At 59.0% G+C, this 57,671-nt stretch carries 46 protein-coding genes and 1 tRNA gene (2 of these 47 only partly in view); 34 read left to right on the top strand and 13 right to left on the bottom strand.

Annotated features, from left to right (window positions below; all coding sequences use genetic code 11):
* From AC4CWF_RS15080 to AC4CWF_RS15055, 6 genes are all read left to right on the top strand, one after another.
* A protein-coding gene (locus AC4CWF_RS15080) for a fatty acid desaturase family protein (protein ID WP_491282452.1) crosses the window boundary here: on the top strand, positions 1–682 show its 3' portion. The gene continues 410 nt to the left of window position 1, outside the view; 682 of the gene's 1,092 nt are visible here — the last part of the coding sequence; the start codon falls outside the window, past its left edge; the stop codon is at positions 680–682.
* Between the two features lie 43 nt (positions 683–725).
* Positions 726–1,040 (top strand): MocE family 2Fe-2S type ferredoxin, encoded by a 315-nt coding sequence (locus AC4CWF_RS15075; RefSeq protein ID WP_491282451.1) that lies wholly within the window; start codon positions 726–728, stop codon positions 1,038–1,040.
* Between the two features lies 1 nt (position 1,041).
* On the top strand, positions 1,042–2,262 hold the full coding sequence (locus AC4CWF_RS15070) for an NAD(P)/FAD-dependent oxidoreductase (RefSeq protein ID WP_491282450.1): 1,221 nt from the start codon (positions 1,042–1,044) through the stop codon (positions 2,260–2,262).
* Between the two features lie 25 nt (positions 2,263–2,287).
* Positions 2,288–3,082 carry a 3-methyl-2-oxobutanoate hydroxymethyltransferase gene (locus AC4CWF_RS15065; RefSeq protein ID WP_491282449.1) on the top strand — a complete coding sequence of 265 codons (795 nt, stop codon included), beginning with the start codon at positions 2,288–2,290 and terminating at the stop codon, positions 3,080–3,082.
* A 23-nt stretch (positions 3,083–3,105) separates the two neighbouring features.
* The gene (iolG, locus tag AC4CWF_RS15060; protein WP_491282448.1) at positions 3,106–4,101 is read left to right on the top strand and encodes an inositol 2-dehydrogenase; all 996 of its coding nucleotides are present in this window, start codon (positions 3,106–3,108) and stop codon (positions 4,099–4,101) included.
* A gap of 696 nt (positions 4,102–4,797) precedes the next feature.
* On the top strand, positions 4,798–5,973 hold the full coding sequence (locus AC4CWF_RS15055; protein WP_491282447.1) for an ROK family protein: 1,176 nt from the start codon (positions 4,798–4,800) through the stop codon (positions 5,971–5,973).
* Positions 5,974–6,031: 58 nt separating this feature from the next.
* Here the strand turns inward: AC4CWF_RS15055 and AC4CWF_RS15050 are convergent, their stop codons facing one another.
* Genes AC4CWF_RS15050 through AC4CWF_RS15030 form a run of 5 tightly spaced genes read right to left on the bottom strand, consistent with a single transcriptional unit; the run spans position 6,032 to position 12,430 of the window.
* Complete coding sequence (locus tag AC4CWF_RS15050) at positions 6,032–8,170, bottom strand: beta-galactosidase (protein WP_491282446.1); 2,139 nt, start codon at positions 8,168–8,170, stop codon at positions 6,032–6,034.
* 17 nt (positions 8,171–8,187) lie between these two features.
* Positions 8,188–9,324 (bottom strand): ABC transporter ATP-binding protein, encoded by a 1,137-nt coding sequence (locus AC4CWF_RS15045; protein WP_491282445.1) that lies wholly within the window; start codon positions 9,322–9,324, stop codon positions 8,188–8,190.
* Between the two features lie 47 nt (positions 9,325–9,371).
* Positions 9,372–10,223 carry a carbohydrate ABC transporter permease gene (locus AC4CWF_RS15040; protein ID WP_491282444.1) on the bottom strand — a complete coding sequence of 284 codons (852 nt, stop codon included), beginning with the start codon at positions 10,221–10,223 and terminating at the stop codon, positions 9,372–9,374.
* Positions 10,224–10,227: 4 nt separating this feature from the next.
* Positions 10,228–11,109, bottom strand: a complete 882-nt coding sequence (locus tag AC4CWF_RS15035; protein ID WP_491282443.1) for a carbohydrate ABC transporter permease — start codon at positions 11,107–11,109, stop codon at positions 10,228–10,230.
* A gap of 58 nt (positions 11,110–11,167) precedes the next feature.
* Positions 11,168–12,430 (bottom strand): ABC transporter substrate-binding protein, encoded by a 1,263-nt coding sequence (locus tag AC4CWF_RS15030; RefSeq protein WP_491282442.1) that lies wholly within the window; start codon positions 12,428–12,430, stop codon positions 11,168–11,170.
* Between the two features lie 752 nt (positions 12,431–13,182).
* Here AC4CWF_RS15030 and AC4CWF_RS15025 point away from each other — a divergent pair.
* The 10 genes from AC4CWF_RS15025 (at position 13,183) to AC4CWF_RS14980 (ending at position 26,012) form a co-directional block, all read left to right on the top strand.
* On the top strand, positions 13,183–15,561 hold the full coding sequence (locus AC4CWF_RS15025) for an ABC-three component system protein (RefSeq protein WP_491282441.1): 2,379 nt from the start codon (positions 13,183–13,185) through the stop codon (positions 15,559–15,561).
* Complete coding sequence (locus tag AC4CWF_RS15020; protein WP_491282440.1) at positions 15,562–16,194, top strand: hypothetical protein; 633 nt, start codon at positions 15,562–15,564, stop codon at positions 16,192–16,194.
* Entirely contained in the window at positions 16,191–19,082 is a 2,892-nt protein-coding gene (locus AC4CWF_RS15015; RefSeq protein ID WP_491282439.1) for an AAA family ATPase, read from the top strand. Before AC4CWF_RS15020 ends, AC4CWF_RS15015 begins: the two co-directional genes overlap by 4 nt.
* A 946-nt stretch (positions 19,083–20,028) precedes the next feature.
* Positions 20,029–20,319, top strand: coding sequence for a hypothetical protein (locus AC4CWF_RS15010; RefSeq protein ID WP_491282438.1), 291 nt, complete (start codon positions 20,029–20,031; stop codon positions 20,317–20,319).
* 79 nt (positions 20,320–20,398) lie between these two features.
* On the top strand, positions 20,399–20,911 hold the full coding sequence (locus AC4CWF_RS15005; RefSeq protein ID WP_491282437.1) for a hypothetical protein: 513 nt from the start codon (positions 20,399–20,401) through the stop codon (positions 20,909–20,911).
* Positions 20,912–20,927: 16 nt separating this feature from the next.
* Positions 20,928–21,599 carry a hypothetical protein gene (locus tag AC4CWF_RS15000; RefSeq protein WP_491282436.1) on the top strand — a complete coding sequence of 224 codons (672 nt, stop codon included), beginning with the start codon at positions 20,928–20,930 and terminating at the stop codon, positions 21,597–21,599.
* A gap of 678 nt (positions 21,600–22,277) precedes the next feature.
* The gene (locus AC4CWF_RS14995; RefSeq protein WP_491282435.1) at positions 22,278–23,672 is read left to right on the top strand and encodes a GTP pyrophosphokinase; all 1,395 of its coding nucleotides are present in this window, start codon (positions 22,278–22,280) and stop codon (positions 23,670–23,672) included.
* Between the two features lie 93 nt (positions 23,673–23,765).
* A complete protein-coding gene (locus AC4CWF_RS14990; RefSeq protein ID WP_491282434.1) occupies positions 23,766–24,191 on the top strand; it encodes a very short patch repair endonuclease in 426 nt (141 codons plus the stop codon).
* Positions 24,175–25,329 carry a DNA cytosine methyltransferase gene (locus tag AC4CWF_RS14985; protein WP_491282433.1) on the top strand — a complete coding sequence of 385 codons (1,155 nt, stop codon included), beginning with the start codon at positions 24,175–24,177 and terminating at the stop codon, positions 25,327–25,329. Before AC4CWF_RS14990 ends, AC4CWF_RS14985 begins: the two co-directional genes overlap by 17 nt.
* Positions 25,326–26,012 carry an Eco29kI family restriction endonuclease gene (locus tag AC4CWF_RS14980; RefSeq protein WP_491282432.1) on the top strand — a complete coding sequence of 229 codons (687 nt, stop codon included), beginning with the start codon at positions 25,326–25,328 and terminating at the stop codon, positions 26,010–26,012. The genes AC4CWF_RS14985 and AC4CWF_RS14980 overlap by 4 nt, the downstream gene beginning before the upstream one ends.
* A 7-nt stretch (positions 26,013–26,019) precedes the next feature.
* Here the strand turns inward: AC4CWF_RS14980 and AC4CWF_RS14975 are convergent, their stop codons facing one another.
* Genes AC4CWF_RS14975 through AC4CWF_RS14965 form a run of 3 tightly spaced genes read right to left on the bottom strand, consistent with a single transcriptional unit; the run spans position 26,020 to position 30,589 of the window.
* On the bottom strand, positions 26,020–26,541 hold the full coding sequence (locus tag AC4CWF_RS14975; protein ID WP_491282431.1) for a hypothetical protein: 522 nt from the start codon (positions 26,539–26,541) through the stop codon (positions 26,020–26,022).
* A complete protein-coding gene (locus AC4CWF_RS14970) occupies positions 26,538–28,211 on the bottom strand; it encodes a DEAD/DEAH box helicase family protein (protein WP_491282430.1) in 1,674 nt (557 codons plus the stop codon). The genes AC4CWF_RS14975 and AC4CWF_RS14970 overlap by 4 nt, the downstream gene beginning before the upstream one ends.
* A complete protein-coding gene (locus tag AC4CWF_RS14965) occupies positions 28,208–30,589 on the bottom strand; it encodes an ATP-binding protein (RefSeq protein WP_491282429.1) in 2,382 nt (793 codons plus the stop codon). The genes AC4CWF_RS14970 and AC4CWF_RS14965 overlap by 4 nt, the downstream gene beginning before the upstream one ends.
* 120 nt (positions 30,590–30,709) lie before the next feature.
* Between AC4CWF_RS14965 and AC4CWF_RS14960 the strand changes: the two genes are divergently transcribed.
* From AC4CWF_RS14960 to AC4CWF_RS14950, 3 genes are read left to right on the top strand one after another with little or no spacing between them, the layout of a single operon-like run.
* Positions 30,710–31,414, top strand: coding sequence for a hypothetical protein (locus tag AC4CWF_RS14960; protein WP_491282428.1), 705 nt, complete (start codon positions 30,710–30,712; stop codon positions 31,412–31,414).
* Between the two features lie 20 nt (positions 31,415–31,434).
* Positions 31,435–32,271: a hypothetical protein gene (locus tag AC4CWF_RS14955; protein WP_491282427.1), complete on the top strand. Its 837-nt coding sequence runs from the start codon at positions 31,435–31,437 to the stop codon at positions 32,269–32,271.
* A gap of 23 nt (positions 32,272–32,294) precedes the next feature.
* On the top strand, positions 32,295–33,230 hold the full coding sequence (locus AC4CWF_RS14950) for a hypothetical protein (protein WP_491282426.1): 936 nt from the start codon (positions 32,295–32,297) through the stop codon (positions 33,228–33,230).
* A gap of 61 nt (positions 33,231–33,291) precedes the next feature.
* On the opposite strand, the gene AC4CWF_RS14945 is transcribed toward AC4CWF_RS14950, so the two are convergent.
* Complete coding sequence (locus AC4CWF_RS14945; protein ID WP_491282425.1) at positions 33,292–34,227, bottom strand: HNH endonuclease; 936 nt, start codon at positions 34,225–34,227, stop codon at positions 33,292–33,294.
* Between the two features lie 340 nt (positions 34,228–34,567).
* Here AC4CWF_RS14945 and AC4CWF_RS14940 point away from each other — a divergent pair, with 340 nt between their 5' ends.
* From AC4CWF_RS14940 to AC4CWF_RS14915, 6 genes are all read left to right on the top strand, one after another.
* Entirely contained in the window at positions 34,568–35,749 is a 1,182-nt protein-coding gene (locus AC4CWF_RS14940) for a hypothetical protein (RefSeq protein ID WP_491282424.1), read from the top strand.
* 321 nt (positions 35,750–36,070) lie between these two features.
* Positions 36,071–37,195: a hypothetical protein gene (locus AC4CWF_RS14935; RefSeq protein WP_491282423.1), complete on the top strand. Its 1,125-nt coding sequence runs from the start codon at positions 36,071–36,073 to the stop codon at positions 37,193–37,195.
* 150 nt (positions 37,196–37,345) lie between these two features.
* A complete protein-coding gene (locus AC4CWF_RS14930; RefSeq protein ID WP_491282422.1) occupies positions 37,346–37,849 on the top strand; it encodes a hypothetical protein in 504 nt (167 codons plus the stop codon).
* Complete coding sequence (locus AC4CWF_RS14925) at positions 37,842–39,806, top strand: AAA family ATPase (protein WP_491282421.1); 1,965 nt, start codon at positions 37,842–37,844, stop codon at positions 39,804–39,806. The genes AC4CWF_RS14930 and AC4CWF_RS14925 overlap by 8 nt, the downstream gene beginning before the upstream one ends.
* Positions 39,806–40,576 carry an ATP-dependent metallopeptidase FtsH/Yme1/Tma family protein gene (locus AC4CWF_RS14920; RefSeq protein WP_491282420.1) on the top strand — a complete coding sequence of 257 codons (771 nt, stop codon included), beginning with the start codon at positions 39,806–39,808 and terminating at the stop codon, positions 40,574–40,576. Before AC4CWF_RS14925 ends, AC4CWF_RS14920 begins: the two co-directional genes overlap by 1 nt.
* A 35-nt stretch (positions 40,577–40,611) precedes the next feature.
* Positions 40,612–41,550 carry a DUF429 domain-containing protein gene (locus AC4CWF_RS14915; RefSeq protein ID WP_491282419.1) on the top strand — a complete coding sequence of 313 codons (939 nt, stop codon included), beginning with the start codon at positions 40,612–40,614 and terminating at the stop codon, positions 41,548–41,550.
* 142 nt (positions 41,551–41,692) lie between these two features.
* On the opposite strand, the gene AC4CWF_RS14910 is transcribed toward AC4CWF_RS14915, so the two are convergent.
* Positions 41,693–42,196: a hypothetical protein gene (locus tag AC4CWF_RS14910; protein WP_171902407.1), complete on the bottom strand. Its 504-nt coding sequence runs from the start codon at positions 42,194–42,196 to the stop codon at positions 41,693–41,695.
* A 226-nt stretch (positions 42,197–42,422) separates the two neighbouring features.
* Between AC4CWF_RS14910 and AC4CWF_RS14905 the strand changes: the two genes are divergently transcribed.
* Complete coding sequence (locus AC4CWF_RS14905; protein ID WP_491282418.1) at positions 42,423–44,753, top strand: hypothetical protein; 2,331 nt, start codon at positions 42,423–42,425, stop codon at positions 44,751–44,753.
* 43 nt (positions 44,754–44,796) lie between these two features.
* On the opposite strand, the gene AC4CWF_RS14900 is transcribed toward AC4CWF_RS14905, so the two are convergent.
* Positions 44,797–46,920, bottom strand: coding sequence for a DUF6538 domain-containing protein (locus AC4CWF_RS14900; RefSeq protein ID WP_491285420.1), 2,124 nt, complete (start codon positions 46,918–46,920; stop codon positions 44,797–44,799).
* Between the two features lie 122 nt (positions 46,921–47,042).
* Positions 47,043–47,116 (bottom strand) — tRNA-Gln (locus tag AC4CWF_RS14895).
* Between the two features lie 907 nt (positions 47,117–48,023).
* Between AC4CWF_RS14895 and AC4CWF_RS14890 the strand changes: the two genes are divergently transcribed.
* Entirely contained in the window at positions 48,024–49,616 is a 1,593-nt protein-coding gene (locus tag AC4CWF_RS14890; RefSeq protein WP_491285419.1) for a Ppx/GppA phosphatase family protein, read from the top strand.
* Positions 49,613–50,401, top strand: a complete 789-nt coding sequence (locus AC4CWF_RS14885) for an RlmE family RNA methyltransferase (protein WP_491282417.1) — start codon at positions 49,613–49,615, stop codon at positions 50,399–50,401. The genes AC4CWF_RS14890 and AC4CWF_RS14885 overlap by 4 nt, the downstream gene beginning before the upstream one ends.
* Positions 50,402–50,417: 16 nt before the next feature.
* Here the strand turns inward: AC4CWF_RS14885 and AC4CWF_RS14880 are convergent, their stop codons facing one another.
* Complete coding sequence (locus tag AC4CWF_RS14880) at positions 50,418–51,827, bottom strand: DHA2 family efflux MFS transporter permease subunit (protein ID WP_491282416.1); 1,410 nt, start codon at positions 51,825–51,827, stop codon at positions 50,418–50,420.
* A 213-nt stretch (positions 51,828–52,040) separates the two neighbouring features.
* Here AC4CWF_RS14880 and AC4CWF_RS14875 point away from each other — a divergent pair, with 213 nt between their 5' ends.
* The 6 genes from AC4CWF_RS14875 to AC4CWF_RS14850 form a co-directional block, all read left to right on the top strand.
* Positions 52,041–53,030 (top strand): MBL fold metallo-hydrolase, encoded by a 990-nt coding sequence (locus AC4CWF_RS14875; RefSeq protein WP_491285418.1) that lies wholly within the window; start codon positions 52,041–52,043, stop codon positions 53,028–53,030.
* Between the two features lie 173 nt (positions 53,031–53,203).
* Positions 53,204–54,694, top strand: coding sequence for an IMP dehydrogenase (gene guaB / locus AC4CWF_RS14870; protein WP_491282415.1), 1,491 nt, complete (start codon positions 53,204–53,206; stop codon positions 54,692–54,694).
* A 109-nt stretch (positions 54,695–54,803) separates the two neighbouring features.
* Positions 54,804–55,166 (top strand): hypothetical protein, encoded by a 363-nt coding sequence (locus AC4CWF_RS14865; RefSeq protein ID WP_491282414.1) that lies wholly within the window; start codon positions 54,804–54,806, stop codon positions 55,164–55,166.
* Between the two features lie 99 nt (positions 55,167–55,265).
* Positions 55,266–55,685: an MAPEG family protein gene (locus AC4CWF_RS14860; RefSeq protein WP_491282413.1), complete on the top strand. Its 420-nt coding sequence runs from the start codon at positions 55,266–55,268 to the stop codon at positions 55,683–55,685.
* 134 nt (positions 55,686–55,819) lie between these two features.
* Positions 55,820–56,848 (top strand): alcohol dehydrogenase AdhP, encoded by a 1,029-nt coding sequence (adhP, locus tag AC4CWF_RS14855; RefSeq protein ID WP_491282412.1) that lies wholly within the window; start codon positions 55,820–55,822, stop codon positions 56,846–56,848.
* Positions 56,849–57,019: 171 nt separating this feature from the next.
* On the top strand, positions 57,020–57,671 hold the 5' portion of the coding sequence (locus tag AC4CWF_RS14850; protein ID WP_491282411.1) for a DUF3734 domain-containing protein. 461 nt of this gene lie beyond the right edge of the window; only the first 652 of its 1,113 coding nucleotides appear in the window; its start codon is at positions 57,020–57,022; the stop codon falls past the right edge of the window.

Raw genomic sequence — 57,671 nt, 5'->3', positions numbered from 1 at the left:
CCACACCGATACGGTCATTGTCGGTCGTGATCCGGAAATCGCTGTTATGCGTCCGCCAGATCTGCTGCGTCTCGTTCTGAACTTCTTTGGCCTGCTTGATGCGTGGCATGCCATTGTGGACATGGTCCGCAACGCCTTTGGCGTCATCAGCGCCGAGGAAAAGACCTTTGTTCCCGAGACGGAGCAGCCCAAGGCAATCTTCGCGGCGCGGGTATGGCTTGCGATCTATGTCGCGACGGTCTTGCTGGCGTTTTACCTCGGTTCAATCCTGCCGCTGATGCTGGTCGGCCTGCCTCGTCTTTATGGAGCCTGGCACCATGTGATGACCGGCCTGCTGCAGCATGGCGGTCTGGCGGACAACGTCATCGATCACCGCCTCAACAGCCGCACCGTTTACATGAACCCGATCAGCCGGTTCATCTACTGGAACATGAACTATCACGTCGAGCACCACATGTTCCCGATGGTGCCCTATCATGCGCTTCCGAAACTGCACGCCATGATCAAGGACGATCTGCCGGAGCCCAATCCGTCGATCCTTCACGGCTATCGCGAGATGATCCCGGCTTTTCTGCGCCAGCTCCGCAATGAGGACTACTTTCTCAAGCGCGAACTGCCTGCGACGGCAAAGCCCTACCGCGAAGACTTCCACAGCGAAGCAATGGCACCGGCGGCGGAGTAACGCCGGTTGCCGAGACAACGATGAATTTGGGGAGGAGAACCCGATGAGCACCTGGATCGACGTCTGCGAAAAGGACGAGATCGACGAAGAGGATGTTATCCGCTTCGATCATGACGGCAAGAGCTTCGCCATTTATCGGAGCCCGGAGAATAGCTACCACGCGACGGCTGGCCACTGCACCCATGAGAACGTGCATCTGGCAGACGGTCTTGTCATGGACGACATTATCGAATGTCCAAAGCACAACGGCCGCTTCAACTACAAGACGGGCGAGGCCAAGGGTGCTCCGGTTTGCATCAACCTGAAGACCTATCCGGTTAAGGTCGAAGGCGGCCGCGTTTTCATCCAGGTCGGCTGAGATGAGCACATCTGGCATGGTCATCGTCGGTGCTGGCGAGGCGGGAGTGCGCGCATCCTTCGCATTGCGAGAGAAGGGATATACAGGCACCGTCACCCTCATCGGTGACGAGCCTCATCTGCCATATGAACGGCCTCCTCTATCCAAGGCAGGTGCTGAGGCCGAGAGTGTCCGGGCGATTGCAGCCGAAGCTCGCTTCGCCGAGGCTGGCGTTGCCCATCTTCGAGGTCGGCGTGTCCAATCCATCGACACTGTCGGTCACATGATTGTGGTGGATGGCGAAGATCCGCTTTCTTATGAACGGCTGCTGCTGGCAACAGGTGCATCGCCTCGTCAGGTTCCCGGCCTTCAATACGGTGAACGCGTCCACGTGCTGAGAACCGTTGAGCAGGCCGCAGCCATCCGCCGCTTCATGCGAGAAGGTCGCCATCTAGCCATTCTTGGCGGTGGCTTCATCGGGCTGGAACTCGCAGCGATGGGGCGCAAACTTGGGACGGATGTTACGCTCATCGAGGTGCAGCCACGAGTGCTCATGCGCGGTGTTCCTGAACGGCTGGCGCTGGCGCTTCAGGCGCGACATCAACTCGAGGGCGTCAACATCATCTGTGGCGTTGGTATCGAAGCAATTGCCCAAGACGATGCGTCCGTTACCATCACACTCGCCGATACTCGCTGCATCAAAGCCGATGCACTCGTTGTCGGGATAGGCGCACAGCCCAATACGACGCTTGCAGGCGAGGCGGGGCTGCTGCTTGAAAACGGCATCGCTGTTGATGATTGCCTGCGCACAAGCGAGCCCGACATCTTCGCGGCGGGGGATTGCTGCTCCTTTCCCGTCTCTGTCTATGGAGGGAGGCGCGTCAGGCTTGAATCCTGGCGCAATGCTCAGGAGCAAGGGAATGTCGCCGCTGCGAACATGCTGGGCAAGGAAGAAGCCTTCGATAAAGTGCCATGGTTCTGGTCGGATCAATACGACCTGACGCTTCAGGTGGCCGGGCTTTCAGATGGCACCGCCTCGACGGTGATGCGTCCTTTGTCTGGCGAAGCAGAGATCGTCTTTCACCTCGACGTCGAAGGCAGGCTTCTCGCGGCAAGTGGTCTGGGACCAGATGGTGCCGTGGCACGCGATATCCGCCTCGCCGAGATGCTCATCGCCAAGCGGGCACACCCGGATCCAGCGGCACTTGCCGATCCTTCCATCAAATTGAAATTCCTTCTGTAGGCGCATGGCGCCAGAGGCCAACTCAATGAAATCCAAACGTCCCACCGTCGCCGATATCCTTGCCCTCAAAGGCAAACGGCAGTTAAGCATGCTGCGTGTCGTCACGCTGGAAGAGGCCGAAGCCGCCGAGAGGGCAGGCATCGAGATGGTCTCTGTCCCGCCAGCGCTACTTGGCCCCGCCTTTCGCGAAGCAGCGCCCACCGTGTTTGCGGTCCCCGGTCTCGAATATGGCGAGTACGTTACGGCAGAAGAATATCTCCGGGCCGCCTTCCAGGCCATGCGTGCCGGAGGCGATGCCGTCTATTGTGCTGCAAGCCTTGGCATTATCCGAAGGCTGCGCGACGAAGGCATTCCCGTGTGCAGCCATGTCGGCCTTATACCTTCCAAGGCCACATGGACCGGCGGCTTCAAGGCTGTTGGCAAGACGGCCGATAGTGCTCTGACAATCTGGAACGCTGTGAAAGCTCTCGAGGAGGCGGGTGCGTTTGCCGCCGAGATAGAGGTCGTGCCAGCCGAGGTCGCATCCCTGATCAGCGCCAAAACATCGCTCTTCATGATCTCTATGGGTGCTGGTGCCGGTTGCGACGCGCAATACCTCTTTGCCGATGATGTACTTGGCCAGACCCGTGGTCACGTACCTCGCCATGCCAAGACGTACCGAAATTTCGCGGCTGAATTCGATCGCCTGCAGGAAGAGCGCGTCGCTGCATTCCGCGAATTCCGCCAGGACGTGGACAGCGGTGCCTATCCGGTAGATCGGCACAATGTGGGTTTACCAGCCGACGAACTTGCCCGCTTCCGCACCATGATCAACGGCTGACCGAGCCCAGAGGAGACAATATAATGAGAGTGAATTTCGCCCTTCTTGGCGCGGGCCGGATTGGCCGCGTCCACGCTAAGGCCGTCAGTAATAACCCGGACGCACGGTTGGCCGCCGTGGCTGATGCCTTTCCGGCAGTCGCCCAGTCGATTGCCGCCCAATACGGCGCTGAGGTTCGGTCGATAGATGAGATCGAGGCTGCTCGCGACGTCCACGCCGTAATTATCTGCACGCCGACGGACACTCACGCCGACCTGATAGAGCGTTTCGCCCGAGCGGGCAAAGCGATATTCTGCGAAAAGCCCGTCGATCTTGATCTGGCTAGGGTCAAATCCTGCATCGATATCGTCAGGCAGACGAATGCTACGCTGATGGTCGGTTTCAACCGGCGCTTCGATCCACACTTCATGGCAGTCAAGAAGGCGATCGACGATGGCCATATTGGCAAGGTCGAAATGATTACGATCACGTCCCGCGATCCCGGCCCGCCGCCGCTCGATTACATCGCCCGCTCGGGTGGGATCTTTCGCGACATGACGATTCACGATTTCGACATGGCCCGTTACCTATTGGACGGCGAGGCGATCTCGTTCGTTTCTGCCCACGCCGCTGTCCTTGTTGATCCTGAGATCGGGGCCGCTGGCGACTTTGACAGCGTGACGGTCATCCTTGAAACGGTAACGGGTCGCCAGGTGGTGATCTCCAACTCCCGTCGTGCCACCTACGGTTATGACCAGCGCATCGAAGTCCATGGCTCGAAAGGCTCGGCCTCTGCGGAAAACCAGCGGCCGATCTCGATCGAAGTTGCGACGGCCGAAGGCTACACCCGCCCGCCGCTCCACGACTTCTTTATGACCAGATATACCGAAGCCTATGCCAACGAGATTGCTGCCTTCATTGCAGCGATTGAAAGTGGTGCGCCGATCTCGCCCAATGGCGAAGATGGTCTCCTTGCTCTCAAATTGTCAGATGCAGCACTTGAGAGCGTCCGGTCAGGACGGCGTATAATTGTGGCTTAGAATACGCTGCAAACGAGTTCGTCGGCCTCGCAGTCACTGGGGCCGCACGGTCCATCAAAGACGTTCGCTTCTGTCGTCAACGTGGCAGGAGCGGCCTGGCGCGGCTGTGCTTTTGTGAGTGTCGCTCGCGTGTCCCCAGCTAATGTTCCTAGCCGGCTTCGAACACTGCTCATGGCATAAGGAACTGCGGCCGAGATTGCCCAAGACATTGAGAAGACGCCACTTTTTCCTGCGGTAAATGGTCGCAAATTTTGATCGGAAATCGGCCCGAGATGGCCTGTCGAGAAAGCTTTGATTGTTGCACTATTTCAATAACTTAGAAGAAAAATCTTGAAACCTCTTTCTTTGCCTATCGCGAGCGACCGTGGATGCCACCTTTGTGCCCTCGCTTTGGACATCAGTCACTACGGGTCTGAAACGGAAATAATTTCCGCAACTAGCACCACGTTTGTGGACGGAGGGCGACTTGCTTGACGACTTTTTACCGTCCACATCGTGAAGCTGGCCACTCGTCCGCACAGATGTTTTGGGTGCATTCGTATGGCATGATGGCACGCGTGACGACACCATCCCTGCGCGGTCATCAGCTCGCTCTGCCGAGGCGCATCACCGCCGCATTCGGGCGACAACGCCAACTCGATCTGGTAGTTGGGTGTCTCTCGTCAAGACCGCAGCAGTGTTTGGAGTGTCAAATTCGTGAAGATTGATCAGCGTATGACCCGAGCCATGAACCGGCGGCTCATACTGAACCTTCTTCGGCGTGAAGGTCCGGCCAGTAGGGCTGATATCGCAACCGTCACTGGATTAAGTCCTGCGGCCGTTACCTTCGTCGTTGCAGACCTGATTGCTGAAGGCTATCTGCGCGAAGGCGAGACACAGCCTGGTGCAAGCGGAAGGCGGCCAATTCCCCTGGTGCTGAACTATGGCGGCCATTATGCGATCGGCATCAAGATGAATGTCGGTACACTGGGCTGCGTTCTAACCGACTTGTCGACGTCGGTACTGTCCAGCCTGACGGTCGAGTACAAGTCGTCCAAGCCGGAGGATGTGCTCGATGCTGCAGAGCAAGCCGTCGTCCGACTGCGCCGCACGGCTCCGGATTTGCAGGGCAAGCTGATTGGCATTGGTTTCTCCATGCCGGCAACCGTCGACATCGAGCAGGCGATCTGTGTTCAGAGCCGACGCTTCCATTGGGAAAACGTGCCTTTCGGAAGAATGTTGCAGCAGCGGATCAATGCACCGGTCTGGATGGAAGACGATACGCTTGCCTTTGCCTTGGCGCAGCACCTCTTTGGGCTTGGACGGCATCACAAGGTCTTCACGGCACTCGCTCTTGGCGTTGGCATTGCCTGTGCGACAGTCAATGACGGCCTCATTCACCGAGGCGCCCATGGTCGGGCCGGAAAACTGGGGCATGTGACGCATGATCCGAACGGCCCTCTTTGCGAATGCGGCCGCCGAGGCTGTCTGCAGGCCTTCTACTCGGAACCTGCGATTGTCGAGGCCTGGCGATCTGAGCGTGGGCTGGCACCTGGTGTCGATCGATATGCGATGAAGGAGGCGGCCATTCAGGGAGATCCAGTTGCCCGGCGTATCTTACAGGAGGCTGGTACGGCGATTGGTTACCACTTGGCGGATGCGGTCAACATCATGGATCCGGAGGTCGTCATTGTTGGCGCTGAAGCCGTCAGCTTTGGCGATATGCTCTTTGGGCCGATGCGCGAGAGTTTGGCGGCGCGATGCTACGATGAGCCGCCCGCCATCGTACCGGATGAGAGGGATGATTTCTGGAGCTCTGGGGCGGCAGCTCTCGCAACGCAGGCGCTGTTCAACTTCCAGGCTAGTGGTAGTGGGCCGACCGAGTCAGAATGAAAAAAGGCGGTGGATCCCGTTTCCACCGCCAGTTTGCTTGGGAGATTATGTGTCGATTTCAGTCGAGATGGACCACCAGGCAACCATAGCCTTCCAGTTCCTCTTCCTGCGATACGGCCCGTCCCGATAGCAGGTCGCCACCTGCCGGCAGGCCGCGAACCGTGGTCGGCGTCTCCAACGTGTTGAGTACGAAGAGGAGTTGTCTGTCACCGGAACTGCGCAAGGTGACCTCTACACCCGTCGGAAGCTTGTCAACGAGAGGGCTGACGGCGCGCGGAGCCAGCACATGTTCCTCCAGCGCTTCGACCAGGTCTGGAGTGAGATAGGTCGCGAGGTAGATGACCTCTCCCTTGCCCACCTTGCGCCGCGTGATAGCCGCCTGGCCCTGAAGGAAACGGTTTGACCAGCGGGCGAGGATCTCAACGTCCTGTTCGGTCTCGATCTGCTCGTAGAGATGCTCGACCTCAAGTCGTCGTCCATCAAGGTCCATGGTGTAGACGCGTTCCGCCGAGGACGGGGCTGGACGGTTCGGATTGTCATATAGTCCCGCTTGGGGCGTCACCCGCTGGAACAGGCCGTCTCCGTTTTTCGCGGTCAAACGACCGAATTCGACAACCTTGACGCCGCACAATTTCGCTAGTGCTTCACCAGGCGCCTGCTCACGGATGATATGGTTGTTGATGTCGCGCGTTCCCGTCATTGCCCCGACGATCAGCGTGCCGCCAGCCTCCACGAACGCTTCGAGTTTCGTGGTCCACTCCGGCTTCCACATCACCCAATGGGGAATGTAGAAGACCTTAAGCCGCGACAGGTCATCTTCTGGATGGACAAAGCCGCAGGCAATGCCGCGCCGATAGCAGTGAACATGCAGGAGTGTTGCGTCATCCTGAGGGGAGGGCAGGCCGATCGGATAGGTCTTGTGTGCCTCCTGATTGTCGAAATCGGCCCCGGCGATGCCGACGTCCATGTGCACGGAAGTCCCGAGCAGGCGATCCTTGATCTTGTGAATGTCCGAGGCAAACTGTCTGGCCTCTTCGTAGCGTCGACGCGGGACGTCATCGTGATCGATGATGCCCATCCAGTAGATCTCGGCGCCAAAATGAGCCGGACGCCAGCGGAAGAACATCAGGCCATCGGCCCCGCGTGCCACCGAGGACAAGGCCATACGCCGCATCTCGCCCGGCTCGGGGTTCATTGTGGTAAAGGAGGGCTGGCTGCCGAGGCCTGACGCCTGCTCGGGCACCAGGAAGTTGCCGCTGTAGCTGCGGCAGAGATCGAGCTGCAGGGCTTGTGTCGCGGCATGGCCATTGGTCCGCCGGAACTCGTCATAGAGCATCGGATAGATGTCGAAGCCGATGAAATCGAGATCCTGCCCGAACTCTGCCCGGAAATCGATGTCCTGCAGGTTGCCAAGATTGTGGAAGATGAACCAGTCAGGATTGGTCGCGCGCAGGATCTCGACCTGGTCGCGCTGAAACGCGGCTGTCGCCCAGGCGAGGAAGCGGTGGTAATCTTGCACATGGCCGGGGCTGAGATACGACGGTGCCATCGGGAACGGCAGAACGACCTGGTCGAAATTATCGTAGGCCGTGGCCCAGAAGTGGCCACCCCAGGCGAAGTTCAGGTCGGCGATTGTCTCGTAGCGGTGCCGTAGATAGTTGCGAAAGGCGAGTGCCGCAGAATCGGAGAAGGATTCCGAAACCGTCGTGTTCAGCTCATTGTCCGTCTGCCAGCCGATGACATGCGGGCTATCTTTGTAGTGCTCCGCCATCGCCGAGGTTATCCGGCGACTATGCTGACGCAGGACCGGGCTTGTGGTGTCGCAGTGCTGTCTAGAGCCATGGCTTGCCCGGCGGCCGTTGCGATCCACACGAAGCACTTCGGGATAGTTCATGGTCAGCCAGCGCGGCGGGGTAGCCGTCGGTGTGCACAGGATGGTCTTGATACCGGCATTTCCGAGCACCTCAATGGCCCGGTCGAATAGGTCAAAGTCGAACTTGCCCTCGAAGGGCTCCCAGATGTGCCAGGCGAACTCGCCCATGCGCACCGCATTGAAGCCGGCTTCCTTCATGCGATCCGCGTCGCGCTGCCAGTAGCTTTCGTCGACATGCTCGGGGTAGTGCGGAACGCCCAGCAGGAAGTCGTCGAGATTGATCGACCGCCAGGCGGAGAGTGGCGCGGGTTGGGTCCGTTTCATGGGAATGCTCCTGGTATTCAGATGGCTTGCAGCGGCTTGGGTGCAGTGAGGGTCCGTCCATCCGGGCCGAACAGATAGACATCGGCGATCTCGAAGCCGATCGTGACGGCTACATCGCTCGAAAGCGATACGATTTGCGGCATCTGGACCGTGACGTTCTCCGTGCCCGTGTCGGAGCCCGAGGTCTTGAGGGGTGAGGCATCCGCATAGAAGACGGTTTCGCGTCCGAGATGCTCGACCAGTCGGACACGGGCGGGAAAAGTCACGCTCGACCCGCCTTCTGTCACCAGTTTCTCCGGTCGGACGCCGAGTGTGATCCTGTCCCCCTTGGACAGAGCCTGTGCGTCAACATTATCGAGGCTGACGGGCGGGAGACCTGCAATGGCCGTGGTGACCTTATTCTCCGAGATGTCCGCAACAGTGCCCTCAAAGAAATTCATACGGGGCGCACCGAGAAAGCCGGCGACAAAGAGGTTTTTCGGATTGGTGTAAAGTTCCAGTGGCGATCCGACCTGCTCGATCTCGCCCTTGTTCAAGACGACGATCCGGGTCGCCATGGTCATGGCCTCCACCTGATCGTGGGTCACATAGATCATGGTCGAGCCGAGTTGTGCGTGGAGCGTCGACAGTTCCACGCGCATTTGCGTGCGAAGTGCTGCGTCAAGGTTCGAGAGCGGCTCGTCAAAGAGAAAGACTTCTGGAGAGCGCGTGATCGCACGACCAATAGCGACACGCTGTCTCTGCCCGCCTGAGAGCTGCTTTGGAAGTTTGTCGAGTTGCTCTGTGATCCTGAGGATCTCCGCTGCGCGCTTGACTGCCGCATCGATTTCCGCCTGCGGACGCTTCGCCATTCTCAGGCCAAAGCCCATGTTCTCGGCGACCGTCATATGCGGATAGAGCGCATAGGACTGGAAGACCATCGCGATACCGCGTTCTCCCGGCTCCTCATGGGTGACATCGCGTCCGCCGATCGAGAGCGTGCCAGATGTGACTGTCTCGAGGCCAGCGATCGTCTTGAGAAGCGTCGACTTTCCGCATCCGGAGGGGCCGACCATGACGATGAACTCGCCCTTGTCAATCGTGAGATTGATATCCTTCAGAGCGTGAAACTGTGCGTAGTGCTTCTGGAGGTTTTCGAGTTTGACGCTGCTCATTGGTCAGCCCCTTGCAAGTGTGTCGATGAAAAGCCGGGCACAGTCGGTCATCCCTTGACGGCGCCCATGGTCAGGCCCGAGACGAAGTGCTTCTGCATTAGGAAGAACATCAGGACCGGTGGAATGGCGACGAAGATCGTGGCCGCTGAGACGATGTTCCACTGCGACACCCATTCACCCTTGAGATTGGCAAGACCCGCGGTTACGGGCTTCACCGCATCACTCTGGGTGAGCACGATCGCCCAGAAGTAGTCGTTCCAGATGAATGTGAAGGTGAGGATGGCGAGGGCGGCAAGGGCAGGGCGCACCAGCGGCACGACGATGTGGATGAGGATCTGCCAGGGCGAGGCGCCCTCCGCCCGGGCCGCCTGGAAGAGTTCCGCCGGCAGGGCCGCGATGAAGTTGCGCATGAAGAGTGTGGCAAAACCCGTCTGGAAGGCGATGTGGAACGCCATCAGAGCGAAGAAGGTGTCGTAAAGCCCAAGCGACACCATCAAGTCCCGGATCGGGATCATCATGATCTGTTGTGGCAGGAAATTGCCGCCGACAAAGAGCACGAAGATCACCATGGATCCGGGGAATAGATAGCGCGACAGGACGAAGCCCGTCATGGTCGAAAACACCAGCACCATGATGACCGAGGGCACCGTGATGATCAGGCTGTTGACGAAGTATTGCAGCATCTTCGTCTGCTGGAAGACGGCAACATAGTTTTCGACGAGGTTGAACTCGGTTGGCCAACCCCAATAATTGCCGGCCATTACATCTTCAAACGAGCGAAACGACGTGAGGATAATAGCGAAAAGGGGAAGCAGCCAAAGCACGAGGATGGCGCAAACCATTGTCATGTAAAGCGCGCGTGCAGCGGCCTGTGTCTCGGGGATGGGGCGGGGATACATGGCTTTACGTCCCTTTCTCAGCCTTGATCAGGCCACGCAGGTACCAGGCGATGAAGACCGCCATGATCATGAAGAGAACGGTTGCAATCGCCGCGCCGTAACCGAACCGGTACGAGAAGATCGACTGTTCATACATCTGATAGGCAAGGACCGTGGAGGATCCGAAGGGGCCGCCAGCCGTCATGACGGAGATGAGATCGAAGGAGCGCAAGGCGCCGACGAGGGTAATGGCGACCGCAATAAAGGCGACTTGGGTCAGTTGCGGAAGCACCACATGGCGCAGCATGTTCCAGCCGCGCGCTCCGTCGACGCGTCCGGCCCCGATCAGTTCTTCATCCAGATTGTTGAGGCCGGCGAGGAAAAGAACGAGGCAGAAGGCGATCTGCGGCCAGAGAGCAGCAATAATGACGGCGAAGGTCACGAGATGCTCGTCTGACAGAAGGGCAGGCGCCGTCGCACCGAATGCGCTGTAAATGATGGCGAGCAGCCCGAAGGTCGGGTCGTAAAACCAGTTGAAAATGACGCCGACTGTCACGGCCGCAAGAACCAGCGGCATGAAAAACAAGGACTTGGCGAGTCGCATTCCGGCGATCTTCTGATTGACCAGAAGCGCGATCGCCAGCCCTGCTGGAGGGGCGAGCAAGAACATCAGGAGCCAGATCACATTGTTCTTCAGCGATGTGTAGAACTGCGGATCGTCGAGAAGCTCGATATAGTTGCCGAGCCCGATCCATGTCTTCGGACCGATGCCATCCCATTCGAAGAATGAGATCCAGAAGGTTTCGATCGACGAAGCCACGATGATGACCAGGAACAGGACGAGCCCTGGTGCGAGGAGAAGCGCAGGCGTCAGCCAGCTTCTGTGTCGCCGCCACCAAATTGTCATGGAAGTATCCCGGGAGTTTTGGCGGGCGAACCAGTGTCCGCCCGCTCTGATAGAGTGATCAGCCGTGAATGCGGGCGCGGGTGCGCTCGATCTGGGCAAGGATGGTGTCGCGCCGCTCCGGACGAACCATGAACTCCTGCAAGCCCTTCAGCCCGGCCTGGGCGAGGTCCGGATCGCTGTCGCGATCGTAGAACTGCGCCGTTCCCTTGACGCTCTTCAGAGCTTCAACCGACATTTTCAGGATCGGGTCGTCACCGATCGCGCAGTCGCTGCGCGCGGGCACGTTCCCTTCGGGCATCAGATAAGCCGACAGGTTCTCTGGACGGTAGAAGTAGGCGAGGAACTCGCGTGCCGCATCCTTGTTCTTGGCGCCAGACGGCATGTGGATTGAGTCCACCGAGAAGTCCTCATACTGCTCAACACCGGACTTGATTTCGGGGAAGGGCGCAAACCGCACCTGAGCCAGGTCTTCCGCTGGGAAGGCGTATTTGATGAAGTTGCCGAGATCCATCATCGCAGCCTTCTTCTGCACGAGGGCTGCTGCTGCCGGATCCCAGGCGAAGGAGGTGTGATTGGGCGTGAAGAGGTCGGCCTTGATCAGCGCTTCCCAGCGATCGAATATCTCCTTCAGAGAAGCGTCGGTGTATTGGATCTTGCCGGCCATCAGGTCCATGTGGTGCTCAAGGCCATTGATGCGCAGGTTCATGTGGTCGAACCAGCCGCCGCAAGGCCATTGATCCTTGGTCCCGATGCTCATTGGGACGATGCCGGCGGCCTGGGACTTTTCTGCAAGGGTGAAGAAGTCATCGAATGTCTTCGGCACGGTCAGGCCGAACTGGTCGAACGTGTCCTGGCGGTAGAACAGGCCCCAAAGAATGCCGCCTGTCGGAAGACCATACTGCTTGCCGTCGACGGTAACCGAGCCCAGCGTGTTGCCGATGACATCGGCATAATTTTCGCCTGCCACCAGGTCGGAGATATCTTCAAACAGGTCGCGGGTGACGAAGGACCGCATCCGACTGCCCGAGAACCAGAAGCAGATATCCGGCGGGCTGGTGACGAGATAGTTGCGAATGGCAGTCTTGTGCGCTTCGTGGTCCATGTTGTTGACCGAGACGGCTACGCCTGCTTCCTTGCCGAAAGCAGCCGCAATGGTTTCTAGCGCCTTTCGCTGGTCGGCATTTCCACGGTTGGAAATGATGGTCAGGGCGCGGGTCTGTCCGATCGCCGGTGTTGACAGGGCGGAGGCCGCAATGGCCGAGCCCGTAGTTGCGAGAAAGTGGCGCCGCGACATTTCGAGAGACTTATTCGGAAACTTCATGATTTTGCTCCTCCGTCGGTTTTCCCAATGCCGACGGTCGCAAAAAGCCACATCACAAAGTCCTCGTCAACAGTTAATTTAATAAATAAATTAACTGGGCTTCGGTGATCCGGTTGCACGAGTACAGAGTGCCTGTCATGGGCTCCTTCCCCTAGCCGCACGTTCAATTGAGGGTCCCCAGCCATGTTGGCGAGACTCGTTTGAGGACGACAGATGGCCTGAAGAATGCCAGCCAGAGTTACTCAAGTTGTTGAGAAGGCGTCGCTTTTCTCTGTGAGAAACAGCCGCTGACTTGCAGCGGAAATTAGACCCTAATTGGTCTGCCTGGAGAACCTGGATTCTCACATGATTTCAATGGCTTGGAAAAATTACCTTGAAATTACCTCTGTTTTCCCATCGCGAGCGACCGTGGATGCCACCTTTGTGCCCTGGCTTTGGGCATCAGTCAACCAGGCGGGTTTACCGGCAATAATTTCCGCTTTCGGAGCGGAACTCGCATCTGGCGATTGCTACGTGCATGACAGCTTTTTGCCTTCACTATATCGGTCATAAAGGCCGGCATCACGCGTGCCTGAAAGCAGACGTCGCCGCGGCAGCGGTGTCCCTCGGCTGTTAGCCCTCAATCTGATCACTCAAAACTGCTCAACGTTTTCAACTTTGCTGAGTAGACCTCTCGACACTCTATCGTCTATTCGGTGGACGGGGGCGGACATTTGTTCCATCTATACGGTATTGAAAAGAGGGGGATCAGTTTGTCGGCAATAGAGTCGCTCGCAGACGCATGCATCGTTGAAAAACGCATATATCTCCTCTTTCCCTCGGACCTGCGCATCACGGTTTTCGCACAACAAGCGCGGGCAATCGAGCTAGTCGAGGCGCTGCGCTCACAACAATGGATGGCGGACATCGGAAGTATCGCCATCGTTGGAGCAGGCGCGTCTGGCATCACTTGCGCCGCCGCACTCAAAGTTGCCGGACTACGCGATGAGCTATCGGTAACGATCTTCGAAGGTCTCGATCAGGTGCTTCCACTACAGTCCGGGGCTCTCGACAAATTCCTCGCACCACATCTTATTGACTGGCCTGACGAAGCGTCAGTTAATCCTCGTGCGGAGCTGCCCTTGCTAAGCTGGCGCAAGGGTGTCGCAGGTAACGTTGCCGCAGACCTCGTCAAGCAATTCAATCGTTATGGTATTGCGGTCAAAACTGGATCTAAAGTAAGCGAGGTCCGCGAGGAGGGGGCGTCGGTTGCTGTTACGGTAGGCGGAGGTCCTGGCGCAAAAAAAGAATGGTTTGATCTGGTCATTCTTGCCGCTGGATTCGGGCTGGAGGCCGAAACGCGAGGCATCGAAAAGCCTCGTTCCTACTGGCGGGTCCATCCCCAGCAGGGCCCGGCTCTTCAAGGAGAGGCGCCAAGGTCGATCTTGATAAGCGGTCTAGGCGACGGCGGCCTAATCGACTTCGTCTTGTTCGCACTACCCGGAGTCAGTCATGAAGCCGTCTGCGAGCACATTTCATCCTCACCAGACGTTGAAAAGATGATGCGGGAGATTGAGGAACTGGAGGAGAAAATCTGGCAAGTCCCTTCAACCGTCAATGATATCGCTCAGGCATATGCGGCACTTGAAATCGACCACCTAGCTCGGGTTTTCAGCGCCTCGCTGATTAGAGGTGTGGAATTCACTCTACTAACACGCGAGGCTAAGCTCTTTCATAAAGGTACGGCACCGCTCAATCGCCTCGCAGCGACGGCGGTAATGAGAGCTATGGAACTTGATAAAGCACGTGAAACAACGTGCCAAACAATCCTATCGGCGACCCACAAATTTGATTCCCCCGCCGGCTCTACCTACCTGGAGCACGGTGTCGAGAAGTGCAAGAAATTCGATATAGTGGTTACTCGCCACGGCGATACATCTGCTGAGACGTGGACATTTAATAACCCCGCCATTGATGGCAAGGTCAAAGCATTGCGTGACAAGCGCAGGGCTATCACTACACGCCCACGCACTCCACTGCTCTCCCCGTCCACGGTCGCCAACGTTGATGCGCGTATGTTCGCCATGTTGCCGACTCGGATTCGATTGTCACGAGGTGGGAACCAGATCGTATGGAAATCAGATCTCCATCTCGATGAGATAGGTCGCTTATGGCGCGCGCCGACGGCTCCAATTCAGATAGAGATTACGTTTCCGCCGTCCGGCGAAGCGTCTAAGCTCGATCTCGCCCTATGCCGCCTTCTCATCCACGCCGAGCCTCAGGCTGGCTTGGCCGGACAGCACGCAGACGCTTGGATCAATCTCATGAATTGCGTCCCCGCCGTGGCGGGTGACCGCACCAGAGCGGCGACCAAGCGCGCAGGCGTCGTGACCCCGGACCGTGTCGAGGAAGCCGACGATGAAGATATTTTCGCGGCCAAGTTGGAATCTTCACTCGACGCTGGGCTATTGTCGCTGATCGAAGATCGTATGGGTGAGCTTGCCGATCAACCGGCCCGATGCCCAATCCCTCTGCACGCCGACATTCGTACGAAAGTTCTTATTGGATGGAATTTGTGGCGCCGCGATATAGACGCGCTGACGTCCGACCACCGCCGCTGGGTGCTTAGCCTATTTGGCGGAATGCTTGACGGGTACGGTCAGCCTGATCGCTGGAGTTCTGTGCGCATCGGGCCTCGCTGCATTGATGATGAACTCCTACCGGCAATAATCTTTCACCTTGTGATGCAGGCATTACTTCCCGGCTTCTCTGTGCCCGCGAAACGCCCAAACGGCAATGTGCTTCATGCAAGTGCTCCCGGCACTAACGACAACGCAGCGCACTTTTGTGGTACGCGATTTTTTCGCAGCGTCGCTGGTGAGGCGAAATCGATCGGGACATGGGAGAAACGTTGGCCGGGCGATCAGTTCGTGCCCTCCTGCCTGATACTGCCAGCGCGAGAGGCAGAATGCCTGCCTGACCGCAGCTTTATCGACCAACAGAGTTCATCGCGAATGATGGCGCCGCCGGGCGGCAGAACGCCTGTCATTGTCGGTTCGCAATCTCTTAAGCAGGCATTAGCAACAGGGCTGAGCGAGGCGACGGCAGAGTTCGAAAAAGCGTTTCGCGATGCGTTGCCGGAGGTGAACTAGATGCGCGACGTTGACGGGCTGAAACTCAGCGAACGCCTAGGGTTGCTCAGAGCGGTGTGCGAGCAGTACGACCGTTTTCAGGCCGGGCCTGTTTTCGACCAGACCCTGCCGCTCGACCTTGCGATAAAGCGCTACGGAGGTGATGGCGTTCCACGGGCTAGTGATGTCGTATTTACTAGATGGGGTGATCAACCAATCATTGCAGGAATGCTGACCGAGCCGTCGCGGACTGCTGCCTTACCCTTTGTTCGTTGCGCGACGGTTGCACAACAGACACTCGGCGAGAAGGCAGTTGATTTAATCCTTATCTTATTCGGCCCAGAAGGCAGTTCAAACGAGGCCGACTGGGCACGTGCTGCTGCAGATATTGAGGATGATGATCGAATATGTCGGAAGCTTGTCTGGTTGCTCGACGGCGACGCCACCTCAAGCGCCGAGGCTTTCTTGAGAAGGTCACCATTTGCCCGCCCTTGGCGTGGTGCGGCTACGATGACCGGAGACGCTAGGGCATTTGATAGTTTGATCAGCGATCTTGATATCGAACTTGACGAGTTGGCGCTCAAGGCCAATGCTTTGGGCAAGTCTGCACGCGCGTTTTTAGAGGATGCTCTGACGATTGGTGAAGTCGAATGAGTAACAGTATTCAGCTCACCAGTGTCAAAATACGGGACTTCCGTCGCCTCAGTCAGCAGGTCGTTGAGTTCGCAGACGGACCGGGAATCACCATCTTAGTGGGACCAAATGGTAGCGGCAAATCAACCGTTCTTGACGCTATCGAGTGGGCCCTCACTGGCAGTGCCTCACGGCTACCCGCCTTTCATACGTCGCAAGTTCGCAGGTCACCCGACGTGTACAGGTCGCTAGGGTCGACCGCGGATCCTGAAGTTTCCCTGGTTTTTGCTGACCAAGATGGTTCGCGGCACTACAAGTTGCATTCCGGTGACGAACCTGCCGAAATTACAAAGCTTTTGCGGCGTGCAGAACCTCGTTGGGACGAGCTCCATTCCATTGATGCAGCATTGCGCTGGACACACTTCTCGTCACAGCGCTCGACAGCACGTTTGGGATATGAGAACGACGACGCCGTCCTAAAGGCTTTCGCTGCGCCAGCCGGTCTTGAGAAGTTCAAGGGGCTGGATCAGAGACTGTGGGGCTCGCAAACCCGCAACGCGTTAAAGGAACTCCAAAAGGAAGCATCGGATAGGGTGCGCCAGCACGAAATAGCATTCGAACATGCTGTGCGACTCGGCCAGTCACCCCTCGCTGACCCAGCGAGTGGGGTTGCCAAGCGATTGCGCGATCTTATCAATTCCGTATCTGATCAGACTCATCTTGATCTGGACGCGGGACTTGATGTCAACGAAATCGAAACTGCTCTTCTTGGCTACCTTGCGCGCGTTGAAAAACAGCTCGCGGAGCTGCGCCACCTAACGGCCGAGCAGCGCGATGCCAATTTGCGTCTGCGTCGCCTAGCGGCAGAGCAAGAGGCCGCCCGACAAGCCTCCGAATCTCTCGCACAGTTGTCAGAACGTCGTGCCCAAGCCAGTTCACTTGCCGACGCTGAACGACGCAAGGCAGAACAACAGCTCGCGGAAATGCGTACAGCCCGCAGTAATCTTGCCGCTACCATTGCGAGCCGCACGTTGCGCCAAGAAGTGACGCAACGGCTCACAAAGCTGTACGACCAACAAAGTGAAATTGGATATCAATCCAGTGCAATCGAGCGCGGCCTAGCCAATCTGGCCGAGCTTGAGCAGGTCGGCGCTCGTGTCCGTGCTGGATTGGTGCTCGCCGAGATGATCCGCTCAATGGGGGACACCGCTGTACTGGATGGCCTGTTGGCTCAGCGGAGTAACTTGCGGAACGAGATCGCACGATCAAGCGAACGTCGCGAGTCGCTGGTAGGTCGCCGCGGAGCTCTACAGCAACAACTCGCGCAGGAGCATGAGCGTATATCCACAATGTCAGCCCTAGCAACTGCCATCGCGGAACATCTACACGAGCACGATACAGAGTGTCCGTTGTGCTCAGCCAATTACGCAATTGGAGAGCTTGCTCGTCGTGCTCAAGAAATGTCGATCACTCCGGGGGCGGGCACCCAACAAATTGCTCATCAACTCAACGAGGTCACGCAGGAGCTGGGCGCTACTTCTGGACAACTGCAGGTATTGATATCGCGACTTGACGACATCGAGGCGCGCATCGCGCTCCATGAACGTCAGAAGATCGAGCGAGAACGACAAGAACTTGTATTCGGTGCATCGTGGACCCCCGAGTTACAAGATCAGCTCGAAATGCGGCTGTTTGACATTCGCGAGGCTCTTGCGCTCGATGATGGTATGGATGCACGCGCGGTGTTGGAAGACCTTGAGAACAGGCAGGGGCGCCTGTTGGTAGCGAAGGCTACTATCGACGCCGAAATATCGATCCACATCACTCAAATGGACAGCATCATAGATGTGATTGAGCGAGACGGCGACGATGCTGGCCTTCGCTCAGAGTTACGCTCTCTTGAAGCGCAGGCCGAGCGCGCCAGTATCTGGCTTCATGAAGCGCAAACCAACTTTCGCATAGCGGAAGAACTTGCCGAAACAGCGAAACTCGAGGCGGCTCGAGCTCTAGCGACGTTGAACACAGCCACCGCGAATGCTCACGAAGAAAGTGACCGCCTGCAGAACATTGACACCCGCGTGTCGCTCCTTGCATCCGGAACGGTTACTTCCGATGTACTCTCCGACCTACAGGAGCAGTCGATTCGCGCCGGATCATTCCTTGAGCGTATCGGCGCAATTCGCTCCGAACTCGGTCTTAATACTCCGGTCACTCGGCGCGATGATGAACTCGCGGTGCTGCGTTCCGCCTACTTGCCCTCTGACCAGCAAGCAAGCGCCGCCGATCTTGTTATGGCAATTGAGCGAGAACTTGAACGCAGTCGCGACGAAGTCCATGCGCTCGAAGGGCTGCGATCGCGTTTAATGGAGCGTGCCAAGGTTCGGCGGAATACCGATCGCCATCTCCACGGGTCCGCGCTCCGGCCCTGGAATAGCTTGTTTGGCTCGGTCTACGCGAGCTTAGCTGGATCGTTCGGAGAAACACTTGAGTGGATTACCGATCGAGTTGATTTGCGGTTCAACGAACTTGAATCGCACGCAGTGCCACGCGTCGGCCATCACTCGCTTCATGGCTGGCTCGCTGGTCATTTCTTCTCAGAGGGCCAACTCGCCGCACTACAAATCTCTTCTATGATCACCGCGTCCGTCCTGTTCCCTTGGTCGCGTTGGCAGGCACTGCTTTTGGACGACCCGCTGCAGCATGCTGACGTGATTAAAGTCGGTGCCTTCGCCGACCTCATACGCGGTCTCTGCGAGGACAGAGGGCACCAAGTCATCTTGACGACCCACGACCATGTCCAGGCCGATTTCATTGCAGCCAAGTTTTTAGCAGCGAAACTCGGCGCAAAGATTGTTCGATTCGACAGATCTTCGACCACATATCTAAAGAACCAAAGCTTGAATACCTGAGACGGGAGAATTAGCTTCTTCATAGACTTCGGGGCGCCAAACCGGACTGACTGCAAACGGCCCCGACGCTGTCGCTAGTCAACGCTTGTTGGAGGCACTCGAACAGGGTCCCCAGCCGTCCTTCAGAGAGATCGAAGCATCCTTGGGATCTGGAGAACGCGACGTGCGACTTCACGCGAGATTGCGCCAAGTGGCTGTAAAGACGCCACTTTTTGTGGAAGAGAATGACGACCTTTGAAAGTAGGGAATACGTCCAAAATAGCTTGCCTGGGGACTTTGAATTCTCACATGATTTCAAAGGCTTAGTGGAAAATCCTTGAAATTCCCTCGGTTTTCCCATCGCGAGCGACCGTGGATGCCACCTTTGTGCCCTGGCTTTGGACATCAGTCAATATGGCCCGGAAGAGGAAATAATTTCCGCTTTCGGGCTGAAGCTCATGTTCCCGCGGTCGCCGCACGGATGGCCGCTTCGAGCCTTCATTCCGGTCATAGAACCCTAGCCAAACCTACCCCGAACCGGACGTTCCCGCAGCCGTAGCCTCATAGCAATGCTCAGCCAGAGACACGCGCGAAGACGTGCACGTCCTCGCGCGCGCGGTGGACCGCCTCTTTCGATAGATGATGCTTAGTATAGGTGAAAAGGTTTACTCGCTGTCAGGCCACCTGTGCACTCCGGAGCCGACGTTCGAGAATAGCGGACAACACGTGGAGCTTGAGATCGTCTGGAGAAAGAACTGGGATACGCGATCAATGTGATGTTCGAGCTGGCATGGCGGAAAGTCAAACTTCGGTGTGTTCTGGACATCCGGGTTCAGCGGAGCAATCCGTCGATGTCGAAATCCTTCCAGCCCCGACGCCTTGATGCGGCTTCGTCGGTAGCGCCGACGATCTCGAGCGAGGGCTTCTTCCTGTTCGCCAACCGCAAGAACCTTGCCCGACCTGAGGCATGACGTCTAGTCTCTGCCTTGGCCTCGGCATCCTCGACACGCCACTCATCGACAGCACCGCAGTTGAGCAGATATTCCACGAGCGCGGAATTAAAAACATGAAACGTAATCTTGCGAGCCCTTCCAGCCAACCTGACAGTTCTGATTCCGGCGCTGAGCAGGCGGCCATCGGCAAGCCAACGATGCCGTTTCCGACCACCCGGCCTGAATTGTGCTTTCCACCAGCGAAAGGAAAGCCGTTTCAATCGCTTCCTCGCAAAGGATCACTGGCAAAATGCGTTTCGCTTTGAGCTTTACCGCCCATCTTCACTTGTCATAGACAAGTGAATTCGACTCGGGCACATCCGATTGAGCATTTGGGAACCCTCCATGACTGAAGATGAAGCTGAGACCGCCTACCAAGATCTGTTGAAAATCCTGCGCGATCAACGAAGTGCGGCCCAGCCGTCCAGCCGTGATGATTTTCTGCCAGAAATCGAGACGGAAATTGCTTTGGGCAAGCCAGTCACTGTCAGCATCAAGGTCAAGGAGGAGAAGAGAATATCGGATCCCGTCGCTGGTGATCGGGGTGTGAGTTCTCCAGGAAAGGCTGAGTTCATTGGTCGTCACGAATACAACGGCAGGGAGAAGCTGAAGATCCTTCTTGATGGTCTCGAGCTGGCAACACTCGCACCGACCAAAATGGCGGTCAAAGTTGTGATGGCGTTGAGTGTCTTATCAGAAAAAGACACCTGGCAGTCTGTGGAATTCGGCAACGATCAGACTTCTAATCCGACGCGGTCGATCGTCTTTGACGACATCGAGGGTGCCGACCGGAGTATAGAAGCGCTGCGGAACCTTGTTGCTGAGTTACGTTACGAACTTGAAACTACAGGTTCCTAACTCAAGGAGATAGACGATGCCGCTTCGCCCTGGCCTGATGGCCGAGATCGCAACCGCCCTCGCGGGACTGCCGAGTGCTAATCTGACCTCAGCATCCGCGGGATACGATTTGTACGAAGCCTATGTCTGGGCGCTAGTCCTTCAAGCAGCCAGGAGGGAGGGCGCTACCATTTCCTTCAAAGCTCGTGACGGAAGTGTGCCGACGAGTTTTTGGTTTCGTACTTCGCCCTCCCACATCGGTTCTAACGCACACAACTATTGCCATGCCGAGATCAGCTTCCCTGGAAAGCCATTGCTCGAAGCCCATGTTGGCGTCTTCGTGGCCGGAAGATCCCAAGTGGCACACGAGTGCGACGTTGCGGTCCTCTACAAGACGGAAGCGGACACCTGCCGGGACAAGAACGTCCATCCCAGGAGTGGGAAGGTCGTGATGGCGGTAGAATGCAAGTTCTATATGGGCTCCACCATCGGCATTAATTTGGGGCGATCCTTCTTGGGACTCCTGAACGACGTCTACCACGGCGATCGCTTCTTCATCGGCAGCAGCGACTCTCCTAACGTCAGCAAGCTGTTTGCAAAGCATAGGAAGAACTACGAGCTAGGACTGACGCCTTTGGCCGGCCGGCTCGAAACTCGCTTGGTTGGATCCTTCGAAACGACATTCAAGAACTACAGATCCTCCCACTAGGGCCAACGACACAGCTCGGTAGCAAGAAATTCGATGTCCGCTTTTCGCGCCAATTGCCCTGTCAGCAGTACGTCCCCTGTCGGCCCTGTTGCAGTCATTAATCGCGGGTCCCCAGCCAAATTTTCTTGGGTCGCTTGAGGTTGACTGATGGCTTGAAGGATCGCAGCCGAGACCGCTCAACTTGTTGAGAAGACGTCGATTTTTCGAATTGGAAAGGGTCGCCGATTTAGAGCAAAAAAGCGGCCAAAACTGGCCTGCCTGGGAGGCCTGGATTCTCACATTATTTCAATGGCTTAGAAAAATACCCTTTGCTTTCCCTATATTTTCCTGTCGCGAGCGACCGTGGATGCCATCTTTGTGCCCTGGCTTTGGGCTGACCTTAACATGGCGGGAGAGCGGCAATTATTTCCGCTTTCGGATATCAAGTTTGCGATGAGGCGGCCATAAAGTACCTCGCAGCCTGCCCGCGCAAGCCGGACATTCAGGTACAACGCTCCGTAAATACGGACGAATTTCATTCCAATTTGCTCACCGCCATCATATAGTTCGAATCTTGCCGAGCGTGTCTTCCGAACAAATGAGCAGTGTCGCCGGGGTCGCTCCGCTGCCCATCTCCATCTGCTCAAGCGTCCTTTCCGCAAATTCGGATCTGCGGGTCGTTCCACCTCGACCTGATCGATGACCGCGCGAATACTCTGGAATATTATTCTTGAATTTATTGAGCTTAGCTCGCTAGGGTCGGTGCAGGGGGATGGTCGATTGTCAAAAGTTGTTTCCGATTTCATAAACGCTTACGCGCGCGAGTATGACTACTATCAATCGGCGGCATCCCTTTGCAGCCGACGTTGCGAACAGTTGCTGGCGACCCAAGGCGTGCGGGCCATCGTCAGCCATCGGGCGAAGCGCCCCAATAAGTTGCAGTCCAAGTTGCAGCAACGGAACAAAGAGAAAAATTATCGAAACAACGATGAGATCAGGACCGACATCCCGGATCTCGCCGGCGTTCGCATCGCCCTCTATTTTCCAGCGGATCGTGACAAGGTAAAAGCCATCCTTGGCGAAAATTTCGACGTCCTGAAGGTGAAAAACTTTCCCGAGAAAACGAAAGTTCGCAAGGACTCCAAGCGGTTTGACGGATATCACGCCGATCACTACCGGGTACTCATGCCCGAGACGGCGCTTGAGGACGGCGAGAAATCTTACGCTGCTGCGGCGATCGAGATCCAAGTCGGCTCCGTCCTGATGCACTCCTGGGCAGAGGTCGAACATGATCTCGTCTACAAGCCCGAAAGCGGCATGCCTTCCGAGGAGGAGCATTCCATCCTTGATGAGCTGAACGGCATGGTGATCGCCGGTGAAATTGCGCTTGAACGGCTTCAAAAGGCAGTTGAGCGGCGACTGAGTGGAGCGCATGACGCGAAATTCGACAATCACTACGAACTCGCCGCCTTCCTCCACAAGTGGATGCGGGGAAGCGTGCCAGACGGCCGGGAACCCGCGGTTGGCCGCGTCGATATTCTCTACGAGCTCCTCAGGAAGGCGGACCTCAATAGCTCCGACAGATTGCGCCCCCTTCTTCCGGACGCTGCGGCGGCCGCTAACGGCCCGGCGCTATCCGACCAGATCGCGGACATTATCCTTGGGATGCACCCCGAGTTGTATTCATATTACGGACCATTGCAGTCCACCCTGACGGCCCCGGAAATCTATCCACAGCCATCGCTTCAAGCCGCGTCGCGGGCCGACAAGGTCGGCGATTTCCTCTCGGCGTGGATCACGCTCGAAAGAACGTTTAGAGTCCTTGGCGCGGACCTTCTTACCACCAAGCGCGGGTACATTGATCCGCTAGTTGGCGCGCGGTCCCTAGACCTTTCAGCCTCAGCAGTGGATACTATCTCGGGTGTCCGTCGCTTGCGGAACAATCTAGTGCATGGGATAGAGATCCCCTCCCGCAAGGTTCTGCTGGAAGCGACCGAGGCCCTCAATACGGTATTCCAAGAATTGGAAAACCATCCCGACGACCGTGTCCGGGTAGCCTTGACCGAGGCTAGGGACCCATCGACCCGCCCGTGACGGCATCTGCGGGCGACAGAGTCAATTTCGCGGGACGGTGGTCCAGATCACGGTTACTTTTTCTCGCCGAAGATAACGTTGAAGTCGCATGGCATGGTTGACACGCTTAGCAAATCCGCGCGCTCGAGGCGCATGTCCCTCATCCGAGGGAAGGACACGAAGCCCGAAATGGCCGTTCGTCGCCTCGTTCATTCGATGGGCTATCGCTACCGGCTTCACCGTCGCGAATTGCCAGGCTCCCCCGACCTCGTATTTTCCGTGCGACGCAAGGTGATTTTCGTGCATGGATGCTTTTGGCATCGTCATCCCGATTCGACGTGCAAACTGGCCCGCCTGCCCAAATCCCACAAGGAATTTTGGGTTCCAAAGCTGGAAAGTAACGCGTCGCGGGACCGCAGGAACGAACAGGCGCTCGAGGCCGATGGGTGGGACGTGTTGGTAATATGGGAATGCGAGACAAAGGATCAGGCTTTGCTCGAAAGTAAATTACAGGCATTCTTCAATGATGAAATCGGTTGAACTCTTCGCGGGCGCCGGCGGGCTCGGCATTGGATTGCATCACGCGGGCTTCCGGCCCGTGAACGTGATCGAGTGGAATTCTTATTGCTGCGACACCATCCGCGAGAACAAAAAGCGCGGGATCGCAGCGGTCGACAATTGGAATGTCACCCAGGGCGATGTCCGACAGGTCGATTTCAAACCATACGAGGGCAAGATCCGTCTCGTTTCGGGCGGTCCGCCGTGCCAGCCGTTTTCGATGGGCGGCAAGCATGGCGCCTATGATGACGCTCGGGACATGTTTCCGCAGGCTATTCGCGCTGTGCGTGAGACCAGGCCGCAAGCCTTCATCTTCGAGAATGTCAAAGGCCTGACACGGGCAAGTTTTCGCAACTATTTTGAATACATAAAACTGCAGTTGGAACATCCTGACATCAAGGCTCGCCGCGAAGAGGAGTGGGGCGACCATCTCGCGCGCCTAGAACAACATCACACCAGCGGCAGTAGGAGCGGCTTGAACTACAGGGTGGTCGCCCAGGTTCTTAACGCCGCGAATTATGGCGTGCCGCAGAAGCGTGAGCGCGTGTTCTTCGTCGGGTTCCGGGAGGACCTAGGCGTGAGCTGGCATTTTCCCCTGCGAACTCATTCCCGCGAGGCCCTGATTTGGGATCAGGACCACGGGGATTATTGGGATCGACATCGCGTGGCCCGGAAAGATCGCCCCGACGCCAGGGCAAACGTGACAACGGAAAACGACACCAACCTGGCACCTTGGCGTACCACCCGCGACGCACTTTTAGGTTTGCCTGATCCAGAATTCGATCCGGTCGCGAGCGAGAAGCTATTGAACCATCGTTTCCAACCCGGCGCGCGTTCATACCACGGCCATACAGGCAGTGCCCTCGACGAACCGGCGAAAACGCTGAAGGCTGGTGTGCACGGCGTTCCCGGTGGCGAGAACATGCTTCTTCGCCCGAACGGATCGGTTCGCTACTTCACCGTCCGCGAGAGCGCGCGCCTGCAAACTTTTCCTGATGACTTTCTTTTCCATGGGTCATGGACGGAGACGATGCGGCAGCTTGGAAACGCCGTGCCCGTCGAGCTAGCCCGCATCGTGGGCGAAGGCGTCGCGAGTCATCTGCCCAGGAAAGCCGCGTGAGCGAAAGCCCTTATAATCCCCTCGACAAGGCGAACCTCGCCAAGAGCATCGAGTTCGAGCTGCTGGGACGGTCGCCGATACCGCTGTCCGCCGCCGGCGACGTGAAGGGCGCGGGCATATACGTAATTTATTACGTTGGAGATTTTCCCGCCTACGCGCCGATCAGGACGGGGAACTTGAACGACGTGTTCTCGCGGCCGATTTATATCGGGAAGGCCATACCAAAGGGAGGACGCAAGGGCGGGCTGAGCTCGGACGCATCCAAGGGCCGTTCCCTGGCTGATCGACTCGCTCAGCACGCCACCTCCATCGAGCACGCGAGCAATTTGCGCATCGAGGATTTTCTCGTTCGGTTCCTGATCGTGGATGATATCTGGATTCCGCTCGGCGAGAACGTACTGATCGAGAACTTTAAGCCGCTTTGGAACAGAGCGATCGACGGCTTCGGAAACAGGGATCCCGGGAAGCGACGCGCGACGCAGTACCGCTCGCCTTGGGATGTCCTGCATCCTGGCCGCGCTTTCGTGGCGAAACTGGCTGAAAGCCCCTTGACCGAAGAGTTCCTGCGACGCCGGGTCTCCGACTACCTATCCGGCAAGGCGCTGGAAAAGCTCCCCAAGGTGATTGAAGAGCAGCAGGCCGCCGAAGAAGCTGAGGCCCAGCAAGCCGCAGATGAGGTGTGACCTCGTGTCAGCCAAGCCAAACGATCCTTTCAATGCCTAGCTTCGAGGCAGCCGCTTCCACCACGCGTCGGTCGTCTTCTAATGAAAACTTGGACCCGGCGTGCGTGAGAACCGCACCGTAGGGAATGCCTCGTTGAAATGCTCGCTCATGAAGAGCCATTAGTGTCGCCTTCCACTCGCTCGCCTTGCTCCAGGCGACATGACGATCGTCATCGAGCAACCGTCCGTGCGGCTTGATGTAGCTGGCAACGGGCCGTGCTTCTGGTTCAATGCCTAAGACACGAAAGGCCAGGTCGTGACTAGCTGACGCCTCCCGGGTGTATGGCTTCAGCAACGTGTCCTTGATGTAGACGCGGACCTGTCGAGGGTCCATGTACTGGCTCAGTCGCCCCCCAACATCCCCTGTCTCGGTCCAAATACCGTAATAACGAGACTTATCGAAGGCCGAGAGCGAGGGCCAATTCAGCCGGTCGGCCTCGGACCAAAGCCTTTCCTTGATCTCCCGCCTCACCGCGTCCGGAACGCTCATGCGACGCCTCCGGGTTGTGGCGTGACGGGGAAATCGAACTTCGGGAGTTCAAGCTGGGCGTCTCCCTCGCGCAGCATGAGATCCGCTTGGTCCTTCAGCCATTCGAACATGAAGCTGCCAGCGGATGCATCCCTGAAGTTGATCAAGTGGTGGCCAATTGGCAAACGTTCCAGCGGTCCCGAGGACGCCTTCTCAAGCTCGACCACTTCCGCTATGCGACGAAGGTCGGTCACGAAGTCCAGTACTATGACCTTGTCCTTTCCAGGACTCATTCGGAGACCGCGCCCGAGTTGTTGCACGAAAATCCGCCGGCTATGCGTCGCGCGCATGAACACGATCAGGTCGACGTCCGGCACGTCCACTCCCTCATTGAAAAGGTCCACGCTGGTCAGCAAATCTATGTCGCCGCGCCTGAACATCGCCATCAGCCTGTCGCGCTCCCGCGCGTCCTGCCTGGAGGAGATGGCCTCGGCTCTAAGGCTGAAGCTCCGCAGCGAGCCCGCGAAGCTCTCGGCGTGATCGACGGTGGGTGAGAATACGATGCCCCCACGGCGGTTCTCTTCTTTGAAGACCTCGGCGATCTGTCGCGCCGCTTCCTCGTCCCGAGTCGGCATGATCAGCTTCTTATTGAGCTGGCTGAGCGAGTAGTTGTGGACGGACCTTTCTTGCACGAATTTCCAATCGATGTTGTCAGCCAGAAGGCGATAGTCGACCTCGCTGAGATACCTGTTCTTGAGGCCATCGGAAATGCCGAGCCTGATGAGCGGCTTACCGAGGATTTCATCGATATCGAACCCGTCGCCGCGCCACGGCGTCGCCGTGACTCCCCCCACCATCGGCGGCTCAAGCGCTTCTATTGCTCGCCTGAATGTCGTCGAGCCGATATGATGAGCCTCGTCGACGAGGACCAGGCCGAAGCTGGGAAGTTCGTCGACCCGCCCAATGACACTCTGCACCGTCGCGAATGTTATGCCGTCATAAAAGGACGGCATCTCGTCTCCGGAGAGCAGGTGCGTTGGGATCCACTTGGGCAACTGATACCAGAACCCGAACTGAAGCTGACGGACCAGTTCGCGCTTGTCGGCTAACACCAGGACGCGATTGTCACGAATTAGCCCGTCCCGGTAAAGGTCGCTGACCACCTCGGCCATCACCACCGTCTTGCCCATTCCGGTGGCCAGGACCGCCTGCGCACGACCGGTATCGGTGAGGCCTTCGCGGAAGCGAGCGGCCGCGTCCTGTTGATAGGGCCTGAGTTCCCGCCGCGATTTCGCGTATTCAGGGACGCGCGCCGCCATCAGTGCCAGGTTCGCTGGGTTGAGGAGCTCGACGTTGATCCCAATGCGGCGAAAACGATCTATTTCAGCCTGTAGTCCTCCGCCGATCGCCCGGGAGGTGGCGACGACCATCCGGTTGGCGCCATAAAAAGTGCCCGCGTCAACGACCTCCTGCACCGCGTACTTCGTGGCGGGCGCCGTGGTCGTGTGCTTGCACTGAACAACCCAGATTTCCCCGTTCTTGACCCCAACGATATCGGCGCCCTTGTCCCCGCTGCCGCCAACCACGCGCACATCATCGAAGCCCGCGTGGATGAGCATCCGCGCAACATCCCTCTCAAATGCCTGCCAGGGGCCACGAAGAAGGCGGCGATCGTCGAGAAAGGGGATCATGAAATGGGCTCGACATCGGGTCTAAGGAGTTGCAGGGACATGACCGCGCGAATGATCTCATCCTTGGACGCAGACCCCAAGTCGCTCAGGTCCTGTTTCGAAAGCCATATGGCGTCGCTCACCAGGCTCACGTACTTGGACAGCACGCTCCTTCTCGCGTCTTCCGTGATTTCCGTGTCTCCGTAGTCGAGATCGCCGTACGGCTCGTCCCAGATCTTACCGTCGAAGCAGAGCTCAGGGCGCCGGATCACCAATGTCTTGATGATGTCGGAGGGGGCGGACTGCAGGAAGCTGCCGTCGATGGTGGCCTCGGCGGGCTTGATCTTCTTCCCCGCGAGAGCTCGCATCACTGTGGTCTGCTCTTGCACAGACAGGTCGTTGAAGAGCGACGCGCGTTCTTCTTTCGGGCAGGCATTCACCAATGCTCTCGCGACATCCACCAAGATGGCCGAGGCATCGGCTGGAAGGGCCTTGAAGTCGAGGGCGTTTTCATCCCCGTAGGCGAACCGGAATTCGCTCAGTATGGATGCAATATCCGGGGTGTGCTTGGAGCTGCGCGTTTGATCGGCCGTCATGTAGGCGAGATGTGCCAACATCCCGTCGCGGGGCGTCATCGTGATCGATTGAAAAATCGGATGCAGCGGGTTGTACAGGTAATGGTACGTCTTCGTGGGGATGTCCCCGAGCACGATCGCCCACGGAACGCCAGCCGGCAAGTCCGGGTCGCTTGAAGCGACTTCGTAGGCCACGACGTTCCACATCAATCCCGAAGATTGATGATGGTACTTCCTCGTCAGGCTCGCGACTTCGCGACGTACCGGCGCGGCGGGGGCAGGAGCGGCCGCAGGCGGCGTTTGTGGCGCGGGCTGTCCGCCTGGTGCCGGGTTGTCGATAATGCCGGGGGGCAGCCCCCCATTTCCTCCTGGCGAAGTAGTGGGCTGCCCGGCTGGTTGAGCCGTGGCTCCGGGCTGACCTGCTTGGCCGTATAGCAATTCGCGATCAGCGGCTTCCACCAACTCCCACCATTTGGCGTCATCCTGGTACTCCGGATGACCGTCATGGAAGTAACTCGCCATTTCCATGGCGAGATTGTTGTCCTTGGCTATAAGTATACGCGCGTATGCGCCGGCCGTCTTCGAATGGGGACTTGTGCGACGGAACGCCTTGAACAAGGCGAACAACGGGGATTCGTTCGGAGGAAAGGCCAGCTCCTTGGCTTTTTCTGGTCGCAAGGGGCCCTCGCCCCGGAGGAGCTGCACCATTTCGTTCCACGTAGGATCCGCGCGGTCGAACCGGTCCTTTGAATAGCTGACACGGCAGTGGTCGATATGAATCTCGCCAACGATACGACCGCGGTTTCGGGGATCATCGATCGGATATTCGCGCTCTTCGCTCTCCTCCCCGTCGTTCCAGGAGAACAAGTCCTTGTTGGATATCTCGATCTTCCGGCCGTTCCTGATGAAGTCAATGCCGAACTCCGACTGATCCAGATAACGCTGGATGCCAAGCCATCCCTTAATGCGCCGCTGTCGCTTAACGACGGAGCCCTCGGCGGAGCATAATGGGCAGGGCTCGGATTCCGTGGCCTCGGGAACCCAGGTCAGGCAATTCGTGCAGTAAAACCGCGTTGGCAGCGTATGGTTGATAGGGATCATCGCGCTCGTCGTGGCTCCTCCAACGCCCGGCACGACCCGATCCTCGTTCCAGACGCAATGACGACGAGCCTCGACGCGCTTGTTATTGATGTAGAGCTCGAAGTTGATGGGGACGCCGTTCATGCGGAGCATGGCGGAGTATGCCTGGGCGAGGCGTTTTCTCAGGGCCGTTTGGTTCGCGTTCTTGACCAGCCACTTGCGCTGCTCGGGCTTCAACCTCTTGATTGTGACCTCAGTGCCGTGCTGTTCCGGATCGGCCTTGGGACGCGTCAATTTTGGCGTGCGAAAATGACGCTGGCGCCTTAGTTCATCGAAATCGATCGTAAGGCCGTGCCATTCAAGGTCGCCCTTTCTCGTCGTCCAGACTTCCGTTACCGAGCCAAGACGAGCCGTGGCGATATTGAAACCCATGCCGAACAAGCCAAGGCTGTCGATCGGATTGTTCCCAGACCAACCCGCCCGCACGGCTTGCTCCAAGACCTCGACCGTCATTCCCGTTCCATTGTCCTGGATACGTACTGTGGCGCCATCCTTGTCCGCCGCAGGCAGAATTACATCCACCCGGGCATTCGCGAACGGCGCGTCCTCGCGACTTTGCTTCAGAAAGCCATCGACTGCGTTGTCGATCAACTCCGCGATGCAACGCCACTGATCGAGATTGATCTCCCCCAACATGGGCAAGACCCGTGGGCTTGGTTCAAGATTGAATTCGTTTCCAGCCATGCAGTCTCGTCCTCACCAGCAATTGTATTCGATATCTCTAATTTATTGAGGCTTTACTTGTAAAAGTAGTGACAAATCCTTGCATATACTAGTAGATAATTCGACAGCGAGGGAACAACCATGGCGTCACACATAGCCGCTGCATCTGCGATATCCGAATCGGATGATTATCTTGAACGCCTCCGTCCCTTTGTCGACGATACGATCGAAAAGCTCGGAAGCGCAAGCTTCCGAGAGGACCCAATCGCCGGCCGCAAATACTCCCGAGCGACCTCGATCATAAGCTCCGCCTACAAGCGGCATGGCGCCATTTTGGAGATGGCGCTTCTTGAGCGTCTCAAGGAATGCGCGCGTCTGCGCGTCTGGACGGAAGATGACTTCAAGCTATCGCATGAGTCGCTCAACCGCGCGCGCGTCAGCGAACGCATCGAACCTCTCCTTGTGACGGACCTTCCCTACGGGGACCGGGAGAGGTCCATACGCGTCGACATCATTGTCTATGATGAAGATGACGAGTCGCTACGATCGTACAATGTCAAGCGGGGCAACGGGTCATACGACGGCGGAAAGCGGCGCATGATCCAGGAAGATCTTGTCCGAACGGACATGCTTCTGACCGACTACGGCCGGGTCCGCGGCTTGGCTCCCGCATCCAGCCACGCGCACATAGTCTTCTATTACGGCCTGCTCTCGATACAAGCACCCTTGGCTATCGCGGGGAAGGACCTCGACACGCACTTCAACTTCCCCGTCATGGACGCCATTGAACGCGTCAATTCATATTTCGTCCAGCGACTACACGGCCTTATCGAGAATGGCGAATAATCCTTGGGAAAATTAAAATCGTGACAAACCTGGAAAAGCACGACGAAGTGGACAAAAGCGACTTGGATGCCAAGAAGACGCCGAGCACGAGGTTCTTGAAGAGATATGTCCTGCCGTCGGACAACCATGCTTTCGTTGGTCGCGTGTACGACCTGAACATCGTCGCGTATCATTTCAAGAGTTACGCTGAGCTCTCCAAGCATCCGGACTGCAAATACGCTTACGACATAAATGAATGTGTCCATCTGCTCGTTCGCCGGGTTGAATCGCTTAACCTCGTGGGGGACATGCTATGGCCGGATCCGTTTCCAAAGGTCGAAAGCTTGCCGATCACGCTCTACGAGTGGCTCACGGCCGCCGCCGACGTCTTTCTGACCCGGTTTATATCGGTCGTGGATTGCTCGTTGCAGCTTGTGAACGCCGTTTTCGAGACTGGCCTTCCGCCGCCGGATTGCAAAATGAAGAAGCTCAAGCAGGCAGGCGTCCCTACGGCTGTCATAGATCATCTCGGTCTGATGCTTGACGAGCAGTCGAAACTGAGAAACGAGCGTAACGCTCGTATACATCAGGGCTTGGAGCGCGCCTTCACCCTTGATGATCAGACGTTCAAGCTCGCAGCGATGTTCGAGAGGGGGCAAGGCATGATGGGGAGGGACCGAAATGGACGCCGCATCAACGTCAACCGTTCCTTCAGGGAAGGACTCGTGGGGGTGCAGCGCGAGTTTAACGTGTCGACAAAACAACTCGTGGGCCAACTGGACGCGCTCTACGACGAGCTCTGGGATGAATTCGAAACACGTTTCGGTCCCCGCATCGCCACCTCGACGCACGCCTTGAACGCGAGAGCGAGTGGGTAGCGATGACCCTTGTATGTGTCAGGTTGGAAAAGAGCTTCGGCCTTCCGCGGCTAACGGCGCTCGCTGACACGCGGGCTTCCATCCGTCAAACAAACGGCACCTTCAAGACAGTCTCCGATACGACGGAAAAACTTTTCGCGATTGCGGTCCGGTGCCACTCGATAGATGGCCTTGCGCCCGTGGTTGGCGCATGGACGAATCCCTACTTCAAGACAACCATCGGCTTGGGCTTCTCTGGTTCATGCTTCGAGGCCCTTACGTTGGTCGCGCATTTCAGCAAATTGCTTGCCTCTCTCGTTGCCCCAAATGGTTACTCGCCGCAGCCAACGGGTGAAGGTCTCCTGAACCTGCTGACCAAGCTTTGCGAAAGCTATTTCGCGGAGCACAGCGGTGACACCGATCCCGTGGTTCGGTTCCTGATCTTTGGGTTCGATATCGATCAACCGTGGATCGGACGAGTAGCCTATTCCAAGCGCTCCGGAACGACGTCATCCTTCATACTTGCCGACGAAAATACCCTGGAGACCATCGGTCAGGACGCGGGCTTCACGCAGCGGGCGGATGAATGGAGAAACCGGATCAGGAAGCATCGAGAAGGAGTTTCCTCGAAAACACTGCGATCATATTCTGACGCGCTCTTCGACCGGGAGCTTGAGCTGGCGCGTCACGATGTGGCCGAGAAAAAGGCGACGGAAGAGGAAATGCTTCTCAAGATTGACTCTGAACTCATGGAAAGCATCGGTGGGGTGCTTCAGCGGCTGGAATTGTCCGCTCACAACGGGCAGGTCCATGCTGGGTTCACTAGAGATGACCGTGACTACCTCGATGGCGCTTGTTTTTCCGTGGCACCGGACGCGCATCTTGGGCCGGTTCCCATAGTGCAGCGAATGGGGCGGACCGAACCTTCGAAAGGCTCTTGGAGGAGAAATGAGTCAGGTCCTTTCCCTCGAGTAAAATGAGAGGTCCTCAGAATACCAGGCAAGGGCGACTTCCGGTTCTCCGGAAATAATTTCCGCTGTCTCACCCTTTGAACACCTGCTCGCGATGATACTCCAGGAACTGCGAATGCGGCCGCTCGTCCGCGCGTGCTGGGACAAGCAGGCGCCGCTCCGGATTGATGAGCCTTGTGATGGTGTCGGGCACACCGCTGTCAGCGATCAGCAGGCTGTAGTCGTTATCGACCGAAATCAGGCCGCGGTCGAACATCCAGTGCATGGTGCCGGAAAGGGCGAGGCCGTTGCGAATGCTATCCGGCCCGCGATCTGCGACCGGACGAATATGGGCGGCTTGCACTTCCGAGCGCCCGCCGCCATTGAACAGCTTGAGGCCGGTTACGGCGCAGGTGTCCTGGTAGGCCGCCTTGATCGCCACAGAAAACGCTCGGTCCCGGAAGGGGCGCTGTAGCACCTGGGCGACGATCCGTCGGTCTATGCTGTCGACCTCGTAGGGCATCTGCGGATTGTCACCAAACCCAAGACGCGCCTCCTCGGCCGGATCGGGCGCCGGTCGCTCGCGGTCTCGTCGACCAAGCACATGCGCGAAGCCGGCGGCGAAGATCAGGTCGTATTCTTCATCCGGGATGTTGCGGACGGCGCGCCCGAAGGCGCCCTTGTTCGTTGAGCCGTCCTCCTTACGCAGGCCACGCTCATAATAGTGATCAGCCTCCTTGAACGGCACGGCGTGGTCGAACTGCAGAAAGTCCTCGATCAGCGCATAGAAGTGGTCGGCCTTTGAGGGATCCTCGATGATGTCGGAGATCCTGGCCGTCGCGAAATAAGCCTGCTTGCCACCCGTCTTCATGAGATCACCGCTGGGCCGCCGTGGCTCGTAATAGACGATCCAGTCTCCCCGCGCGGCCTCGATCTGACGCAAATAGGTCCGCGGGAAATGATACCGCTGCTCGGGCAGATCGTCATAGGTCGGATCGATCTTTGTCGTCAGAACTGCCTTTGCCATAAGCGCGCTTTTCCATGCAGACAAGTTGCGGCCAGTCCGTTCTGACTACCAGGCGGGACAGGATGTTGAAAGGGGGCGCTTGGGTGCACACGGGCCGGAAAGCGCCTCAGGCCACACTCGTATTAATTGTAGGCTTTTCTTGCCTCAACGAGAAGCAAGATTCCTCTGACGGGGGCTCAAAGTGCCCAACCTTCAAGTAAATATAGTATTGTTTTGCGTATAAATCTTGGCAACAAATTATTGCAAAACCTTTAGTTGGTTTATTTCTCGGAGGCCTGTGCGATAATAGTTGGGTAAGTTCATGGAAACTTACTGCCATAAACAATCAAGGAGATAGACTGTGAAGAACATCAATAAAGCATCCGCTTTTGCCTCTGCTGCCCACCCCTTCTACGAAGCCCATGGTTTGGCCGAGGACATCAAGGCCCAGCTTGAGGAGACCGCCCAGTTCCTCATCAGCGTGACGCGCAGGTCTACGGAAGAGACCTTCAAATACGGCGAGGAACTCGAGAAAGTAGCCCCGCTGCTTCCGGAAGGCACCCTGGAAAAATGGGCTATCGAGTGCTGCGGCTGTACGGCGCGACACGTCCGGACGCACCGCGCAGTATTTCGCAATCTTGCAGCATACAGGAAGATCCTGGTCGAACTGGCCGTGGGACCAACTGTGCTCGGCAAGCTGAGTTCCGCAACGCCGGAGCAGATCGAGCAGGCGATCGGCTTTGCTGGTTTGAATAGTCGTCTGCGGGTGCAGGACGTCGCGGCGATCATGGCCGGGTCGAAGCAGGACGTCGAACCGAAGCCGGAGGTTGATCCTTACGATGCCGGTGGGCTCGACGGGCTCAAGGCGATCATCGCCATCAAGGTCCGCGAGGGCATGAAGTCATTCGCGGGGCACATCGAGGAGATCCGCGCCCACGTTGTCGAGGCTTTGCCGAAAAACAACATCGTCAAGAAGGATCTCGCTGAGAAAACCCACCTGACTGCACGCCTCGCACACCGCGAGTTGGAAAGCCTGGTACAGTTCGTCCAGCCGCATCCAAACGACAAGCATACGATGTCGTCCACCGCGTTGCCGACGAAATCAGGTTGGGAAAAGATCAGCCGGCTGCTCTACAAAATGGGCAGTGCGACCTATTGGCCCGACAAGGCCGAGCTTCGGATCTGGCTGGAAACCGAGGTGTTGCCGCTGCTGGATTGGGCGGCGCCCGAGAAGGCCGGGCCGACCATGCCGGACGCGAAGGCCGCTGCCCTTGCGGTTCCCGTGGCCGAGACAGTGATGGTAGAAGCTCCCAAGGGTTCGAAGTCGGAGGTAGCCAGTGTGCCATCGATCGAAGAATCGCTGACGTCGATGGCGGCGGCATTTGGCATGGTTGCCACGGTCGACTTGTCGCTGCCGGAGAAGACGGGGCAGGAATCTATCCCGACTTTGACGGAAGCCCTGGCCAAGACCGAGAAGCGTGTCCAGCGTCCGGCATTCTTGGCCAAGGCAAAGCCGACCTCGCCACCATCCGCCACGGCTTGAAGTTGGAAGCCGGGTGTACCGTCTTGCCATTGAGTTCGAGAGGGCCGCTTGTCGGCCCTTTCTCATTTTCCGGATCCAGCCAGAATTCTGCGGAAACGAAATCGGTTAGCGATCTACGATCCCATCCAGGTCGGGGACTGTGAGCCCCGCGTTAACCTTGTACCGGCTTCGTTCTCTTTTTGTGATCCGGGTCCTTGAGCCCGGCCTCGGGTCCTGCCAGGTTGGGGATGTTCCGGATGGCCGGAACAAGACGGCCCCTGCCGATGCTTGCAACATCGACAAGGGCCTGACCGTCAACCTTGTACAAGAAGGAATCGGGCTATGAGCACGAATACCGCTTCTGTTCCCTATGGGGAAGTTCTCCGTTCTATCATCAACACCAGCGAAGCCGCCGCGGCTGCCGCATCCCGACCGCGCCCGTTTGGCTTTGGCCGCAACGCAGTTCAGGCTGTGGCTTCAATCAACGGGCCAGCCGTGCTGCGCCGTCATCCGCATCTCGTTCGCTTCGCCGATGTCGAGGCCGATCTCGATCTGCTGATCAATCGCGCCATTGCGGCCATCATGGACGGCGAGCCGACCGAGGACGAGATCCTCGGCCACTACGTCAACATCGCCTCGCTTGTCCGCGCGGTCTCATTCCGGGAAGGCAAGCTTTTGGAGCAGGCGGTCGACCGCCTGGCGAAAGCCAACCCGAACGTCCTGGTCCTGACGCAGTCGTTAAAGCTGCCGCTGGTCAAGGCTGCGATGGAAGCCCTGTCCGGAAACGACTGGACCAGCCTGGATGGCGTAAAGCTCGATTGCGAGGCACCGGCCAAGGGATCGTACACGCCGGACCTGATCGTCGTGAACCGGGCGCGGCACACGGCCTACATCCTGGACCTCAAGCGGTCGTTGGCGTCGTATGGCGATACGAGCCGCCTCGAAGAGTTGAAGATGAAGATGATGGCGGGGGCAATGGTTCTGCCGGACTGGCTTTACAAACATCACAAGCGCCTGATGGTCGATGCGGTGGAAGTGGCGATCGTCGATGGTGCCAGCCGCCCGAGCGATCATGCCAACGGGGTCTGGGCACTCTCCGAGATTGACGACCTTCTGGAGATCGATGGTGTCGCCGCCTGCATGGCGGAATTGCGCCTGCGCTTTGGTCGTCGTGTGCAGCAGCTTCTCGAAGTTGAGGCGCGCAGGGCAATCAGTGTGAACGAGCCGGCCATGACCGTTGCGGTCGACGTGGTCGGCCATTCTTCAGTCCCCATGCCCTCGCGCATCAATCTCAACGGTCCAGGCAAGACCTTCGAGGAAGATCAGGCTGCCCGCTCGGGCGATGACGATCTCGCTCATGATGAACTCGGAGATGAAATCTTCGGGCCGTTCAAAGAGATTGAGGATGACGCGGCGAAGCCGATCTTCTTTCGCGTCGGCTATGCCCGTCGTCCGGCGGCGCACTGATCCAAGTGTCCTGATGGCTTGAACGCCGTGCCCTGACGCTTGTCGTCAGGCATCGGAAGTCGACCGCCATGGCCAGGGGCCGTGGCTTCCTCACCATTCCCTCATCTCTCATTGGTGCCGGATCGAATGTGGTCTGGCCAAGGAGCCGTCATGTCTTCCGACACCCATCCGGATGTGCCGCCGCGCATCCGTTGCGAGACGATCTCGCCCACTTCATCGCCAAGCCTGGCTTGCCATCGCTCGCATGGCACGATCCTTCGCTATCCCGGATCCGGTCTCGGCCGTCCGCTTGCCGACGATCCGGCTGTGCTGATCGGATTGGCGCTCGGCCATGTTCGGGAGGGCGATTGTCTTACCGGCACCGTGCCGGATGCGATCACCGACCGACTACGGGCGCATGCCGATCACGGTAATCCGGCCTGCCGCCTGTTGCTCGACTGGCTCGCAGGGCGCAACCGCGATCTCGTGGCATCGTCTTCGCCGGATCCCGTCAAACCGGATCGCGCTGCGTCCCGTCCCGGTCGCCGCATGATCCGGGAGCGCCGCCAGGCAGGGCCGGGCAGCTTGAAGCGGCGCAAGCCGACGAAGACCCAGTCGCCCGATCCCAAAACGGCAATCATTGCCGCGACGACGGAGGGCTGCGTCGATGAATAAGCTGTCCCGTCTCCTCATTCGCCGCCTGGAGCGCATCGCCCGTCGCGAGGCGCAGCGCAACGCGCATCGCAATGGTCTGCTGCACGTGAAGATCGTCGAGATCGGCGGCCATGTCATGCGGCGCTACGCACCGGCATTCAATACCTCCCGTCTGTCCGGAGATCGCAATCAGGATCTGGCGTGGCTGCGCCGGAATTTTGGCGGCTATCTTCTGCCGCCGCCACAGCCATCCGACATCGTCGTGACCGAAGGCAGACCTCATGCGTTCGTCTCGCCGTTTCCGTCTGGAGGGACGCAGGCCGGAACCGGTGAACGTATCTCGGCCTCTGATCATGCTCGCCGCGCTTACGCCGTCGGCCTCGTTGGCCGGGCGGGCAGAGCGCCACTGGTCAGCAACATCGTCGCCGCCCTCGTGCTTGCCCGCGCGATCGAGAATGGCCCCGTGCCCTTTGCCAAGATCGTACGCGCTGCCACTATGTCGGCGCCCGTCGTTTCACTGCATGCGCCGATGGCAGGCTTCGAGCAGGCCATGCGGCGGCTGATCGAGGTGCCCGGCTTCATCCCTGGGGGTGCGCCGAATGGGATTGATGGTGACTATGTCTATGACGACGGGTCTTTTGTAGCGTCCGAAGGAGCGGGACGGACCTATATCCAGTTCATCGGAGACAATGTCCGGCGCATCGGCGGAGCGGCGCTGCAGCGGCGGTTGGTAAATGCCCTGACGCGGGATTATCCGGTCGTGGCCATCTCGGAGAAGTCGGAGTCCATTCCGTCCGAGATCACCATTGCCGCCGATATCGATCTCGCCACCGGCTGGCTGGATTACTCATTCGTCAGTACAATGATCGAAGCGATGCATGGCTCTGCTGGCATCGGGGCGCTGGAGCAGTGGCGACAAGCCTACGACGCCCACTACCTGACGATCGATGATGTCGTGCTCGCCTTCCGGCCGGGGCGGAGCGCCCATGAGGTGATCGCAGTGCTGGCGTCACTGACCGAGCGCAATCGCATTGCGGCCCGGGACGGCGATGATGGTGAAGCCGATCCGGCTACGACCGACGCCGGCAAGCCATCGAAGTCGAAGAAGGATGCGGCATCGTCAGAGAAGACCTCGTCCGGAAAGGACAGCGGCGGCGGCTGGAAGCGCGACAAGCCATCGGGTGCCGAGGTCATCCAGCCGAAGCCGCTTGAGGACATCGATGCGCCCGGCCGCCGGTCACTAACCGTCGAGGCCCTGTCCGGCTACGGCAAGGCCAAGACCTGGGCACTGGATCTGAAAGTGGATCTCGCCGACTACCGTAAAGGCTCGCTTGCCTGGTCGGACATGAGCACCAAGCTGCTGCTTTACGGCGCGCCGGGGACCGGCAAGACAACCTTCGCCCGGGCGCTGTGCAACTCCTTGCAGGTTCCCTTGGTCGCCACGTCCGTTTCCACCTGGCTACAGGGCGGGCATCTCAATGATGTCATCGACAAGATGGCCAAGACTTTTGCCGAGGCCCGCGCGCTCGCGCCATCCATCCTGTTCATCGACGAGATCGACGGCATCGGCAAAAGGCAGCCAGCCGAGCAGGAATACGCAGACTACTGGAATACAATGGTCAACAAAGCGCTCGAATTGCTGGATGGCGCCGTGAAGAGTGAAGGGCTGGTCATCGTTGGCGCCACGAACAGGCCGGAACAGATCGATGACGCGATCAAGCGCTCCGGGCGATTGGAGACGCATATCGAAATCCCTCTGCCCGATGTCGCCACGCTCGCGGAGATCTTCGCCTATCATCTGGGCGATGACGTTGCGGCGCTGGTCGGCGAGGCTGGGTCGAAGAGCACTGAGGCCGATGAAAGATGTTCAGAGGATGCCGGGGCCTTGACCGAAGAACCATCAGTGTTCGACGGGCAGGCCGATAACAACGATGATGACGAACCTCGTTCCGACGAAGTCCGGAAAGGAGCAGCATAATGACCGCCACATCCACGCACATTGAACCCGGCATGCCTCACGCCGCTGTTCAGGCGGTCCTGAACCGGCTGGCCACCCGCGCCATGGGTTTGACAGGCGCCGACATCGAGCGGATCGTTCGCCAGGCACGGCTGAAAGCGCGCCGAGAGAAGCGGTCGATCCGTTACGAAGACATCGAGGAAGGCATCCGGATGGACCGGCCGATGGTCCCCTACGATCTGCGCTGGCGGTTCGCGATCCACGAGTCAGGTCATGCGGTCGTTCATCACGCTCTCAGGCTTGGGCCGATCCATGGCCTTAACATCGATACCCCGAGTGGCGGCGGCTACAGCCACCTTGGCTTCACCGCATCCGGCAGCGACACGCTTGGCTATCGGGAGGACATGCTGGCCATGCTGATGGCGGGGAGGGCTGCCGAGCAGATCGTGGTTGGCAAGGTGTCTGCCGGATCGGGTGGCTCCGAAGACAGCGATCTGGCGCGGGCGACGAAGCTCGCGCTTGCCATGGAACGTAGCCTCGGCTTCGGCGCCGTCCAGCCGCTGCTATACCGCGACGATAAGGATCCGACTGCTGTGCTCGATGGCAATCCGGATTTGGCGGCGCGTATTCATGCGCGGTTGGAGAAGGCGTTCGCACGTGCTGTCGAGACCCTCACCGAAAACCGGGACAGACTTGATGCCTTGGTCAAGGCACTGTTCGATGCTCAGGCGCTCGATGGAGTGGCCGTGAAGCGGCTCCTCAAACACAGTGATCGTGCAGGAGGAAGCTGATAGCCTTCGGTGAGCGTCGTAGTTGGGAGTAAGGTATGAATGTCGCTGTTGTCGCGCATTGCGACTGGAGTATGGACCGCAAGAAGCGCTGGATGGCGGTTGCCATCCGGGACGGCGTGCGCTGGCAGATGCATGCGCCAGAGCTGGTGGGCGACACGTCGACCCTGATTGACCGGATGAAGGTCAGATCGGTGGAGAAAGGCGCTCTGCTCCTCGGTTTCGATTTCCCAATCGGTCTTCCGATGGCCTACGCGCGCACCACCGAGCTTGGTTCGTTTCGTCAAGCCCTTGCCTCGTTCGGATCAGGTATCTGGTCGGACTGGTATAGCGTTGCTGACCACCGTAGCCGCATCTCCCTCCACCGCCCCTTCTATCCGGCGCGGCCGGGAGGCACCCAGCGAGCGCATCTCTTCGAAGCTCTCGGCGTGACCGATCCGCACGCGCTCTTACGTCTCTGCGAACGCGCGGCCCCTGATAGGCAGGCCGCCTGCATGCTGTTCTGGACGCTCGGCGGCAATCAGGTCGGAAAAGGCGCCATCACCGGATGGAGAGAGATGATCGTCCCCCGGCTGGATGACATCGGCCTCTGGCCGTTCGACGGCCGTCTTGTCGATCTTCTCGATACCAGGTCATGCGTAATAGCTGAGACTTATCCCGGTGATGTCTACAGACAACTCGGCATGCCCCGCAGCGGCTGGAGCAAGCGGCGGCAGGGAGATCGCCAGCGGATAGCGAGGATGATGATACCTTGGCTTGAGACACGGCCGGATCTCGACGCTCATGCTCTCCTGCCGATGATTGAAGATGGGTTCGGCGCGGATAAGGCGGGTGAGGATCGTTTTGATGCAGTCGTCGGCCTGTGCGGCATGCTCGACGTCGTCGACGGGCGGCGCGACGAGGGCGTTCCGGATATCGATGGGGTGCGCAGATGGGAGGGTTGGATCCTCGGTCATCATCGCAATGATGCACGGTAACCCGAGATGACGTGAGGCAGGTTGTCGGCAACGTACCTCACGTCTTCAGGACCTGAGACAAATTGCGCTCTTTTGATTCCGAGTTCGGGATTTTTGATTCAGAACTCAAACCGAATGATTCAGCAACGCCGTTTGCTGCGGTTCACCCTGTATTGATGCAAGGCAACGTGCCCGCAACGTGAAACAAATTGCGCTCTTTTGATTCAAATCTCTGAGCTGCCGATTCCCGGTTCGATATTTTCGATTCTGCCAAACGGCGCTTGCGCCGGTCGGCCGGTCCCCTGACCATTGGGGAGGCCGAGGAATGGGAGGGCGAATGATGAATGTAAAAGCGGCAAGGCAGCGGCAGAAGGCGCTTCGTGATGCGAACAGGAGTGCCCGTCGGCCTGAGCGGGATGATCTCGCGAGGGTGGCCCTTTACTGGCTCATCCGCAGGGCGGTCGATAAAGGCCAGGAGGCTGAACTCGGGAAATTCCAGGACGTGATCGTGTCTATGCTGAGCGATCAAGGCTTCGATGAGGGCGAATGCGATAGGGTCTTCGACGATCTCGTCTCGAAGTACCGGTCCGGTGGCCTTCCGTTCCGCCGGAAGCTTCACCTCCTCTATCCCGACGGTGTCGATCAGGATGCTTGAGCGGTCATTCATTTCGGACCACCTTTGGTTCCGGTCTTCCTTGTTGCTGGTACCGCTCAGCGCCTAACGGCGTTTGTCCATTTCAGGTGTTCTCCCCCCATTACTTCGTAAAACGCCGTTCGATTCTGAATCGAATTTCCAGAGCGTGCCGTGGGCTCCAACGTTTCATTAACGCGCTTCGCTTAGCTCGACCGCCCCCCTGAACTGAGGGGTCCAGTAACAACGAGTATGAAGTGAAATGACGAAACTTACCGCAATGAAAGCCTTCCAGCGCAAGATCGACGCCTATTGCGCGATGCGACTGATGCCAATCTTCTCGACGAAAGATACCGACGCTCTCACCGCCTATATGCGGCGTCTCATCGAGCGACGATGCGGTCCGCAGCGAACCGGAGTTCACACGGATTGGGATGTGGTTGCCCGGCTGACTGGCGTGGATGCGGCGATGCTCGCCGTACATCACCGTGCAATCGATCCGGCCTTTGATGCTATCATTCGATGGAGCAGGGATGGCGACGCCGGGAGAGATGCTACACGCAGTTCACGGAAATCTGCCGCGGACAAGAAGAAGGTGGTGTTGGCCGATCGACCGAAAGCTCGCGCGGGAACTGTTGGAGCGGACATCACGCCGCGTCGGGACGATTTCCCGAAACGAAAGCCCGCGGACATCATCGAGTTTCCGGAAACCTTGTTCCGGGAATGGTCCGATCCTTCCGGTTTCGCTGAGGCGCTCCAGCTTCATATGCGGCGGCATGACGAAACCTATTGGGTCCTCCATCGTTCCGTCGTCCGCTCCGACGAGGCTATGGACAAAAACACACTGCTGAGCTGGATCGAAGGACGGCGCGTGCCTCGCAGCACCGACAGCTTTGAAGTGCTCGGGCGGATCGAGCGCCGCTACCGCCTTCCGGACGGATACTTTAAGGCAAAACTTCCGCATCAGTCACGGTCAGCGTCCGGTTTCAATCTGTCGGAACTCGATCCGGCTGAACGTCGAAGGATCGCCTGGCATCTCCCGGACGACTACAATGCTCTACCATTTGCCAAGCGCCAGGAGATTCTGGATTGGGTGCGTCGTGTAATCATCAGCGGCTCAACGGATTACAGAAAATTCCAGGCGGCCGCAGCCAAACAACGCTACGCCATCCGCTTCCCGGGCGTGTCCTATGGCGGACGTGCACCGCGAGACGGCAAGATCGCAGTGCCGGCAAACTATGAGGAGACATGGATCGAGGATCCCGATCTCCTGTCGGGCGTCGTGGATGCACCGCCCGCATTGGCCCTGGAAATGGCAGACCTCGTCCGCTTCAAGACCTCGGCCCTCACGTCGATCGGCTTCCAACGCAACGGCGTCTGGGGTGAGGAGACGGCTTCTCAGAAGATCGAGCATTTGGGGCTCATGTTCGGCGCCTTGGCGGCGTCGAGGACGGGCGAGATCAAGGGTTACGGCGTGCCGGTCCGCCACCTGACATTCGGTCTCCTGATCTTCCCGGGCATATGGGACTGGTATCTGCAATGGCGTGAAAGCCGTCGCGGTTTCTACACGGCCTGGGAAGTCGATATGCTGCGGATAGCGCTGGCGATCACCAAGGAAGGCACTGGATGGCTTCGACAGCATCCCGAACTTCTCGCTCGGGTTCAGCCGATTCCCGGTCTCGTCTCGCAAAACGAGATCGACTATGCCCGTGAGGATTGGCATGGTGCGTGTGAGGATTTCCACAAGCACGCCGCTCATCGCGTAAAGGAAATCCAGCGCATCGCCCGCGTCCATCGCGATCCGTTCGAGCCGATCATGCCAGTGCTCGAGGCCGACAGTCCGGTTGGCGAATATCGCAAGATCACTGAGGAGATCATTCGCCTCATGCCGGACGAAGAGCGTTATCCGCGCCCGGCCGCGGAGGCAGTTCGATCGTTCCTCATGTTGCGGCTGGGATTGCATCTGGGGCTCCGCCAGAAAAATCTCCGGCAATTGATGCTCTGCCCACGCGGACAGATGCCGCGTCCGGAACGTGTCCTCGAAAAGCTGAAGCGCGGAGAAATTCGCTGGAGCGAGCGAGACAGTGGCTGGGAAGTGCTGATTCCAGCAGTCGCCTTCAAGAATGCCCATTCGTCATTTTTTGGAGACAAGCCGTTCCGGCTGGTTCTACCGGATCTGCTCGACCTCTACCGTTACATCGATGACTATGTCGACCGTCATCGCGCTACGCTTCTCAAGGGAGTTGCCGATCCCGGAACCTTCTTCGTGAAGACGGTGAAGACGACAAGCACCGATGCGGCATATGACGTGACGACCTTCTACGAGGCCTGGAGACTGACCATCCAGCGTTACGGCATCTATAATCCCTATACCGGGCGAGGGGCGATCAAAGGCCTGCTGCCTCATGGTCCACATAACGTGCGGGATGTGCTCGCGACCCACATCCTGAAGCAGACCGGCTCATACGAGCAGGCAAGTTACGCGATCCAGGATACGGCTGATATGGTGGCCAAGCATTATGGCCGCTTCTTACCTCAAGACAAGGCGGCACTGGCCGCACGAATTCTCAATCAGGTTTGGGAAGCCGCCTGATCATGTGGCAGATCAAGGCGGAAATCATTTCCGCCTTGATCATTCACTTCTTGCCTTCGCGTGCCCACGGCGGTGGTTGTCTCTTTTCGACCCACGGGAGAAGTTGCAATGGCTTGGGTTCGATGACCGATGAGATGATCGGATAGTGTTGCAGGGCGCTTCGCATCAACGGCAGCCCAGCAGGATTGGTGTATCGAGTGCTGGTCTCATTGCCCTCAGCCAATCTCCCCGAAATGTCCTCGATGACGTCTTGCGAGACTCCGGCCTGCTTGAGAGTATCTGCGAAGCCATGCCGGAAAGCATGAATGGCGCGCTCCCACATTTTTTCGCCGAGGACGGCCTGCATGATCGGAACGAAGGTGTCGTAGAACCTGTCGCCTGGGTCGTTTTCCGTTTTGTCCGAGAAGAGATCCGGGAAGAGGGTCGCATATCCTAGCTTCTTGATCGCTTGGACGTATTCGATGAAGCCCAATCGAACCATCTCTTCGGGCATGGGAAGCATGCGTTGTGACTGGATGTTCTTCAGTCGGCGAATCCCGTTGGACCTAAGGATGATGACATAGCCGTCCCCGTCTCTTGCAATGTCATTTACATGAAGCCCAGCAAATTCTCTGCGGCGAGGGCCAAGATAAGTGAACAGGATCGGCAAATAGTAGAGCGAGTCATGAAATACCTGTTGTCCGGCCGCTCGTCTTTGTCCACGCAGGTGGCCGAGGGAGCCGGCATAGAGCGGGCAGGAGAAGATCGGGGCGATATCCTGCGGCGATGGTTTGTACTGTTTGCCGCGAATCTCGCCGACCTTCGGCTTTTTCGGACGCAGCCCTTCAAAGGTCCAGCTCTCAATTTTGAACCCGTGACCTTTGAGATGTTTCAGGAAGTGCTGCAGATTTCCGAAGTGCTTTCGGATCGTCGTGGGGGCCAGACCAACTTTCGCAACGGTGCTCGTCAGCTCAGCCGCTTTGCGCAGTTTCTCGCCTTCAGCACGTAGGTCAGGCGCCGACATGACACGCATTTTACTGCTGCGTCCCCAATTTGTTGGAATGTGGTTGAGGTGCTGACGCAACAGGCCGATGTGGTACTGCTCCACTTGCCCGGAATGTTGAACGCCATGCTCCATGAGCACCGATTTGAACATCCGCACCAGCGCCATTGCATCCCGCGCGGTCGCTGGCTCCCATTCGTCTCCCATGTTGGCGATGAGCTTTTCGCACTCTTGCTCGAAGTCCGCAACGGCAACTACCCGTTGCCCGGCCTCAGAAGCTTTCGAGGCGGCCTTTTTCGCCACCGCCGGGCGCGGGGTTAGATCGAGCTGGGAGATTTCCGTTTCTTCTGGAATGGCGATCAGAGCCGTTGGCAAGGGTCGCTCATGGAATGAAGCCGCAGGAGCGGGGCCTGAAGCTGCGGTGTCAGCCGCCTGGGTCTCAGGATAAGGCGCAACGGCTCTTCCGCCGCCTGTGAATTCGCTCTGACTCTTGTCGACGAGGTCGTGGCGCTCGTCAATGTCGAGAAGCGCTGCTGCGCGGCCTTCGAACATCTTCGACGTCGCTCGTTCGCGGTTGGTCGCCGTGTCGTCGATTTCGAAATGAAAGATCAGTCTTCGGATGCCGTCTTCGAATCCGGCGCTGCGTGCCGTGGTCAACTCTCCCCGATAGTTTGCCCGGATAGCATCGACATGCGAGATCGGTACGCCCCTTTTCATGAGGTAGGCGAGGCCAGCGCATCCGTCCTCCAGGGAAAGCTCCACGCGGGTCCCGAACTTCGCCAGAAGCTGACAGGCCCAGCCGACCTCGAGATCGAGTTCCATCTCGACGACATCGCCACCGCGTCCATTGCGTTTGGCCATCGTGCTGATGTCGTCGAGCCTTTCGAGTTCCTTGTCCCGCTCGTGTTCGAACAAAGATTGTAGCTGCTGCCGGGTCGTCATCATGTCCTTCGAACGCATCTTCAATTCGGCCAGCCGCGTGTTGAGTTTGCGGCCAATGATCTGAGCCCTTCTATGGTCTGAACAATGAAGGCTCAGTGAAAGTCGGCTGCCTGGCCGACAGTGGATGAAGGCGGCCGGGATGCGCGGCCGCCAGTAGAAGATGTTTCCGCGGCGGATCAGATTCTCGACCTCGTGGCGCACGGCCATGACGAATGCCCTGTCTTTTGCCCAAGGCTTTTCCACCGCGCTCAAGCGTCGTGGGCATCACCTTTGGGCATCAGTTCTGGGCATCAGGTCGCCAATGATGCCAAAACGATATCCGGCACGACTGGAAAATCAAAGAATTAAGGGCTTTTAGGGAGAATTGGCTGGGGAACCTGGATTCGAACCAAGATTAACGGAGTCAGAGTCCGTCGTTCTACCGTTGAACTATTCCCCAGTCTGTCGAAACACCATGTGTTTCGGACTGTGCGGTGTGTGGGCTTTCGCCAGTTTCAGGTGGGTTTCCTGAGCACCGAACCGCGTCGGTGCGCGCCTTGTAACAGATTTTTCGGGTCGATCAAGTGCCCATCGGCGACTTTTTCCGCAGCGCGAAAATGAGGGATCGGCTGGAAGATGGCCGCGCTGGTGTTGCGGCTTTGGCGGGCGCGCAAACTGCGGCGATCCTGGGCCGTGACAAAGCCATTGGCGAAATCGTCTGCTGCTGTTATCCTCTTGTCAACGAAACGATTAACGCCGCAGCGGGCCCACGGCTCTTGCGCGGCATGATGGATAGATCAGTGATGAACCCCGACAGCGGCGGAAAGCCGCCCGAAGGCGGGGCGTCAGCAGCAGGACGACCGGACGAAAAATCCGGCCGTCGCCGAAAGGCCAAGCGGAGCGGCAAGCCGCCGTCCGCGGCTGTTGCGCATGGCATCGACAAGGGCGCACGCCCGGATGCCGGACGCCCGGATATAAAAGACGATACCGGCCCGCCGCGCAAGCGCAAGCGCCGACGTTCGCGTGGCGCAAAGGGCCAGGGACAAGGCCAGGGACAAGACAAGGCTCCGGGTGGCGGCGCAGAGGCCGTGTCCGGAACGCCGGATGCTGCTGGTCATCCCCGTACGCCTTCGCCAAAGACATCAGGTGGCAGCCATGCGGCCGCTGCCGCTGCGACGTACAATGGTGCCGAACGTGTCGGCAAAGGCGAGGGGGCGGGACGCCCGGACGGGTCCGCACGCCAGGACAGTCTATCGTCGCAGAGCGGATCAGGGCGCCCGGAGGATGGGGCTGAGGGCCGTGACGGACGTGAAACGTCCGCCGGCCGTCGTCGCCGGCGTGGTCGCGCCAAAAGCGAGGCGCGCAGCCTGCAGGGACGTCCGCTTGCATCCACCGGCAAGGGGGGCGCCAGCCGCGCCGGTCATGCATCTCACGGACATTCCGGCCACGGTTCGGGCTCTGGTTCAGGCTCTGGTTCAGGTCAGGGGGCGGCGCATGGTTCAAACGATGCGCCCCATCAGGCTGGGCATTCCGGTGGCGCCGGCCATCAGGCGGGGCAAGGCACGCGGGCAGCTGTCGGGCAATCCGGTCGGCATCCCGGCACTCCTGCCAGCCCCCATGCGGGTGGGCATCTGAGTGGGCAGGCCGGGGGTGGCGGTCGTTCATCCGCCGGTTCCCATTCTGGTCCGCAGGCGCGTTCTCATTCTTCTGGCGCACATCCGCATGGTGCCCACGGCCCCCATAGCGGGCATGCCAAAGGGGGGCATGGAAAGCCGGGCTTTACAACGTCCGCGCAGGAAGCACGCGGCCGTGCCGGATTTGCCGGCGAAGCGGCGGGGACGGTTTTCCGTGGCGCGTCAGATCGACCAACATCAGATCGGGCAACATCAGAGCGGGCGGCGTCCGATCGTGGCGCGCCGGATGATCTTTACGCCGCACTCGATCTTGGCACCAACAATTGCCGCCTGCTGATTGCCCAGCCGACGCGGCCGGGCCAGTTTCGTGTCGTCGATGCGTTTTCGCGCATCGTGCGGCTGGGAGAAGGGCTTGCCGCGACGGGACGCCTTTCCACCGAGGCGATGGACCGGGCTGTGGAAGCGCTGCGCATCTGCGCGCTAAAATTGGCCAACCGGCCGATCCGCAAGATGCGGCTGATTGCGACGGAAGCCTGCCGGGCTGCCGCCAATGGCGAGGAATTTTTGGCCCGCGTCACCAAGGAGACCGGGCTCGAGCTGGAGATCATCGACCGGGAAACCGAGGCGCGGCTGGCGGTCTCCGGCTGCTCGTCGCTGGTCGGGCGCGAGGCGCGTTCCGTGGTGCTGTTCGATATCGGCGGCGGCTCCTCGGAAATCGCGGTCATCCGCATTCGCGACAACCGCTCCTCGAGGCTTGCCAACCACATCACCCACTGGACCTCGCTGCCGGTCGGCGTCGTCACGCTTTCGGAACGCCATGGCGGGCAGAATGTCACGCCCGCCGTGTTTTCGGCCATGGTCGACGAGGTGGAGGGCATGCTTGCCGGTTTCGAATGCCCCGCACTTGGCGAGGAAAGCACACGTCCGGACGAGGATTTTCACCTTATCGGCACGTCCGGCACGGTCACCACGCTTGCCGGCGTGCATCTCGATCTGCCGCGCTACGACCGGCGCAAGGTGGATGGCCTCTGGCTTTCGGATGCGGAAGTGAGCGCCATGCAGGAAAAGCTTTTGTCCTGGGATTTCGAGGGCCGCGCGGCAAACCCTTGCATTGGGCCGGATCGCGCCGATCTGGTGCTGGCGGGCTGCGCCATTCTGGAGGCGATCCGCAGACGTTGGCCAAGCCAGCGCATGCGGGTTGCCGATCGTGGTCTGCGCGAAGGACTTTTGACCGATATGATGGCGGATGACGGCGTCTGGCGGCGCTTTCGCGGCCGCCGCCCAGGCGATAATGCGGCACGTGGTGCCACGGAGAACCATCGATGACCAAGGCTCCCATCGGCCGAAAGCTCGGCCAGAAGGTGAAAAAGGGCAAGCTCAAGGCGTCCTCGCGCCGCTGGATCGAGCGCCACATCAACGACCCCTATGTGCAGCGGGCAAAGATCGAGGGTTATCGCGCCCGCGCCGCCTTCAAGCTGCTGGAAATCGACGAAAAACACGAGATCCTGAAGGGTGCGCGGCGCATCATCGATCTGGGTGCAGCACCCGGCAGCTGGTCGCAGATCGCCGCCAAGGTGACCGGTTCCACGGATACCGACGTGCGCGTGGCCGCGATCGACTTTCTGGAAATGGCGCCGCTGCCGGGGGTGAAAATCCTGCAGCTCGACTTTCTGGACGAGGATGCGCCGGCGCAGCTGATGGACGCCGTCGGCGGCACGCCGGATCTGGTCATTTCCGATATGGCGGCGCCGACCACCGGCCACCAGAAGACAGACCACCTGCGCACCATGCATCTGTGCGAGGTTGCTGCCTATTTTGCCGTGGAAGTGCTCGGCGAAGGCGGGCATTTCCTGGCAAAGACCTTTCAGGGCGGCACGGAAAAGGATCTGCTCAACATGCTGAAGCAGAATTTTCGCCAGGTCATGCACATCAAGCCGGCCTCATCGCGGCAGGAATCGGTGGAAATGTTCCTGCTTGCCAAGGGTTTCAAGGGCCGCAAGGAAGGCAGCGTCATGGGAAGTTACCGCGACGAAATGCACCGTGAGAACGATCCGCTGGAGGATGCCGGCGACCATCGTCCGCAGTATGCCGACGAGGATGACGAGGGCTGAGTTTCAGCCCTCTTGTCTATTCCCCCGGCACGTCCACCGGCCGCGCCGCATAACGGCGGTGGCCGGAAACGTCGGAGCCGGCATTGGCCTTGAGCGACAGCAGCGGCAGCAGCGACGCGAGCGACACCGCCGAGACGAGGAAAAAGGCAAGGTGGAAATCGGCCAGCTGCAGGTGTGAGCCGGAGAGATAGGACGAGGCTTCCAGCACGAAGGCGGCAAAGGCGACGCCGAGCGCAAGGCTCACCTGCTGCAGCACGGAGCTGATGGATGTGGCCTGGCTTGCCTCGTCATCCTCGATTTCTGAGTAGCTCAGCGCATTGGTGCCGGTAAAGAACATCGAACGCGCAAGGCCCGAGGCAAACAGGAAAAGGATGATGACGCCCTGCGGTGTCTGGTCGGTGAAGAAGCCGTTCACGGCCGTCGTTGCAGCACCTGCAATGCTTGCCCCGATCAGCGTCATCTTGAAGCCCGTCGAGGCAAACAGCCGCTTGGCAACGAATTTCACCGTCAGCGCCCCAAGTGCCCCGGCAAAGGTGGTGAGGCCCGACTGGAACGGCGTCATGCCGAAGGCCAGCTGCAGCATCAGCGGCATCAGGAAGGGCACGGCACCGGTTGCGATGCGAAACAGCGTGCCGCCGGTAATGGCGGCGCGAAACGCCTGGTTGCGAAACAGCGTCAGCTTCAGGATCGGGGCAGGGTGCGTGCGGGCATGGCGAAGGTAAAGCCCGCCGCAGACAAGACCGATCAGTGTAGTGACGATGCCGACGATCGGCGGCAGCGCCGGCAGGCTGACCACCGAAAGCCCGAACACGGTGCCGGCGGCGGTCAGCGAAATCAGCAGGAAGCCGGTGAGGTCGATCGGCGGTGCATCGCGCCGTTCGATATCGGGCAGGTAGATCGTGGCCAGCCACACCCCGACAAGACCCACCGGCACATTGATGAGAAAGATCCAGTGCCAGGTGAAGTAGGTGGTGATGAAACCGCCGACCGGCGGGCCCGTCAGCGGGCCGACAAGGGCTGGAATGGTCAGAAGCGCCATGGCCGAGACCAGATCCTTCTTCTGCGTCGTGCGCAGCAAAACGAGCCGCCCGACCGGCGTCATCATCGCCCCGCCCATGCCTTGCAGGAAGCGCGCCATGACGAATTCCACGACGGACGAGGAAACGGCGCAACAGATGGAACCCACCACGAAAACGAGGATTGCGACGCGAAAAATGCTTTTTGCGCCGAACTTGTCGGCCATCCAGCCGCTGATCGGAATGAAGACGGCCAGCGCCACCATGTAGGAGGTCAGCGCCAGCTTCAGCGTGATCGGCCCGACGCCAAGGTCGGTCGCAATCGCGGGAAGGGCGGTGGCAATGACGGTGGAATCCATCTGCTCCATGAAAAGAGCGACGGCAAGGATGAGGGGGACAATCCGGTTCATGGCAGGCATGCTTTGCGAAACTTCGGCTGGCGTCTTCCTACGCCTCGTTTGGGCGTCCGGCTACTGGGTTTCAGGGTGTCTGGCATGGCTATCACGACTACGTGACAGGCGTTCTCCTTTGCATGTCTTTGCCATATCTGTTGCTGCGACCGGTCACGACGGCACACGCGCATTCGGTCTGCGCATGGGAGGGTGGCAATGCATAACTTTAAAATGGGGCGGCGCGCGCTTTTGGGCACGGCGGGGGTGGGCTTTCTGGCCGCACCGGCAGTTCTGTCCGGACGCGCCCTGGCGCAAGCCAGCAGCACACAAACCTCGACGGATAGACATATGACAAAAGTCCTGCCGGCAGATACCCACAGCTTCAAGCTCGGCGAGTTTGAGGTTCTGGTGGTGAAGGATGGCGCCCGCGCCTCCGGCAAACCTGGTGAAACCTTTGGCACCAACCAGAAGGAGCAGACGGTTTCGGCACTGCTGGAGCAAAATTTCCTGCCCAAGGACAATTTCGTCAACTCCTTCTCACCGACGCTCATCAATACCGGCAGCGACCGGGTGCTGTTTGATACCGGCTTTGGTGAAAGCGGCCGAGCCGCCGGCAATGGCCGTCTGCTGGAGGGCCTTGAGGCTGCCGGCTACCGCCCCGAAGATGTGACCGTGGTGGTGCTGACGCATCTGCACGGCGATCACATCGGCGGCCTGATGGAAGGCGGCAAGCCGGCCTTTCCGAACGCGCGCTACATCATCGGCCAGGTGGAATATGATTTTTGGAGCAGTTCGGCGCGCGTCGGCACGGCAGCGGAAGGCGGCCACAAGGCGGTGCTTGCCAATGTGAAGCCGCTGGCTGACAAGGCGACGTTCATCGGCAAGAGTTCAACCGTGGTGAGCGGCATTACCAGCCTGGAAGCCTTTGGCCATTCGCCCGGCCACATGATCTACAATGTCGAATCGGGCGGGCGTCGGCTGGTGCTGACGGCCGATACGGCCAACCATTTCGTGCTGTCGCTGCAGCGGCCGGACTGGGAAGTGAAGTTCGACATGGACAAGAAGGCGGCCGCCGCAAGCCGCAAGACGGTGTTCGACATGCTCGCCACCGACCGCGTCGCCTTCCTCGGTTACCACATGCCGTTTCCTGCTGTCGGCTACGTGGAAAAGCAGGAGACGGGCTACCGTTTCGTGCCCAAGTCCTACCAGTTCGACATCTGAGCGGATCGTCACCTGTCAGCCTTTGAAAAACCCGGGAGTTCGGCTTCCGGGTTTTTTCTGTTTCCTTCCCGTCATAACCGTGTTACCAGCCCTCGCCAACTTCCCATTCCTGAAGATCGCATCCGGTTAACCTCCCGCCGGACCGAACTTCCATTCATTAAAGGAAATTGGCCATGGCTCGCATTGTAGAATCTGCAACCGGCGCGGACGCGCTTACCTTCGACGACGTGCTGTTGCAGCCGGGACATTCGGAGGTCATGCCGGGCCAGACGAACATCGCCACCCGCATTGCCCATGACATCGAGCTGAACCTGCCGATCCTCTCGTCTGCCATGGATACGGTGACTGAAGGCCGTCTGGCGATTGCCATGGCGCAGGCCGGCGGTATCGGCGTTGTCCACCGCAACCTCACCCCCGTCGAACAGGCCGAGCAGGTTCGCCAGGTCAAGAAGTTCGAAAGCGGCATGGTGGTTAACCCCGTCACCATCGGCCCGGAAGCCACGCTTGCCGAAGCCAAGGCGCTGATGAGCGCCCATGGCATTTCCGGCATCCCGGTTGTGGAAGGCACCAGCCGCCCCGGCCGCCTCGTCGGCATTCTCACCAACCGCGATGTGCGTTTCGCTTCCGATCCCAGCCAGAAGATCTACGAGCTGATGACGCGGGAAAACCTCATCACCGTCAAGGATGGCGTCGAGCAGCAGGAGGCCAAGCGTCTCCTGCACAGCCACCGCATCGAAAAGCTGCTGGTGGTCGACAATCAGGGCCGCTGCATCGGCCTGATCACGGTCAAGGACATCGAGAAGTCGCAGCTCAACCCGCATGCCTCCAAGGATGTGCAGGGACGCCTTCGGGTGGCCGCCGCCATCTCCACCGGCGAGGACGGTCGCGAGCGCGCCGAGCGCCTGATCGAGGCCGGTGTGGACGTGATCGTTGTCGATACCGCCCACGGCCATTCCCAGAAGGTGCTGGATGCGGTGGCTGAGGTGAAGAAGATGACGAACGCCGTGCGCATCATCGCCGGCAATGTGGCAACCGGTGACGGCACCCGCGCCCTCATCGATGCCGGTGCGGACTGCATCAAGGTCGGTATCGGCCCGGGCTCGATCTGCACCACGCGCATCGTCGCCGGTGTCGGCGTGCCGCAGCTGGCCGCCGTCATGGCCGCCGTTGCCGAAGCCAACAAGCACAACATTCCCGTGATCGCCGATGGCGGCATCAAGTTTTCCGGTGACGTGGCAAAGGCGATTGCGGCCGGCGCGTCTGCCGTCATGGTCGGCTCTCTTCTCGCCGGCACCGATGAAAGCCCGGGCGAGGTCTATCTCTACCAGGGCCGCTCCTTCAAGGCCTATCGCGGCATGGGCTCGGTTGGCGCCATGGCCCGCGGTTCTGCGGATCGTTATTTCCAGGCGGAAGTGCGCGACACGCTGAAGCTCGTGCCTGAAGGCATTGAGGGCCAGGTTCCCTACAAGGGGCCGGTCTCGGCCGTGCTGCACCAGCTCGCCGGTGGCCTGAAGGCTGCCATGGGGTATGTCGGCGGCAAAGATATCCTCGATTTCCAGGAAAAGGCCACCTTCGTGCGCATCTCCGGCGCCGGCCTTCGCGAAAGCCATCCGCATGGCGTGACGATCACCCGCGAAAGCCCGAACTACCCCGGCGGCGCCTGAGATTTCTCGTCAACCATGCACAAACTTCGCGGCTGGCAGCCATTGCCAGCCGCCGTTTCCCTCTTATGCTGGGATATCCGGGGATCGTTCCGGATATCGGGGGGAAGTCATGAAAATCATTCTTGCAGGCCTGCTTCTGGCCGCCGGCCTTTGTTCCGCAGCCGCCGCTCAGACGGTGCGAGAAGGCACCTATGACGTTGCCGGCACCAATCTCGACGGCTCGCCTTACGATGGCACCGCCGTCATCACACTCACCAGCGAAACCACCTGTTCCATCGAATGGTCGACGGGCGGCACGACGTCGGCCGGCATCTGCATGCTGCACGACAATGCTTTTGCAGCTGGCTATGTGCTCGGCGATGCTGTCGGCCTCATCGTCTACGAGGTGAAGGATAATGGCGTGCTGGATGGCGTCTGGACCATTTCCGGCGAAGACGGTGCCGGCACCGAGGTGCTGACCCGCAGGAACTGATCGTTTTCCTTCGGGGGTTCCGTATCCCCGAGGCTTTCCCTCGCGGGTGTCCTTCGTCTATGACATGGCCAGTGTCTGCCGAACCCCGAGGAATGAGTGATGATTTCCAACGAAGCGATGATCTGGCCGATGGTCGCGCATGCGGCCCTCGTCCTCATTCTCTACGTGCTGCTGTCGAAGCGGCGGGTGGCGGCGGTGAAGGCCGGACGGGCGACCGTCTCGCAGTTTCGCGCCAACCTTCAGGAGCCGGAGGACAGTCTTTTCGTCCACAACAACCTGAAGAACCAGTTCGAGCTGCCGATGTTCTTCCACATCTGTTGCCTGGCTTTGTTTGCCGTCGATGGCGACAATATTGGCACCGTCATCCTCGCCTGGCTGTTCGTTGCCTCGCGTTATGCCCATTCTTATGTACATGTCACCAGCAACCGGGTGTTCCTGCGCCGCAACCTTTTCATGGTTGGCGTGGCAAGCGTTGTCGGCATGTGGGTCTGGCTGGCCGTGTGGCTGGCGCTCACCTGATAGTCTGACGGCTTTTGCGGCAGATCAAACTGTCACAGGGTCGGATCCTCTAGAGCCGGTGCAGGCGGAAAGACCGCTTGCAAGGCAGTCGCGCGGCACCAACAGGTGCCGTCATCGGTTCGAGGAGAAGATCCATGGCAGCAATGATGAAGGCCGCAGTGGTGCGCACGTTCGGCAAGCCGCTCACCATCGAGGAGATGCCGATCCCGGAACCCGGCCCCGGCCAGATTCTTGTCAAATACGAAGCAACCGGCGTCTGCCACACGGATCTGCACGCCGCAAACGGCGACTGGCCGGTCAAGCCCAATCCTCCCTTCATTCCCGGCCACGAGGGCACCGGCTACGTGGCAAAGCTTGGCGCGGGTGTCTCCCGCATCAAGGAAGGCGACCGCGTTGGCGTGGCCTGGCTGCATACCGCCTGCGGCTGCTGCAATCCCTGCCGCACCGGCTGGGAAACGCTTTGCGGCAGCCAGCAGAACACCGGTTATTCTGTCAACGGCACCTTTGCCCAGTATGGCTTGGCCGACCCGGATTTCGTCGGCCGCCTGCCGGATAATCTCGAATTCGGCGCCGCTGCCCCCATCCTCTGCGCCGGCGTCACCGTCTACAAGGGCTTGAAGGAAACCGAGGTGCGCCCCGGCGAATGGGTGGTCATCTCAGGCATTGGCGGCCTTGGCCACATGGCGGTGCAATATGCCAAGGCCATGGGCATGCATGTGGTGGCCGCAGACATTTTTGACGACAAGCTTGAGCTTGCCAAAAAGCTTGGCGCCGACGTGGTGGTCAATGGCCGCGACGCTGATGCCATCGCACAGGTGCAGAAGGCAACCGGCGGCGCCCACGGCGCGCTGGTGACGGCTGTTTCGCCAAAGGCGATGGAACAGGCCTATGGCTTCCTGCGCTCCAAGGGCACGATGGCGCTGGTTGGCCTGCCGCCGGGTTTCATCTCGCTGCCGGTGTTCGAGACGGTCTTGAAGCGCATCACGGTGCGCGGCTCCATCGTCGGCACGCGCCAGGATCTCGAGGAAAGCCTGCAATTTGCCGGCGAAGGCAAGGTTGCCGCGCATTATTCCTGGGATAAAATCGAAAACATCAACGACATCTTCCACCGCATGGAAGAAGGCAAGATCGACGGCCGCATCGTGCTTGATCTCGCCGGCTGACAACTCCCGACGCATCTATGACAAAGCCGTCCCGCGCCGGGGCGGCTTTTTGCATCTCCCCGCATGAACGAAGTTTAATCTTGCAGGTGATGACAATTTGAAAGCTGCGCCCCATGTGAAGATGAAGATGCTGCAGTTGCGAACAAGCAGAGAGCATCGGGAGTTCAGGGCATGCGGTCCATCGAAAATATTCTTGTCTTCCAGGGCGGCGGGGCGCTTGGCGCCTATCAGGCCGGCACCTTCGAGGCGCTTCACAGAGAGGGTATCAAGCCGGACTGGCTCGCCGGCATTTCCATCGGCGCCATCAACTCCGCCATTATTGCCGGAAGTCCTGACGATCGGCAGGTGGAAAACCTGCGCCAGTTCTGGGAGATGGTGTCTTCGGGCCTCGATTTCGGCCCGGTGGTTCAGCATGATGCCAAGCGGCTGCTCAAGGACTGGTCTGTGCTTGCCGGCGCGATGACCGGCATTCCCGGCTTTTTCTCGCCCCGCCTGCAGACCCCCTACCAGCTTCTGTTCAACCGCGACGTGACGATCAGCCATTACGATACGGAACCGCTGTTGAAGACGCTCGACAGGCTTGTCGATTTCGACCGGATCAACCAGGGTGAGGTGCGCCTCAGCCTTGGGGCGGTCAATGTCAAAACCGGCAATTTCGCCTATTTTGACAATCGAGACATCAAGCTCTCGGCCCGCCATGTCGCCGCCTCCGGCGCGCTTCCACCGGGCTTTGCGCCGGTGGAGATCGACGGCGAGTTTTATTGGGATGGCGGTCTCGTCTCCAACACGCCGCTGCAATATGTGCTGGCGGCCGATGGTTTCG

The sequence above is a fragment of the Neorhizobium sp. PAMB6630 genome, assembly GCF_058242775.1.
This window is presented reverse-complemented; position numbering and strand designations above follow the sequence as displayed.

Excerpts from the sequence above, each read along its gene's own strand:
- AC4CWF_RS14970 (WP_491282430.1), bottom strand. The coding sequence starts at position 28,211 with ATGATCCCCTTTCTCGACGATCGCCGCCTTCTTCGTGGCCCCTGGCAG.
- AC4CWF_RS15045 (WP_491282445.1), bottom strand. The coding sequence starts at position 9,324 with ATGAGCAGCGTCAAACTCGAAAACCTCCAGAAGCACTACGCACAGTTT.
- AC4CWF_RS14880 (WP_491282416.1), bottom strand. The coding sequence starts at position 51,827 with ATGAACCGGATTGTCCCCCTCATCCTTGCCGTCGCTCTTTTCATGGAG.
- AC4CWF_RS15035 (WP_491282443.1), bottom strand. The coding sequence starts at position 11,109 with ATGACAATTTGGTGGCGGCGACACAGAAGCTGGCTGACGCCTGCGCTT.
- AC4CWF_RS15065 (WP_491282449.1), top strand. The coding sequence starts at position 2,288 with ATGAAATCCAAACGTCCCACCGTCGCCGATATCCTTGCCCTCAAAGGC.
- AC4CWF_RS14905 (WP_491282418.1), top strand. The coding sequence starts at position 42,423 with ATGACGAAACTTACCGCAATGAAAGCCTTCCAGCGCAAGATCGACGCC.
- AC4CWF_RS15020 (WP_491282440.1), top strand. The coding sequence starts at position 15,562 with ATGCGCGACGTTGACGGGCTGAAACTCAGCGAACGCCTAGGGTTGCTC.
- AC4CWF_RS14935 (WP_491282423.1), top strand. The coding sequence starts at position 36,071 with ATGAGCACGAATACCGCTTCTGTTCCCTATGGGGAAGTTCTCCGTTCT.
- AC4CWF_RS14995 (WP_491282435.1), top strand. The coding sequence starts at position 22,278 with ATGACCGCGCGAATACTCTGGAATATTATTCTTGAATTTATTGAGCTT.
- AC4CWF_RS14925 (WP_491282421.1), top strand. The coding sequence starts at position 37,842 with ATGAATAAGCTGTCCCGTCTCCTCATTCGCCGCCTGGAGCGCATCGCC.
- AC4CWF_RS14930 (WP_491282422.1), top strand. The coding sequence starts at position 37,346 with ATGTCTTCCGACACCCATCCGGATGTGCCGCCGCGCATCCGTTGCGAG.
- AC4CWF_RS14965 (WP_491282429.1), bottom strand. The coding sequence starts at position 30,589 with ATGGCTGGAAACGAATTCAATCTTGAACCAAGCCCACGGGTCTTGCCC.
- AC4CWF_RS14885 (WP_491282417.1), top strand. The coding sequence starts at position 49,613 with ATGACCAAGGCTCCCATCGGCCGAAAGCTCGGCCAGAAGGTGAAAAAG.
- AC4CWF_RS14915 (WP_491282419.1), top strand. The coding sequence starts at position 40,612 with ATGAATGTCGCTGTTGTCGCGCATTGCGACTGGAGTATGGACCGCAAG.
- AC4CWF_RS15010 (WP_491282438.1), top strand. The coding sequence starts at position 20,029 with ATGACGTCTAGTCTCTGCCTTGGCCTCGGCATCCTCGACACGCCACTC.
- AC4CWF_RS14910 (WP_171902407.1), bottom strand. The coding sequence starts at position 42,196 with ATGAATGACCGCTCAAGCATCCTGATCGACACCGTCGGGATAGAGGAG.
- AC4CWF_RS14960 (WP_491282428.1), top strand. The coding sequence starts at position 30,710 with ATGGCGTCACACATAGCCGCTGCATCTGCGATATCCGAATCGGATGAT.
- AC4CWF_RS15075 (WP_491282451.1), top strand. The coding sequence starts at position 726 with ATGAGCACCTGGATCGACGTCTGCGAAAAGGACGAGATCGACGAAGAG.
- iolG (WP_491282448.1), top strand. The coding sequence starts at position 3,106 with ATGAGAGTGAATTTCGCCCTTCTTGGCGCGGGCCGGATTGGCCGCGTC.
- AC4CWF_RS14975 (WP_491282431.1), bottom strand. The coding sequence starts at position 26,541 with ATGAGCGTTCCGGACGCGGTGAGGCGGGAGATCAAGGAAAGGCTTTGG.
- AC4CWF_RS14985 (WP_491282433.1), top strand. The coding sequence starts at position 24,175 with ATGATGAAATCGGTTGAACTCTTCGCGGGCGCCGGCGGGCTCGGCATT.
- AC4CWF_RS15000 (WP_491282436.1), top strand. The coding sequence starts at position 20,928 with ATGCCGCTTCGCCCTGGCCTGATGGCCGAGATCGCAACCGCCCTCGCG.
- AC4CWF_RS14875 (WP_491285418.1), top strand. The coding sequence starts at position 52,041 with ATGGGGCGGCGCGCGCTTTTGGGCACGGCGGGGGTGGGCTTTCTGGCC.
- AC4CWF_RS14920 (WP_491282420.1), top strand. The coding sequence starts at position 39,806 with ATGACCGCCACATCCACGCACATTGAACCCGGCATGCCTCACGCCGCT.
- AC4CWF_RS14865 (WP_491282414.1), top strand. The coding sequence starts at position 54,804 with ATGAAAATCATTCTTGCAGGCCTGCTTCTGGCCGCCGGCCTTTGTTCC.
- AC4CWF_RS15070 (WP_491282450.1), top strand. The coding sequence starts at position 1,042 with ATGAGCACATCTGGCATGGTCATCGTCGGTGCTGGCGAGGCGGGAGTG.
- AC4CWF_RS15040 (WP_491282444.1), bottom strand. The coding sequence starts at position 10,223 with ATGTATCCCCGCCCCATCCCCGAGACACAGGCCGCTGCACGCGCGCTT.
- AC4CWF_RS15030 (WP_491282442.1), bottom strand. The coding sequence starts at position 12,430 with ATGAAGTTTCCGAATAAGTCTCTCGAAATGTCGCGGCGCCACTTTCTC.
- AC4CWF_RS15005 (WP_491282437.1), top strand. The coding sequence starts at position 20,399 with ATGACTGAAGATGAAGCTGAGACCGCCTACCAAGATCTGTTGAAAATC.
- guaB (WP_491282415.1), top strand. The coding sequence starts at position 53,204 with ATGGCTCGCATTGTAGAATCTGCAACCGGCGCGGACGCGCTTACCTTC.
- AC4CWF_RS14990 (WP_491282434.1), top strand. The coding sequence starts at position 23,766 with ATGGTTGACACGCTTAGCAAATCCGCGCGCTCGAGGCGCATGTCCCTC.
- AC4CWF_RS14860 (WP_491282413.1), top strand. The coding sequence starts at position 55,266 with ATGATTTCCAACGAAGCGATGATCTGGCCGATGGTCGCGCATGCGGCC.
- AC4CWF_RS14945 (WP_491282425.1), bottom strand. The coding sequence starts at position 34,227 with ATGGCAAAGGCAGTTCTGACGACAAAGATCGATCCGACCTATGACGAT.
- AC4CWF_RS15050 (WP_491282446.1), bottom strand. The coding sequence starts at position 8,170 with ATGAAACGGACCCAACCCGCGCCACTCTCCGCCTGGCGGTCGATCAAT.
- adhP (WP_491282412.1), top strand. The coding sequence starts at position 55,820 with ATGGCAGCAATGATGAAGGCCGCAGTGGTGCGCACGTTCGGCAAGCCG.
- AC4CWF_RS15015 (WP_491282439.1), top strand. The coding sequence starts at position 16,191 with ATGAGTAACAGTATTCAGCTCACCAGTGTCAAAATACGGGACTTCCGT.